Consider the following 57,671-nt stretch of genomic DNA (forward strand, 5'->3'; position numbering starts at 1 on the left):
GGTGACGTTCCAGCTCCTGACGCTCCTGCAGGACCGTGCCCGCATCGCGAGCATGGCGGTCCGTGCGGGCAGCGTCGGACACCGCGACGGCGCCGACCGGATGACGGACCTCGTGCTCGACGCCGCGCGGAACGCAACAACCGGCGGCGCACCGCGCGACACGACCGGCGGCGCACCGCGCGACACGACCGGCGGCGCACCGCGCGACACGACCGACGCCGCACCGCGCGACACGACCGACGCCGCACCGCGCGACACGACCGACGCCGCACCGCGCGACACGACCGACGCCGCACCGCGCGACACGACCGACGCCGCACCGCGGGCCGGCGCCACACCACGCGCCGACGCCGCACGCGACGCCGACGGCCGGGCGACCACCGGCAGCACCACGGAGGAACCATGACCATCAAGCCGGACCTGACCCAGCCGATCCCGGACGACCTCGGCGCCGTGCACTTCGTCGGCATCGGCGGCTCCGGCATGAGCGGCATCGCCCGGATGTTCCTCGCCGCCGGGCACACCGTCAGCGGCAGCGACTCCCGCGAGACCGCCACGACGCAGACCATGCGCGACCTCGGTGCGACGGTCCACATCGGGCACGACGCCGCGAACGTGGGTGCCGCGGACACCATCGTGGTCACGAGCGCGCTCTGGCCGGACAACCCCGAGCTGCTCGAGGCGCAGCGTCGCGGCCTGCCCGTGCTGCACCGCTCCCAGGCCCTCGCCGCGCTCATCGCCGGGCAGCGGCTCGTCGCCGTCGCCGGCGCGCACGGCAAGACCACCTCGACCGGCATGATCGTCACCGCCCTCGTCGAGCTCGGCCTCGACCCGAGCTTCGTCAACGGCGGTGTCATCCAGTCCCTCGGCACGAGTTCGGCCCCCGGGTCGAGCGACCTCTTCGTGGTCGAGGCCGACGAGTCCGACGGCTCGTTCCTGCTCTACGACGTCGCCGTGGCCCTCGTGACGAACGTCGACGCCGACCACCTCGACCACTACGGCAGCGAGGAGGCCTTCATCGAGGCCTTCGTCGAGTTCACCGCGAAGGCCTCCGAGCGCGTGGTCATCTCGAGCGACGACGACGGGGCGAAGCGCGTCACCGCCGGGATCCGCGAGCGTCCGGACGCCCCCGAGATCGTGACCTTCGGCGAGGCCGCCGACGCCGACGTCCGCATCGAGCGGATCACCGAGGCAGCCGGCGTCGAGGTCGACTTCCGCGCGGCCGGCGAGTCGCACCACCTGACCCTGCGCGTCCCCGGGCGGCACAACGCCGTCAACGCGGTCGGCGCGTTCGCGGTCCTCACCGGTCTCGGCGTGGCGCCGGCCGACGCGGTCCGCGGGATCGAGGCCTTCGGCGGGACGCAGCGGCGCTTCGAGCTGCACGGCGTCGAGCGCGGCGTGGCGGTGTACGACGACTACGCGCACCACCCGACCGAGGTCGCGGCGGCGCTCAGGGCCGCACGGAACGTCGTCGGCGACGGTCGCATCATCGCCATCCACCAGCCGCACCTCTACTCGCGCACGCGACTCATGGCCGGCGACTTCGCCAAGGTCTACGAGGAGCTCGCCGACCACACGGTCGTGCTCGACGTCTACGGCGCCCGGGAGGACCCCGAGCCCGGCGTGACCGGTGCCCTGGTGCAGGAGCGCTTCCACGACCAGTCCCGCGTGGACTTCCTGCCCGACTGGGACGAGGCGTCAGCCCGGGCCGCCGCGGTCGCGCACGAGGGCGACCTCATCATGACCCTGAGCTGCGGCGACGTGTACCGGATCATCCCGCAGGTGCTCGGTGCGCTCCACGACGACTCCGAGGGGACGCCGGCCCGGTGAAGCGTCCCGAGGGGTTCGACGAGCGTCCGGAGTCGGCCGCTCCGGAGACGGGCGCCCCGGCGCCACGGCAGCGTCGTGCCCCCCGCCCACCGCGTCGCGCGGTCCCGCCGACGCCGGACGACGGCCTGGAGGCACGGCTCGACCCCGCCCCGCCGGCCGCGGACGCCGAGACGGACAGCACGCCGGGGACGTCCCCGCGTGAGCGCGCCGAGGCCTTCGCCGGCACCGCCGGTCGTCGGCTCGGCGCCGGACTGTCGTCCGTCGCCGGCCGCCTCCGCGCGTACGCGCCGGACGAGGACCACGCCACGGCGCACGACGAGTCGCGCCCCGTCGCGGACACCGCGCCCCGCCACGACGGGGCGCGACGTCCGCACGGGGGCGCGAACGAGCACCACGAGCTCGCCGAGCACGACGAACGCGCCGAGCACGACGACCGCGACGCCGGCTCCGCGACCGACGCCCGGGTCACCGACGTCCTCGAGACGCCGATCGGCGCGCGCGTGCGTGCCGCTGAGACCGCCCGCGAGGCCCGCATCGCGAAGCGCCGCCGACGCCTGCTCGAGCGCGCCGAGGTCCGGCGATTCACCCGACGGAGTCGGCACCGTCGTGCGGCCTGGATCACGGCGGCCGGCATCGTCGTCGTCCTCGGCGCGTCGATCCTCGTCGCGGTGTACTCCCCGCTCATGGCGTTGCAGACCATCGAGGTCAAGGGCACGAACCGCGTCGACGACGCCGCGCTCCGGCGGGCGCTCTCCGGGCAGATCGGCACGCCGCTCGCCCGCCTCGACTTCGACGAGGTGAAGCGCGACATCGCGGAGTTCCCCCTGGTGGAGAGCTACGTGACGGAGGAGGCACCCCCGCACACGCTCGTGGTGACCGTGACCGAGCGCACCCCGGTGGTCGCCGTGCGGTCCGGGCGCTCCTTCGACCTCGTCGACCCCGCCGGGATCGTCGTGCAGTCGGCGAAGGCCCGCCCGGCGACGATGCCGCTCGCGGACATCGGCAGCGCGAAGCTCGGCTCGCGGGTGTTCCGCACCATGACCGAGGTGGTCCTCGCGCTCCCGTCGACCGTCCGCTCGCAGACGAAGGCCGTCGCGGCCTCGACCGCGGACGACGTCACCCTGACCCTGCAGGACGGCTCGAAGGTGGTCTGGGGGAGCCCCGACTCGTCCGACGCCAAGGCGCGCCTGCTGGCCGCCCTCGTCAAGGACCACGAGGCCAGGAACCCCGGGACCGTCGTGGAGTACGACGTCAGCGCGCCGGACAACGGCGTGATCCGCGCTGCGGGCTAGCCGGTCCCGCCGACGTCGTCGGACGGCCGGGACCGCGTGTGTCCGGGCGGAATCGCGCGACACGCGGCGTGGCGGCTGGGCAGCGTGCGGAGGGCACCCGTAGCGTCGACGCAAGCACCACACCTAGCAGCAAAAACCCTGACTTTCAAGTAGAGGTTGAGGGTTCAACCGGAGGCCGGACTGACGTGACCACGAACCACAACTACCTCGCCGTCATCAAGGTCGTCGGAGTCGGCGGCGGCGGCGTCAACGCCGTCAACCGCATGATAGAACTCGGCCTCCGCGGCGTGGAGTTCATCGCGATCAACACCGACGCACAGGCCCTGCTGCTCAGCGACGCCGACGTCAAGCTCGACGTCGGTCGCGAGATCACCCGCGGCCTCGGTGCCGGCGCGGACCCCGAGGTCGGCCGGCGTGCCGCCGAGGACCACGCCGAGGAGATCGAGGAGGCCCTCGCCGGCGCCGACATGGTCTTCGTCACCGCCGGTGAGGGCGGCGGGACCGGCACGGGTGGTGCTCCCGTGGTCGCCCGCATCGCGAAGTCGATCGGTGCGCTGACCATCGGTGTCGTCACCAAGCCGTTCAGCTTCGAGGGCAAGCGCCGGCAGTCCCAGGCCGAGAACGGCGTCGCGTCGCTCAAGGACGAGGTCGACACGCTCATCGTCGTGCCGAACGACCGCCTGCTCGAGATCTCCGACCGCGGCATCTCCATGGTCGAGGCGTTCGCCACCGCCGACCAGGTGCTCCTCGCCGGTGTCCAGGGCATCACCGACCTCATCACGACCCCGGGTCTCATCAACCTCGACTTCGCCGACGTCAAGTCGGTGATGCAGGGTGCGGGTTCGGCGCTCATGGGCATCGGCTCGTCCCGCGGGGCGGACCGGGCGATCAAGGCGGCCGAGCTCGCCGTCGCCAGCCCGCTGCTCGAGGCCTCGATCGACGGCGCGCACGGCGTGCTGCTCTCGATCCAGGGCGGTTCGAACCTCGGCATCTTCGAGATCAACGACGCCGCCCGCCTGGTGCAGGAGGCCGTCCACCCCGAGGCGAACATCATCTTCGGTGCGGTCATCGACGACACCCTCGGCGACGAGGTCCGCGTGACCGTCATCGCCGCGGGCTTCGACGGCGGCGAGCCGACCGGGCAGCAGAAGGAGCGTCGCTCGAGCTGGGTCGACCCCGAGGCCGGGGCGACGTCGCCGGTGGCGGCCGGCGCGACCGGTGCGGTCGACGACGCCGCACCCTCGACCCCCTCGTGGGCGTCGCAGGAGCACCAGGCGCCGGCGCAGCGCGCCGCCGACCCGGCGTTCGACGACGACGACGACGAGCTCGACGTCCCCGACTTCCTGAAGTAAGCCGACCATGGCAGGTGAGTCGCGCCGCCCCACCGGCACGGCCGCCACGCCGCTGGCGCGTCGTGTCGGAACCGGCGTCGTGGGCCCTCCGTCTGCCCCGTCCCACGACGACGGACTGGAGGCGCGGCTCGCGTCCGTCAGGGCGGGCATCACGGACGCGGCGCGGGTGGCGGGGCGCAGCCCCGACGAGCTGACGCTCGTCGTCGTCACCAAGTACCACCCGGCGTCACTCGTGCGCGAACTCGCTGCGCTCGGTGTCACCGACGTGGGGGAGAACCGCCACCAGGAGGCCCAGGCGAAGGCCGCGGAGCTCGCCGACCTGCCGCTCACCTGGCACTTCGTCGGGCAGCTCCAGTCGAAGAAGGCCCGGCAGGCACGGCGGTACGCACACGTCGTGCAGTCACTCGACCGGGACTCGGTGGTGGACGCGTTCGCGCCGACCGCCGCCGAGCCGGAGCCACCGGTCATCGACGGCTTCGTGCAGGTCAACCTCACGGATGACCCGGACCGCGGTGGCGTGCGGCCCGACGCCGTCGAGGCGATGGTCGAGCGGGTGTTGGGCACCGGGACGATCCGGTTGCGGGGCGTCATGGCGGTCGCACCGCTCGACGAGGAACCCCGAGCGGCGTTCGCCCGGCTCCGTGGGATCTCGGAGCGGGTGGTCTCCCTCGCGCCCGCCGCGACGGACATCAGCGCCGGCATGAGCGGCGACTACGCGGAGGCGATCGCCGAGGGCGCGACACACCTCCGGATCGGGACCGCAATCACCGGGAAACGGCCGGACGCACCGTAGCCTCGACAGCAGGGCAACCACGAGCACGAACCCGGGAGGAACCATGGCTGGTCCGCTGAAGAAGACGATGGTCTACCTCGGCCTCGCCGACGAGGAACTCGAGTACGAGGACGAGCCGCAGGCCGCCCCGGCGCGCGCGCAGGCAGCACCCGCCGCCGCTGCTCCGGCTGCCCCGGAGAACCCGGTGGCGGCTGCACCCGCACCGACCCCGGCCCCCGAGCCCAAGGCGCACACCTCGCAGCGCGGTGCCCAGGTCACCCCGCTCCGCCGCTCGCACACGACCGCACAGAAGGCGACCCCGGTCCAGGAAATGAACGAGATCCTCACCGTCCACCCCCGCGAGTACAAGGACGCGCAGTCCATCGCCGAGAGCTTCCGTGACGGCATCCCCGTGATCATCAACCTCACGCAGATGACCGAGGCGGACGCGCGTCGCATGATCGACTTCGCCTCGGGGCTGTCGCTCGGCCTCTACGGCAAGATCGAGCGCGTCACGAACAAGGTGTTCCTCCTCTCCCCGGCCCACGTCGCAGTGAGCGGTGAGGCGCCTGAGGTAGAGTCCGACATCGAGGCGAACTTCTTCGCCCAGTCCTGAGCCGGACCCAGCGCGCGCTCACCGCCCGCGCTGACCGGCCGGCCCACCCGCCCGTGGCCGTCCGTCCCTGACCGACCGGTCCGGGGAGCAGCCACCCGAGACGAGCGAGCCCCACCGTGACCGCGATCCTCACGATCCTGTCCTACGCACTCCTGCTGTACATCATCGTGCTCTGGGGCCGGTTCGCCCTGGACCTCGTGCAGACCTTCAACCGGCAGTGGCGCCCCCGTGGCGGACTGCTCGTGGTGGCCGACGTGGTCTACACGGTCACGGACCCGCCCATCCGGTTCGTGCGCCGACTCCTCCCGCCCATGCGGATGGGACCGGTCGCCCTGGACTTCGGCTGGACGATCGTGCTGCTCGTGGCGATCATCGTCCGGTTCATCGTCAACCTGCTCATCGCGGCCTCGGCCACGGCCTGATCCAGCCGCGACACGCGCCACGCCAGGCGCGGTGACGACTCCCCGACCCCGTCGGTGTACGGTGGTCGGGATCGATGCCCGCTCCGGCGCGGCATCCGCACCACGCGGTGCGACTGGTAGGTTCGGTCGCACCGGGAGTGGTTCCACACGTTCAGCAGTTCTATTGAGGTGACGGCAATGGCTTTGACGCCGGAAGACGTAGTCAACAAGCGGTTCCAGCCGACGAAGTTCCGTGAGGGCTACGACCAGGACGAGGTCGACGACTTCCTCGACGAGGTCGTGGTCGAGCTCCGTCGCCTGACCGCGGAGAACGACGAGCTGCGCCAGCGCCTGCAGGCCGCCGAGTCGGCGCCGAAGCCGGCCGCGACCGAGCAGGTCGCCGAGCAGCCCGAGTCGACCCCCGAGCCCGAGCCGGCCCCCGTCGCCGCCGCTCCGGAGCCCACGCCGGTCGCCGCCGCCGCTGCACCCGCTGCGGCCACGGTCTCCCCGGACGAGGACACCGAGGGCACGACGAACCTCCTCACGCTCGCCCGTCGTCTCCACGAGGAGCACGTCCGCGAGGGCATCGAGAAGCGCGACGCGCTCATCGCCGAGGGCACCGCGCAGGCCGCTCGCCTGGTCTCCGACGCCGAGGCCAAGCAGCGCCAGATCATCGCCGACACCGAGAACACGAACCGCCAGCGTGTCGCGGTGCTCGAGCAGGAGCAGCGCCAGCTCGAGGGCAAGATCGACGAGCTCCGCACGTTCGAGCGCGACTACCGTGCGCAGCTCAAGAGCTACATCCAGGGGCAGCTCAACGAGCTCGAGACCTCTGGCGGCACCGAGCAGTCCGGCTTCGCGCCGGCCTCTGCCTCGGGCGTCGGCAACTGACGTTGTCACGACCCGCACCACGAGCGAAGGTCAGTGTCCGCGCGATCGCGGCACTGGCCTTCGCCGCTGTCGTCGTGGTGGCGTTCGACCAGACGGTGAAGGCGCTCGTCGTCGCGCACCTGCCGTACGGCCAGGTGGTCCCGGTGCTCGGGGGCGCGCTGCAGTTCCTCTACGTCCGGAACCCCGGGGCCGCGTTCTCCTTCGCGGTGAACATGACCTGGGTGTTCTCGATCGTCTCCGCGGCCGTCGTCGTCGCCATCGTCGTGTTCGCGCGGCGGATCCGGTCCATGTGGTGGGCGATCGTCCTCGGCATGCTGCTCGGCGGTGCGCTCGGCAACCTGCTCGACCGGCTCTTCCGTGAGCCCGGGTTCGGTCGAGGCCACGTCGTGGACTTCATCTCGACGCCGTGGATGATGCCCGCGATCTACAACATCGCCGACTCGTTCATCTGCGTCAGCATGGTGATCTTCGTCCTGCTCGTGATCCTCGGCGTGAACCTCGACGGCACCCGTGCCGTGAGCGAGAAGCAGCGACGCGAGCGGGACGCAGCAGACGCGAGCGCCGAGGCGGAGGCGAGCAGTGCCTCCCGGCCGCTCGTCGACGACCCGCGCGCGCCGCGTGACGGACGCGACGCGCACGGCCGTGACCAGCTCGGCCACGACGCCACGTGAGGCACGACCGTTGAGTGAGACCCGATCCCTCCCCGTCCCGGACGGCCTCGCGGGCGAGCGCGTCGACGCCGCCATCGCGAAGCTGCTCGGGTTCAGCCGGTCGTTCGCGGCCGACGTCGTCGCGGCCGGAGGCGTGACCGTCGACGGCGTCACGGCGGACAAGTCCGACCGGCTGCACGCGGACTCCTGGCTCCAGGTCGAGTGGACGCCGAAGGAAGCTCCGCGCATCGTCCCCGTCGAGGTGCCCGGCATGACGATCGTGCACGACGACGAGGACATCGTCGTCGTGGACAAGCCGATCGGCGTCGCGGCACACCCCTCGCCCGGGTGGGACGGCCCGACGGTGCCGGGAGGCCTCGCAGCCGCCGGCTTCACGATCGCGACCTCCGGCGCGGCCGAGCGCGCGGGCATCGTGCACCGGCTCGACGTCGGGACCTCCGGGCTGATGGTCGTCGCCAAGACCGAGCTCGCGTACACCCACCTGAAGCGCGCGTTCAAGGAGCGGACGGTCGACAAGGTCTACCACGCGCTCGCCCAGGGCCACCCGGACCCGACCTCCGGCACCATCGACGCCCCGATCGGCCGGCACCCGTCGAGCGACTGGAAGTTCGCGGTCACTGCGGACGGCAAGCCGAGCGTGACGCACTACGAGACGCTCGAGGCCTTCCGGTCGGCGACGCTGCTCGAGGTGCACCTCGAGACGGGGCGGACGCACCAGATCCGCGTGCACATGGCGGCGACCCGGCACCCGCTCGTCGGGGACACGATGTACGGGGCCGATCCGGTGCTCGCGAACGAGCTCGGGCTGACCCGGCAGTGGCTCGATGCGGTGCGGCTCGGCTTCGAGCACCCGCGCACGGGGGAGTGGGTGGAGTTCCAGGCGTCGTACCCGGAGGACCTGCAGGAGGCGCTCGACCGCATCCGCGCCGCGTAGGCGGGGTGCGGCGCCGGTGCTCGGCGCGGCGGCTCGCCCGGGCGCGGGCGCCGTGGTCGCGGAAACCGTCGCTCGCGGGGGCGGCGGGCGACGGTTCGTGCGACCACCCTGGTACGCCGACGGCGTGTTGCGCGACCGGGACGTCGCGCCCCGCGCGTGGCGCGCCCCGGTCCCGGCCTGGAGGCGCGTGGCGGGGCCGCCCCGGGCCTCCCGTCCGGCGCGGTGCGGCGCGGCGCGGCCGCGCGCCACGGCACGCGCGCCGAGAGGGCGCGAACCGTCGCTCTCGCCGGCGGACGGCGACACTTCGCGACCACGCGGCACCGCGGATGCGGCGTGTCCCGACCGATCGACGGCGCCCGCCCACGTGAGTCACCGAGCGCCACGCCGCCACGCCCGGGAATGTGGGTGGCCGCGGTTAGGCTGTTCCCACACCGCAGCAGCTCCCGCGAACCGGAGGTTCCGTGTCGGATTCCGACTCCTTCGTCCACCTGCACGTGCACAGCGAGTACTCGATGCTCGACGGTGCCGCGCGTCTCGGCGACCTCGTGGCCGAGACGGCCGCGCAGGGCATGCCCGCCGTCGCCGTCACCGACCACGGCAACATGTTCGGTGCGTTCGAGTTCTGGAAGGCGGCGAAGGCCGGCGGCGTCAAGCCGATCATCGGGACCGAGGCGTACATCACGCCGCGCACGCACCGCTCCGACAAGACCCGCGTGCGCTGGGGTGACGGCGGCGGGGACGACGTCTCCGGTGCGGGTTCGTACACCCACATGACGATGTTCGCCGAGAACACCACGGGCATGCACAACCTGTTCCGGCTGTCGTCGAAGGCCTCGCTCGAGGGCTACTACTTCAAGCCCCGCATGGACATCGAGCTGCTGCAGGAGTACCACGAGGGCATCATCGCGACGACGGGCTGCCCCTCGGGTGAGATCCAGACGCGCCTGCGCCTCGGGCAGTACGACGAGGCGGTGCAGGCCGCGGCGGACTACCGCGACATCTTCGGCAAGGAGAACTACTTCGCCGAGATCATGGACCACGGGCTCGAGATCGAGCGGCGGATCATGAGCGACCTCATCCGCCTCGCGAAGGACCTCGGGATCCCGCTGGTCGGCACGAACGATCTCCACTACACGCACGCCCACGACGCCAAGTCGCACGCGGCCCTGCTCTGCGTCCAGTCCGGCGCGACGCTGAACGACCCGAACCGGTTCAAGTTCGACGCCGACGAGTTCTACCTCAAGACCCCGCAGCAGATGCGGCACCTGTTCCGTGACAGCCCGGAAGCCTGCGACAACACGCTGCTCATCGCCGAGCGGTGCAACGTCGAGTTCGACACCGCGGCGAACTACATGCCGAAGTTCCCGGTGCCCGAGGGTGAGACCGAGCACTCCTGGTTCGAGAAGGAGGTCCGCAAGGGCCTCGAGTACCGCTACCCGGACGGCATCTCGCCCGAGGTGCAGGAGCGCGCCGACTACGAGGTCGGGATCATCAACCAGATGGGCTTCCCGGGGTACTTCCTCGTCGTCGCCGACTTCATCAACTGGTCGAAGAACAACGGCATCCGCGTCGGACCGGGCCGTGGTTCCGGCGCCGGGTCGATGGTGGCGTACGCGATGCGCATCACCGACCTCGACCCGATCCGGCACGGCCTCATCTTCGAGCGGTTCCTCAACCCGGACCGCGTCTCGATGCCCGACTTCGACGTCGACTTCGACGACCGGCGCCGCGGTGAGGCGATCAAGTACGTCACGGAGAAGTACGGCTCCGAGCGTGTCGCGCAGATCGTCACCTACGGCACCATCAAGGCGAAGCAGGCGCTCAAGGACTCCTCGCGCGTCCTCGGCTTCCCGTTCGGCATGGGCGAGAAGCTCACCAAGGCGATGCCGCCGCCCGTGATGGGCAAGGACATCCCGCTCACCGGGATCTTCGACAAGGACCACCCGCGCTACAAGGAGGCCGTCGACGTCCGGACGGTCGTCGAGACCGACCCCGAAGCGAAGACGGTCTTCGACACCGCGCTCGGGCTCGAGGGGCTGAAGCGCCAGTGGGGCGTGCACGCCGCCGGCGTCATCATGTCGAGCGACCCGCTCATCGACATCATCCCGATCATGAAGCGGGAGCAGGACGGCCAGATCGTCACGCAGTTCGACTACCCGGCAGCGGAGTCGCTCGGCCTGATCAAGATGGACTTCCTGGGGCTCCGCAACCTCACGATCATCAGCGACGCCCTCGACAACATCCGGACGAACCGGGGGACCGAGCTCGACCTCGAGACGATGGGCCTCGAGGACGACGAAGCCTACAAGCTCCTCCAGCGCGGCGACACGCTCGGGGTGTTCCAGCTCGACGGTGGCCCGATGCGCGGTCTGCTGCGGCTCATGAAGCCGGACAACTTCGAGGACATCTCCGCGCTCATCGCCCTGTACCGTCCTGGGCCGATGGGTGCGAACTCGCACACGAACTACGCGCTGCGCAAGAACGGCGAGCAGGCGATCACCCCGATCCACCCGGAGCTCGCCGAGCCGCTGGCCGACATCCTGGACCAGACCTACGGTCTGATCATCTACCAGGAGCAGGTCATGGCCATCGCACAGAAGGTCGCCGGCTTCTCACTCGGCCAGGCGGACATCCTCCGCCGCGCGATGGGCAAGAAGAAGAAGTCCGAGCTCGACAAGCAGTTCGCGGGCTTCGAGCAGGGCATGAAGGACAACGGCTACTCCGACGCGGCGATCAAGACGCTGTGGGACATCCTGCTGCCGTTCTCCGACTACGCGTTCAACAAAGCGCACTCGGCCGCGTACGGCGTGGTGTCCTTCTGGACGGCCTACCTCAAGGCGCACTACCCGGCCGAGTACATGGCCGCGCTGCTCACGAGCGTCGGCGACGCTCGCGACAAGCTCGCGCTCTACCTCAACGAGTGCCGCCGCATGGGAATCAAGGTCATGCCGCCGGACGTCAACGAATCGATCGGGTTCTTCGCGGCCGTCGGCGACGACATCCGGTTCGGCATGGGCGCGATCCGCAACGTCGGCTTCAACGTCGTCGACGACATCGTGAAGGCGCGGACCGAGAAGGGCGCGTTCGAGTCGTTCCACGACTTCCTCCGCAAGATCCCGATCTCCTCCGCGAACAAGCGGACGGTCGAGTCGCTCATCAAGGCCGGCGCCTTCGACGAGTTCGGCAACAGCCGACGCTCGCTCGTCGAGATCCACGAGGGAGCCGTCGAGTCCGCGGTGAAGGTCAAGCGCGACGAGGCCAACGGCAACGTCGGGTTCGACTTCGACTCCCTCTTCGCCGAGGTCGCCGAGGAGCAGCCGACGGCCGCACCGGTCTCCCAGGTGCCGGACCGCCCCGAGTGGTCGAAGCGCGACAAGCTCGCGTTCGAGCGGGACATGCTCGGGCTCTACGTGTCCGACCACCCGCTCGCCGGCCTCGAGATCGAGCTCGCGAAGCACCAGTCGATCACCATCGCGGACCTCATCGCGGCGGACGACTCCGTCGAGGGCGAGACGGTCACGGTGGCGGGACTCCTCACGAGCGTGCAGCACCGCGTGGCGAAGTCGTCGGGCAACCCCTACGGCATCGTCCAGATCGAGGACTTCGGCGGCGAGATCGGCGTCATGTTCCTCGGCAAGACGTACCAGGAGTTCGGGCCGTCGCTCGTGGCGGACTCGATCGTCGTCCTCCGCGGCCGCGTGAACGTCCGTGACGACGGCAAGGCGCTGCACGCGGTCAGCATGTTCCAGCCGAACGTCGGCGACGTCATGGGTTCCGGTCCGTTGACGCTGTCGTTGCCCGAGCGGCAGGCGACCACCGAGACGGTCACCGAGCTCGCCGCGGTGCTCGGCCGGCACAGCGGGGAGACCGAGGTCCGGCTGAAGCTGCTCAAGGACGACGTCGCCCGGACGTTCGAGCTGCCGTTCCCGGTGAACCTGACGCCCGACCTGTTCGGCGAGCTGAAGAGCCTGCTCGGCCCGCGCTGCCTGGTCTGACGTGTACGGCGCGCCCGGTGACGCCGCGGCACCGCCCGACGCTGCGGTGCTGGCGGCGTTCGGCGTCGCCGACATCGCGCCGGTTCGCCTCGTCGGCGGACGCGGCATGACCTGGCGCGCCGGCCCGGTCGTGCTCCGCCCGCACGACGAGGCCGCAGTCACCGACTGGCGCGCCGCCGTGCTCGACGGCCTCGACGACACGCCCGCGTTCCGGACGCCCCGGCCGGTCCGCACCACCACCGGAGCGTGGCGTGCGGGGGAGTGGGAGGCATAGGCGTGGGTACCGGGTCGACCCGACCCCTCGCGGGTCGAGGCCGTCGTCGACGCGGGGCGCGCCTTCCACGACGCGATCGCCGGGCTGCGTCGTCCCGCGTTCCTGGAGGACCCGTCAGAGCTCCTCGACGACGCCTGGTCGCGCGCGGACCGGATGGCCTGGGGCGACGAGCCGCTGCCGGCCGACCCGACGCTCGACCGGCTCGCGCAGGCGTTCCGGCCGGTGGCGACCCCGTCGCAGCTCGTGCACGGGGACCTGCTCGGCAACGTCCTCTTCGCCGACGGCGCCCCGCCGACGATCATCGACTGGCCGCCGTACTGGCGTCCCGCCGGCACCGGTGAGGCGGTCGCCGTGGTCGACGCGGTCTGCTGGCAGGGCGTCCCGACCTCCGCGCTGGTGCCGCTCGGGCACGGCACCCCGGACTGGCCGCAGCTCCTCGTCCGCGCGCTCGCGTTCCGCATCGCGACGCTGCACGTCCTCGGTGCGTGGGACGACCTCGCGGTGGCACGGCACGCTGCGGTCGTCGAGGCGGTCGCCCCCGTCTGACGGCCTGGAGGCACGGCCCGGCCCCGCCAGGAGGCTGTCGGCCGTCGTCGCTAGGCTTGGTGCCCTGATGATGCAGCGAATCGACCTCCGTGGTGGCCTCCCCGCCCGCGCCGAACTCCTCCGCCTCATGCCGCGTGCCGTCGGTGACGTCTCGCACGCCGTCGACGCCGCTCGCGAGCTCGTCGACGCGGTGCGGGAGCACGGGGCGGCGGCGCTCCGCGAGCAGGCCGACCGTTTCGACGGCGGTGCCCCGGAGCACGTGCGGGTGCCGGCGGCCGAGATCGCGGCAGCGGTCGCGGGACTCACCCCCGAACTCCGCACGGCCCTCGACGAAGCGATCCGCCGTGTCCGTGCCGCGAGTGCCGCCCAGGTGCCCGCCGGGTCCGTCACCACCCTCGCGGACGGGGCCGAGGTGCACCAGCGCTGGCAGCCGATGCGTCGTGTCGGGCTCTACGTGCCCGGTGGCAAGGCCGTCTACCCGTCGAGCGTCGTCATGAACGTCGTGCCCGCGCAGATCGCCGGTGTCGGCTCGATCGCGTTGGTGTCCCCGCCGCAGCGTGCCCACGGCGGACACGTCCACCCGACGATCCTCGCGGCAGCGGGGCTCCTCGGCGTGGACGAGGTCTACGCGATGGGCGGTGCCGGCGCGGTCGGTGCCCTCGCGTACGGCGTGCCGGAGATCGGCCTCGAGCCGGTCGACCTCGTGACGGGCCCCGGCAACAACTACGTCGCGGCGGCGAAGCGGATCGTCCGCGGCACGGTCGGCATCGACTCCGAGGCCGGCGCCACCGAGATCCTCGTGATCGCCGACGACTCGGCCGACGCGGGGTACGTGGCCGCCGACCTCATCAGCCAGGCCGAGCACGACGAGCAGGCGGGCAGCGTGCTGGTGACCACGTCGCCGGCGTTCGCCGATGCGGTCGAGGCCGCGATCCCGGAACGCACCGAACGCGTGGGGACCGCCGCGCGCCTCCAGACCGCCCTGGACGGTCCGCAGTCCGCGATCGTGCTCGTGGACTCGCTGGCCGATGCCGCGGCCGTGAGCAACGCCTACGGGCCGGAGCACCTCGAGATCCAGACCGCCGACGACGACGCGGTCCTCGCCGACATCGACGCCGCGGGTGCGGTGTTCGTGGGACCGAGCACACCGGTGAGCCTCGGCGACTACCTCGCCGGGTCGAACCACGTCCTGCCGACCGGTGGGCAGGCGCGGTTCGGGTCCGGGCTCTCGGCGTCCACCTTCCTGCGGCCGCAGCAGGTGATCCGGTACTCGGCCGAGGCGCTGGCCGAGGTCGCGCCGCACATCGTGGCGCTCGCGACCGAGGAGCAGCTGCCCGCGCACGGGGCCGCCGTGACGGAGCGCACGAACCGATAGCCTGGGCACGCCATGTTCTGCCCCTTCTGCCGCCATCCGGACTCCCGCGTCGTCGACTCCCGCACGAGCGACGACGGCACCTCCATCCGTCGCCGTCGCCAGTGCCCGAACTGCGGGCGCCGGTTCTCGACGACCGAGACGGCGTCGCTCAACGTCGTGAAGCGCAACGGCGTCACCGAGCCGTTCAGCCGCGACAAGATCGTCTCGGGTGTCCGGAAGGCGTGCCAGGGCCGTCCGGTGACCGACGGCGACCTCGCGATCCTCGCGCAGCGTGTCGAGGAGACCGTGCGGTCGTCCGGCTCCAGCCAGATCGACGCGAACGACATCGGGCTCGCGATCCTCGCGCCGCTCCGTGAGCTCGACGAGGTCGCGTACCTCCGCTTCGCGAGCGTGTACCAGGCCTTCGACTCCCTCGAGGACTTCGAGGACGCCATCGGCCAGCTCCGCCTCGACCACCACGCCGCTGCCCGTCCCGAGGGCGCGGACGCGTGAGCGTCGGCGTCGAGCGAGCCATCCGCGGCGGGTACGAGGTCGTCTTCCGCTCCGTGTTCGCGAACATGGACCCGGAGCGAGCCCATCACCTCGCGTTCGCCGTCATCCGGGTGATCCCGCACGTGCCGTTCATCGGGCGACTCGTCGAACGGTCCTCCCGCCCGTCGGCCGCCGACGGCATCACGACGATGGGGATCCACTTCCCGTCGCGGTTCGGTCTCGCGGCCGGGTTCGACAAGGACGCGAAGGGCATCCGGGGTCTCGGCGTGCTGGGGTTCGGCCACGTCGAGGTCGGCACGATCACCGCCAAGCCGCAGCCCGGCAACGAGCGACCACGGCTGTTCCGACTCATCCCGGACCGGGCACTCATCAACCGGATGGGGTTCAACAACCACGGCGCACCTGCTGCGTCGCGTCGCCTCGAACGGGCACGACGCAACTCCGGCAGGCCGGTCATCGGCGTCAACATCGGCAAGAGCCGCGTGGTCGACGTCGCGGACGCGATCGACGACTACCTCGAGTCGACGCGGCTCCTCGCGCCGTTCGCCGACTACCTCGCCGTGAACGTCAGCTCGCCGAACACACCGGGGCTCCGTGGTCTCCAGGAGCTCGACCAGCTCCGGCCGCTCCTCACCGCCGTGCGCGACGCCGCAGGGCGGACCCCGGTGCTCGTGAAGATCGCGCCTGACCTGACCGACGAGCAGATCGACGCCATCGCCGGACTCGCTGTCGAGCTCGGGCTCTCCGGGATCATCGCGAACAACACCACGATCGACCGTTCCGGGCTGCAGACCCCGGCGGCCGAGGTCGAGGCGATGGGAGCGGGCGGCCTCTCCGGTGCGCCGCTCGCTGCCCGGTCGCTCGACGTCCTGCGGCGTGTCCGGGCTGCCGTCCCCGAAGACTTCTGCGTCATCGCGGTCGGGGGAGTGACGAGCGAACAGGACGTGCAGGACCGCGTCGAAGCCGGGGCGACGCTCGTGCAGGGCTACACGGCCTTCCTCTACGAGGGGCCGACCTGGGCTGCGCGCATCAACCACCTCCGTCGTCGTCGGCTGCGGCGCGCCGCTCGCTGACGGCGGGCGGGCGGGCAGCCCGGGCGAGCGGGCAGCCCGGGCGGGCGGGCAGCCCGGGCGGGCGGGCAGCCCGGGCGCGCTCGGGCTCGGCATCGGAGTGGCAGGCGCGCAAGACGCGGTCGCGCGCGAGGTCACGACACCCCGCTCAGCTTCAGCGGCCGGTCACGAAGGGTCGCTCTCGGCGCTCGTGACCGACGGCTCGTGACCCTTCGGCGTGAGCGCGGCGGGGAGTCGTGACCGGTTGCAAGGCGGGCCCGGGCGCGCTCGGGCTCGGAATCGGGGTGGCAGGCGCGCAAGACGCGGTCGCGCGCGAGGTCACGACACCCCGCTCAGCTTCAGCGGCCGGTCACGAAGGGTCGCTCTCGGCGCTCGTGACCGACGGCTCGTGACCCTTCGGCGTGAGCGCGGCGGGGAGTCGTGACCGGTTGCAAGGCGGGCCCGGGCACGGGCACGGGCACGGGCACGAGCACGGGCACGGGCGCGGCGGCGGAGGTGAGCGGCATGTCGCGCGACCAACTCGACGCATTCCGCACCCAGGAACGCAGGAGCGCCGCCCGACCGAGGTCGAGCGGCGCTCCGAGCAGGACGTCCGGACGGACGCCGGTCAGACGGTGGGGTACTGCCGGCGACCCACCTGCGGCTTCGGCAGGCGGAGGAACCGCAGCTGCCACGTCCGCGTGAGGATGTAGAGGAACGTGCCGCGCTGCATCGACCCGAACTTGTTCGTCAGCTTCTTGCGAAGCGACAGCCAGAGGACGACGCAGTCGAGCACGAACAGCGCGACGAACGCCCACACGAGCAGCAGCGCGTAGGACGCCAGCACGGTCTGCGAGGCCGCGAACCCGACGATGAGGAAGAGCACGAGCACCGGCATCATGACCTCGCCGATGTTCCACCGCGCGTCGATCCAGTCGCGCACGAACCGACGCTGCTCGCCGCGGTCCTTCGCGGGGAGGTAGCGCTCCTCGCCGTTCGCCATGCCGACGCGGGCCTTCTCGCGCTCCGTGTTCAGCCGGGCGCGCGCCGCCTTCTTGTCCGCGGGGGAGTTGCCGACGAGGGGGCGACGGTTCGCGGCCTCACGCTCACGGCGGCTCGGCGTCGGCCGACCCTTGCCCTGCTCGAGGAGCTCGGCCTCGGACGGGTTGACGGTCGTGTTGGTCTTGGGGGCTGCCTTCGCCACGGTGGGTTCCTGACTGCGGTTGCGTGCTGGATCGTCCTCTAGATTACGGGACATGACCGACACCGACCAGCACGCAGCAGCCACCGACCCCGCGCTCCTCGACGCCCTGCGCGAACACGTGCAGGGGGCGCTGCCGGCGACCATCGCCGACCTGTCCGCCCTCGTCCGCCTGCCCTCGGTGTCGTGGTCGGCGTTCGACCCGGCGAACGTCCGCGCGAGTGCGGAGGCGGTCGCGGACCTGGCCCGGAGCACCGGTGTGTTCGCCGACGACGCCGTGCGCATCGTCCGCTCGGCCATCGAGGGCGACACCCCGCAGGACACCAGCGCCCCGCAGGACAACAGCGCCCAGCAGGACACCACCGCCCCGCAGGACACCGACGGCGCCGACGTGGAGCTCGGCCAGCCCGCGGTGCTCGCGGTCCGCCCGGCGCGGAACGGCAAGCCCACCGTCATGCTCTACGCGCACCACGACGTGCAGCCCCAGGGTGACGAGGCCCTCTGGGAGACGCCGCCGTTCGAGCCGACCCTCCGCGGCGACCGCCTCTACGGCCGCGGTGCCTCGGACGACAAGGCCGGCGTGATGACCCACATCGCGTCCCTCCGGGCCATGCACGCGCAGTTCGGCGACGACCTCGACCTCGGTGTCGTGCTGTTCGTGGAGGGCGAGGAGGAGTTCGGCTCACGGTCGTTCCGCACGTTCCTCCGCGAGCAGAAGGAGCACCTCGCCGCCGACGTGATCGTCGTGGCCGACAGCGACAACTGGTCCGCCGAGGTCCCCTCGATCACGGTGTCGCTCCGCGGCAACGTCACCTTCAAGCTCACCCTGACGACCCTCGAGCACGCGAGCCACAGCGGCATGTTCGGCGGCGCGGCCCCGGACGCGATGATCCCGATGGTGCGCCTGCTCGCCTCGCTCCACGACGACGACGGCTCGGTCGCGGTCGAGGGCCTCACCTCGTACGACGCCGACGTCCCCGAACGCTCCGACGACGAGCTGGCCGCGGACGCCGCGCTCCTGCCCGGTGTCCGCCCGGTCGGCACCGGCCCGGTGCTCAGCCGCATGTGGTTCCAGCCGTCGATCACCGTCACCGGCATGGACGTCCCGAGCGTCGCCAACGCGTCGAACACGCTCCTGCCGACCGTGAGCGCCCGGATCTCCGTCCGCGTCGCACCCGGCCAGTCGGCGGTCGAGGCGCGCGACGCCGTCGAGCGCCACCTCCGCGCGCACGTGCCGTTCGGCGCGCACCTCGAGCTCAGCGAGCCGGACGCCGGCGACGGGTTCCTCGTCGACACCGCCGGGTGGGCCGTGCAGGACGCCCGTGTCGCGATGCGTGAGGGCTGGGGCGCCGAGGCGGTCGAGCAGGGCATCGGCGGGTCGATCCCGTTCGTCTCCCACCTGGCCGCGGAGTTCCCGGAGGCACAGATCCTGGTGACCGGCGTCGAGGACCCCGACACCCGTGCGCACAGCCCGAACGAGTCGCAGCACCTCGGCGTGCTGCACCGCGCGATCGCGTCGGAGACGATCCTCCTGGCGCGGCTCGCGACGCGCTGACGCGCTCGCTCAGGCACGCTGACGCGCTCGCTCCGGGCGCGCTGACGCGCGTGACGACGGACGGGAGGCCCGTGGCGACCCCGCCACGAGCCTCCCGTCCGTCCGTCCTCACCACTGTCCACAGGCCTGCTCCGTCCACAGCGCCGCCGTGACCTGCTGCGCCCGTCGGCGGGGCGTGCTTACAATCGACCCGGGGCACGGTGATCCGCACCGGCCCGGAGGGAGACGCGCGATGAGCGACACCATCACCGAAGCGCAGACCGCTGCGACCGAGACGGCGACGCACGGTGTGCAGCTGAGCGACGCGGCTGCGGCCAAGGTGGCGAGCCTCCTCGAGCAGGAAGGGCGCGACGACCTCCGCCTGCGCCTCGCGGTCCAGCCCGGCGGCTGCTCCGGTCTCATCTACCAGCTCTACTTCGACGAGCGCCTGCTCGACGGCGACACCACGGCCGGGTTCGAGCCCGGCGTCGAGGTCGTCGTCGACAAGATGAGCGTCCCGTACCTCGACGGCGCCACGATCGACTTCGAGGACACCATCCAGAAGCAGGGCTTCACCATCGACAACCCGAACGCGCAGGGCAGCTGCGCGTGCGGCGACAGCTTCCACTGACGCCGACGGCCCGCACCACGGGCGACACGCGAGCGGGGAGTGACCGGACTGGTCGCTCCCCGCTCGCGTTTCTCGTGGTCAGGGCGGTCGTCGAGCGCGCGGATCGGGGCCACGCGGGCCACACGTGTGCGCGAGCTGTCCCCGGCTGCGAGTAAGCTAGGAGTGTTCCAACCGAGCTGGGAGTGAGCCATGAGCGACCTTCGTGTCGCGGCTCATCCGGCTTCACGTCACTCCGAGAGGTAACAGTGCGTTCGAATCGCCGTATACGTTGGGCGGCCATCCCGGTGGCCGTCGGTCTGGTCATCGCACTGGCTGGCTGCACGCAGCAGCAGCTCAACGGATGGCTCCCCGGCACGGAGGAGACGAAGAACGTCACGAACCACACGAGCCGCATCGTCGGCCTGTGGACCACGAGCTGGGTCGTGCTGCTCGCGGTGGGCCTGATCGTCTGGGGCCTCATCATCTGGGCCGCGATCGTCTACCGCCGCCGCAAGGGCCAGACCGGCCTCCCGGTGCAGATGCGGTACAACATGCCGCTCGAGATCTTCTACACGATCGTCCCGCTCATCCTCGTGCTCGGCTTCTTCGCCTTCACCGCGAAGGACCAGGCCGACATCGAGCGTCCGTTCGCCAAGGCCGACGCGACGATCCACGTGTACGGCAAGCGCTGGGCGTGGGACTTCAACTACATCAACGAGTCCGACCAGTCGAAGAGCGTCTACTACCAGGGCATCCAGGCCCAGGAAGAAGACAACGGCAAGGGCGCCATCGACGAGTCGCAGCTGCCGACGCTGTACCTGCCCCAGGGCAAGAAGGTGCACATCGAGCTCTCGTCGCGCGACGTGAACCACTCCTTCTGGGTGATCGACTTCCTCTACAAGAAGGACATGATCCCCGGCAAGCAGAACGACGAGTACTTCATCCCGGAGAAGCTCGGCACCTACCAGGGCAAGTGCGCCGAGCTCTGCGGCGAGTACCACTCGCTCATGCTCTTCCAGGTGAAGGTCGTCACGCCGGACGAGTACCAGGCGTACCTCGACAAGCTGACCGAGCAGGGCAAGGTCGGCCTCCTCGGTGACGAGTACAACACCAACACGAACGAACCGAACAACAAGGCGCCCGTGACGGCGTCCGAGAACGAGTAGGGGCTCCGTCAGATGACCACGTCGCTCGTCGGCCAGCCGGCGGCAGGCACCACGACCCTGGACTTCCAGGCGTCGAAGGTGGGCCGCAAGGGCAACATCATCGTCCGGTGGATCACCTCCACCGACCACAAGACCATCGGGTACATGTACCTGATCGCGTCCTTCATCTTCTTCCTGCTCGCGGGTGTGATGGCGCTCGTCATCCGTGCCCAGCTCTTCGAGCCCGGCCTGCACGTGGTGGCGACGAAGGAGCAGTACAACCAGCTCTTCACGATGCACGGCACGATCATGCTGCTGCTCTTCGCGACGCCGCTCTTCTCGGGTTTCGCGAACGCGGTCATGCCGCTGCAGATCGGTGCGCCGGACGTCGCCTTCCCGCGACTCAACGGCTTCGCGTTCTGGCTCTACGTCTTCGGCGCGCTCATCGCGGTCGGCGGCTTCCTCACCCCGCAGGGCGCCGCGTCGTTCGGCTGGTTCGCGTACGCGCCACTGAGTGACACGACGTTCACACCCGGCCTCGGTGGGACGCTCTGGGTCTTCGGCCTGGGCATGACCGGCTTCTCGACGATCCTCGGCGCGGTGAACTTCATCACGACGATCATCACCATGCGTGCGCCGGGCATGACCATGTTCCGCATGTCGATCTTCACGTGGAACACCCTCGTGACCGCGCTCCTCGTCCTGATGGCCTTCCCCGTCCTCGCGGCGGCGCTCTTCGGCCTCGGCCTCGACCGCGTGTTCAACGCCCAGGTCTTCAACCCGGCGAACGGCGGTGCGCTCCTCTGGCAGCACCTCTTCTGGTTCTTCGGCCACCCGGAGGTCTACATCATCGCGCTGCCGTTCTTCGGCATCGTGTCGGAGATCTTCCCGGTCTTCAGCCGCAAGCCGATCTTCGGGTACAAGACCCTCATCTACGCGACCATCTCCATCGCGGCCCTCTCGGTCACGGTGTGGGCGCACCACATGTACGTCACCGGTGGCGTCCTGCTCCCGTGGTTCTCGCTCATGACGATGCTCATCGCGGTCCCCACGGGCGTGAAGATCTTCAACTGGGTCGGCACCATGTGGCGCGGCTCGGTGACCTTCGAGACCCCGCTGCTCTGGTCGGTCGGCTTCCTCATCACCTTCACCTTCGGTGGTCTCACCGGCGTGATCCTGGCGTCGCCGCCGCTCGACTTCCACGTGTCCGACTCGTACTTCGTCGTCGCGCACTTCCACTACGTGGTCTTCGGCACCGTCGTGTTCGCGATGTTCGCCGGGTTCTACTTCTGGTGGCCGAAGTGGACCGGCAAGATGCTCAACGAGCGCCTCGGCAAGATCCACTTCTGGCTGCTGTTCATCGGGTTCCACACGACGTTCCTCATCCAGCACTGGCTGGGCGTCATCGGCATGCCGCGTCGGTACGCGACCTACCTGCCGAACGACGGCTTCACCTGGATGAACCAGCTGTCGACGATCGGTTCGATGATCCTCGCGATCTCGTTCCTGCCGTTCATCTTCAACATCTACGTCACCGCCCGGAACGCACCGAAGGTCGCCGTGAACGACCCCTGGGGCTACGGCCGTTCGCTCGAGTGGGCGACCAGCTGCCCGCCGCCGCGGCACAACTTCACGTCGATCCCGCGGATCCGTTCCGAGTCCCCGGCGTTCGACCTGAACCACCCCGAGGCCGGCGTGCCGATCGGTGTGGGTCCGGCGAAGGACGCCCCGGACGCTCCGACCTACGACGCTGCGAAGGGCGAGGTGAAGTAACGCCATGCGCGCCAACACCAACCTGTTCTGGATCCTGTTCGTCTTCTTCATCCTCGCGGATGCGGCGTACACCATCTGGGCTGTCATCACCTACTCCCACCCGGAATGGGTCGGCACGGTCTCCATCGGACTCACCGGGATCATGTCCGCGTTCATCGCGTTCTACCTCGGCAAGGTCATGTCCTCCCAGGGCGGCGTGCTGCCCGAGGACCGTCCGGACGCCAACATCGAGGACGGCGACGCCGAGCTCGGGCACTTCAGCCCGTGGTCGTGGTGGCCGATCCTCCTCGCGGCGGCCGTCGGTGTGATCTTCCTCGGCGTCGCGGCCGGCCTCTGGCTCGTCCCGATCGGCATGGCGTTCGTCGCCGTGACGCTCGTGGGCTGGGTCTACGAGTACTACCGCGGGAACTTCGGGCACTGACCCCGCACCCCTGACGACCTTCGGGCGGCACCACATCCGGTGCCGCCCGAAGTGCGTCCGGACTCCGCGCGGCGGACTCGGCTCGCCGCGCAGCGCACTCCACCAGACTCCCCGGCCCTCGGACTGGGAACAACACGGCCCGCTCCCGGCTTGACTCGGAACGGACCACCCCCACCACAGCGAAAGGAGTCACCTCAGGTGACCGACAAGCGCACCCTCATCATCTTCGGCGCGACGGGCGACCTCGCCTCCCGCCTGCTGCTGCCGGGCCTCGGCACGTTCCTGCAGAGCGGTCGAGCGGTCCCCGTCCAGCTGATCGGGACGGGCCGCAGCGCCCGGAGCGAGGAGCAGTGGAAGGACGTCGTCACGAAGTCGTTCGCGTCGCAGGACGTGAAGGGCCCGGAGGTCGACGCGACCCTCGAGTCGACGCAGTTCATCCAGGGCGACCCGACCGACCCGAAGCACCTCGAGGCGCTCCTCGCCGCGGCGGACTCCGAGCCGATCCTCTACTTCGCCCTCCCGCCGCAGATCGCCTCCGACATCTGCGAGGCCCTCCAGGAGGTCGAGCTGCCCGCGGGCACGACCCTCGCCTTCGAGAAGCCGTTCGGCACCGACGTCGACAGCGCGAAGGCCCTCAACGAGACCGTCCTCAAGCTCGTCCCCGAGGAGCGCGTCCACCGCACCGACCACTTCCTCGGTCGCACGACGGTGCTCAACATCATCGGCCTGCGCTTCGCGAACCGTCTGTTCGAGCCGATCTGGAACGCCGAGAACATCGAGAAGGTCGACATCTTCTACGACGAGACCCTCGGGCTCGAGAACCGCGCGCAGTACTACGACGAGGCCGGCGCGATGGTCGACATGATCCAGTCGCACCTGCTGCAGATCCTCGGCATCGTGACGATGGACGCCCCGGCCGACATCGACGCGGTCGAGTTCCGCTCGTCCCTGGCCCGGGTGCTCCGCTCGACCGAGCTCAAGGGCGGCGACCCGAAGGTCGCGTCGCGCCGAGCGGTGTACACGGCCGGCACGATCGACGGCAAGGAGCTGCCGTCGTACCAGGACGAGGACGGCGTCGACAAGTCGCGCCAGACGGAGACGCTCGCCGAGATCTCGGTCGAGGTCGACACCGCGCGCTGGAAGGGCGTGCCGTTCACGCTGCGGTCCGGCAAGGCCCTCGGCGCCAGCCGGAAGGAGGTGCTGATCACCTTCAAGCCGGTGACGCGCCTGCCCTCCGGCCTCTCGGGCCGCCCGAAGACGGACACGCTCCGCATCGTGCTGAACCCGGACGAGATCGAGCTGACGGTGTCGGCGAACGGCGGCGGCAACCCGTTCGAGATGGGCCAGGTCACGCTGTCGTCGTCCTTCGCGGACGGGGAGCTGACGCCCTACGGCGAGGTCCTCAACGGGATCTTCCACGACGACCCGCTGCTCTCGATCCGCGGCGACGTCGCGGAGCGCTGCTGGGAGATCGTCGAGCCGGTCGTCGACGCCTGGAAGGCGAACGAGGTCCCGCTCGAGGAGTACCGCGCCGGTTCGCGCGGGCCGGCCGACTGGGTGAGCTCGTCCTGACGGACGTGACCGCCGCGCCCTGAACGGGCGCACTGCACGGACGGGAGGCACGGTGCCAGCTGGCACCGTGCCTCCCGTCCGTTGCCGGGTCGCGTCCCAGCGGATGGCGTCTCAGGCGGTGTCGCCCGCTCGCTCGCCCGCACCGGTCCACGACCGCGTGCCGCCGTCGTGGACCGCCAGACGCGTCCGGTGCCCGGCGGACGCGCCACGGGCGCGAGCGATGGCGTCCGCCGCGGACACGAGGGTCAGGTGCGACAGCGCCTGCGGCGTGTTGCCGATGTGGTGACCGGTCTCGACGTCGATCTCCTCGGACAGCATCCCGACGTCGTTCGCGAATCCCACGAGCACGTCCATGAGCCGTTCGGCGTCCTCGATGCGGCCGGACGCGGCGTACTGCTCGACGAGCCAGAACGAGCACGCCAGGAACGGGTGCTCGCTGCCCGACAGCCCGTCGAAGCCGGCGGACGTCCGGTAGCGGAGCACCAGGCCGTCGTCGCCGGTGCGGAGGTCCTGCTCGATCGCGGCCACGGTGCCGGTCATCTGCGGGTCGTCGGCCTTGATGTAGCCGATCTGCGGCAGCACCAGGAGGCTCGCGTCGACCTCGTCGGTGTCGTAGTGCTGCCGGTAGGAGCCGCGTTCGGCGTTCCAACCGTGCTCCTCGATCTCGGCCCGCACCTGGTCGCGCAGCGTGCGCCACCGGTCGACGGGGCCCTCGAGGCCGAACTCCTCGACGGCCGCGACGCCGCGGTCGAACGCCGCCCAGATCATCGCCCGGGAGTGCGTGAAGTGGCGACGTGGGCCGCGCATCTCCCAGATCCCGTTGTCGGGCTCCTGCCAGTGCTCCTCGACGTAGCCGAGCAGGGCTCGTTGCAGCGCCCAGGAGTCCGCGTTCTCCTCGACGCCGAGCTCTCGGGCGTCGTGCAGCGCGGCGAGGACCTCGCCGAACACGTCGCCCTGGTACTGCGTGTACGCGCCGTTGCCGACGCGCACCGGCGTCGAGTGCGCGTACCCGGGCAGGTTCTCGAGCGTCCGCTCCGGGAGTTCGCGCTCGCCGGCGACGCCGTACATGATCTGCACGTCCGCGGGGTCGCCCGCGATCGCCCGGAGGAGCCACCCGCGCCAGTGGGTCGCCTCGTCCCGGTAGCCGTGGGCGATGAGGGACGCCAGCGCGAGCGAGGCGTCGCGGAGCCAGACGTACCGGTAGTCCCAGTTCCGTTCGCCGCCCGGGTCCTCCGGGAGGCTCGTGGTCGCGGCGGCGACGACCCCGCCGGTCTCCGCGTGGGTCATGGCCCGCAGCAGCAGCAGCGAGCGACGCGTGGCGTCGACGTAGCGGCCGTGGGTGCGCACCGGGGCCATCCAGTCCTCCCACCACCGGGTCGTGCGGTGCAGCGCCTCCGTCACGTCCATCGGTGCCGGCGGTTCCCGGTGCGACGGGTACCAGGTCAGCACGGTGTCGATGACTTCGCCGTCGCGCACGGTCGTCGTCGCGGTGTGGCTGTGGTCCCGCGCGTGGAACCGGGGTCCGCGGACGATCACCGAGCCGGGTCCGGCGGTCGCGAGGAGCGCGGGGTCGTCGTCGCCGCCGATCTGGCGGACCCAGGGGAGCGCCCGGGCGTAGTCGAACCGGATGGTGAGGACCTGCTCCACGTCGACGGATCCGCGGAGGCCCCGGACGCGCCGGACGATCGCGGCGCGGTGGGCACCGATCGGCATGAAGTCGGTGACCTCGACCACGCCCGAGCTCGTCGTCCAGACCGTCGAGAGGACCAGTGAGTCGCCGACGTACCGACGGTGCGACGTCGCGTCCGGGTCGGTCGGACGGGTGGACCAGCCGCCGTGCTCGGCCGAGCCGAGCAGGGCCGCGAAGGTCGACGGGCTGTCGAAGCGGGGGAGGCAGGCCCAGTCGACCGTGCCGTCCCGCGTGACGAGCGCCGCGGTGTAGGTGTCGCCGATGAGGGCGTGGTCCTCGATGCGCGCAGAGTGCATGATCCCGATCGAACCACGCGGCCGCCCCGGGGAGGCTGCGCTGAGGAGGCCCTCAGCCGGGCACCGGGTCGTCAGTGGTCGTCGAGCAGCCCGACCCGCTGGAGTTCGGTCCAGAGGCCGGCGCCGTCGGGGGCGAACACCCACGGCGCCGCCGAGTCCCGGGACCGCTCCTGTGCCCGGGAACGGCCACCGGCGAGGACGGCCTCGCTCGTGGAGAGCTGCCGGATCGCGACGCCGGCGACGTTCTCCGGGTGCTCCCGTGCGAAGTCGCCGTACAGCGACTCGTCGTGCTGGCCGTCGTCGCCGACGAGCAGCCACTGGACGTCGGGGAAGTCCCGGGCGAGGCGGCGCAGGTTCTCCTGCTTGTGCAGCTGCCCGCTCCGGAAGAAGCGGTCGTGCGTCGGACCCCAGTCGGTGAGCAGCAGCGTGCCGGTCGGGTACATGTTGCGCGTGAGGAACCGCTGCAGCGTCGGGGCGACGTTCCACGCACCGGTCGACAGGTACACCGTCGGTGCGCCGGGGTGCTGCGCCAGGACGCGTTCGTAGAGCACGGACATGCCCGGGACGGGCCGGCGGGCGTGCTCGGTGAGGACGAACGAGTTCCACGCGGCGAGCATCGGACGGGGGAGGCTCGTGACCATCACCGTGTCGTCGATGTCGGACAGCAGCCCGAACCGCGTGTCGGGGTGCACGACGAACACGTCCGCCTCGACGTCGCGGGAACCGCCCGCGGAGAGCTTGATCGTGCGCCACCCGGGCTCGAGGTCGATCGGCACGATGGCGTCGACGACCCCGCCGCGGTCGGACTGCACGACGTGGCTCCGGCCCCCCGCGGTGACGGTGACCTCGGCGGAGTCGACCGCGACGCTCGTGAAGCTCTTCCACCCGCGGACCCCGACGTAGGAGGCGTCGGAGGCGAGCCCGCGGCGGGTGAGGAGCACGCGGGCGAGGACCCGCACCCAGCCGGGTGCACCGTAGCCGGTGTAGGGGATCACGGTCGGCACGAGTCCGCGGCGGCGCGCGCGCTGCTCGCGGAACTCCTGCACGGCGTCCTCGATCCGTGCCGCCCGGTGGAGGATCGGCTCGGCCAGCGACGGCTCGTGGGGCGTCGGGTCGGGCATCGCCCCATCATCCCACGCCGGGGCGACCTCGGACCCGCGGGTGCTCGGCACGGACGACCCGGGCGTGCCGCCCCGGGCGACCCGAGGATGCTCATGCAGGATTGGGAGAGTCGCAGCCGAGTTCCAGACGGAGTCTGCGAGAGTTGCGGGGACACCACCGCCCACGTGTCGTGTGGACGGTGAAACACAACGCGCCACGCGCCTGCCGCGGGCGGGACGCGTCGAGGACGCGAGAAGGAGTACACGTGCTCGTCACCGAGGTATCGAACGCACTGCCGGGGGGATCATCACTGCTCAGGAACGAGCCGGTCCAAGCCCGCAGTTCGGCGCGCCTCGCCGGCCTCCTCGACGCCGCGGCCGCGGTCATCGACGAGATCGGGTTCGAGCGGCTGACGACGGCGATGGTCGCCGAGCGGGCAGGCGCGTCCATCGGGACCGTCTACCGCTACTTCCCGGACCGCATCGCCGTGGTCGAGGCCCTGGCGATCCGCTGCACGCAGCGCCTGGCCGCCCGGTTCGTCGAGGCGCTCGACGCGAGCGGTGCCGCCGACTGGCGCGCCGGTTGCGACGCGCTCATCGACATGACGGCCGACATGTACCGGACGGAGCCCGGGTTCCGGGCGATCCGGTTCGGCGACACGGCCGACACCGGTACCGGGGACGACGACGACCGCATGGCCGCGCTCGGGGGTGCCGTCAGCCAGGTGATGCGGGAGCGCTTCGGTCTGCCGGAGAGCGAAGCCGTCGACCGCGCGTGGACCGTGCTCGCCGAGTCCGGCCACGCCGTGCTCGCGCGGGCGCACGCCGACCGTGACGCTCCGGACCAGGCACTCGTCGAGGCGTACCGCACGATGACCCACACCTACCTCGAGGCGGTCCTCCGCGACGCCTGAGCCGCCCCCACCCGTCCGCCGACGCCCGCGCTCCGAACAGGGACGCGGGCGTCGTCGCGCGCGCCCACCGAGCGGGCGTCGCTGTCCATGAGGCGACACGGGGCGTCACCGCGCAACCGCTGTCGGTCCCCACGGGTACTGTCGTGCGGAGTCGGGCTACCTCCGAACAGAAGGGCACCCACCATGATCGAGTTCCGGTCGGTACGGAAGACGTACCCGGACGGCACCACCGCGGTCGAGGACTTCCACCTCGTCATACCCTCCCGAACCACGACGGTCTTCGTCGGGTCGAGCGGTTGCGGCAAGACGACCCTCCTCCGGATGATCAACCGCATGGTGGACCCGACGTCGGGGTCGGTGTCCATCGACGGCGAGGACGTCGCGTCGGTCGACCCGGTCCAGCTCCGCCGGCGGATCGGCTACGTCATGCAGAACGCCGGGCTCCTGCCGCACCGCCGCGTGGTCGACAACATCGCGACCGTGCCGCTGCTGACGGGTGTCGGCAAGGCGCAGGCGCGCGAGCGCGCGCTCGAGCTCATGGACACGGTCGGCCTCGACCGGGCGTTCGCGAACCGCTACCCCTCGCAGCTCTCCGGTGGCCAGCAGCAGCGCGTCGGCGTGGCGCGCGGGCTCGCGGTCGACCCGAACATCCTGCTCATGGACGAGCCGTTCGGCGCCGTCGACCCCCTCGTCCGCAACGACCTGCAGGACGAACTGATCCGCCTGCAGCGCGAACTCGGCAAGACGGTGGTCTTCGTGACCCACGACATCGACGAGGCGTTCAAGCTCGGCGACCAGGTCGTCATCCTCAAGAAGGGCGGCGAGATCGCCCAGCAGGGCACGCCGGCCGAGATCCTCGCCGAACCGGCGGACGACTTCGTCGCGAACTTCATCGGTGCGGGCCGTGGCCGGCGTGCGCTCCGGGTCGAGCAGACCCCGACGGGGCCGATCGTCGTGGACGGCGACGGACGTGCCGCCGGGGTCCTCACCGGCCCGGTCCAGGTGGTCGACGCCGCGGCCGCCGTCCCGCAGGGTGCAGAGGCCGGAGCGCGTGACACCGCCCCGGGTGCTCCGGCGCAGGGTGGGGGACCCCGGTGAACTGGGTCCTGTCGAACCTCGACACGATCGGGGACGCGACGACCGCGCACCTGGCGATCGCGATCCCGCCGATCATCATCGCGTTCGTGCTGTCGATCCCGATCGGATGGCTCGTCGTCCGTCTGCAGCGTCCGGGCAGCTCGCGCTTCTCCGCAGGGCTCGGCAGCGGCATCGTGACCTTCGCCGGCCTGCTCTACGCGATCCCGTCGCTGGCGCTCTTCGTGGCGCTGCCCGGCATCATCGGGACGAGCCTCACGAGCCCGGTGAACGTGATCATCAGCCTGACGATCTACGGGCTGGCGCTCATGGTCCGGTCGACGGTGGACGGGCTGACCTCGGTCGACGGCGCGACGGCCGCGGCCGCGACCGCGATGGGGTACTCGTCCGCGCAGCGGTTCTTCCGCGTCGAGCTCCCGCTGGCCGGGCCGGTCCTGCTGGCCGGACTCCGCGTCGTCGCGGTCTCCACGATCTCCCTGACGACCGTGGGCGCGGTCCTCGGGATCCAGAGCCTCGGCTCGCTCTTCACCGACGGCCTCGCGCGCGGCATCTACGAGGAGATCATCTCCGGCATCGTGATGGTGCTCGTGCTCGCATTCGCGATCGATGCCGTGCTCGTCCTGGTCGGTCGGCTCGTGATGCCGTGGACCCGTCGCACGCGGACGAGCCAGCGCTCCGCGCGCCGGGTGCTCCAGCGGACGGAGGTGGCCTCGTGATCATCGGCGACGCGTTCGGGTGGGTCTTCGACCCGCAGAACTACTCCGGTCTCAACGCCATCCCCGGTCGGCTCTGGGAGCACGTCTGGATCACGCTGTTCGCGGTCCTCATCGCCTCGGTCATCGCGATCCCCATCGGCTACGCGATCGGCCACACCGGGCGTCTGCGGGGCTTCTCGATCGGGGTGTCCGGCGGCGTCCGCGCCCTGCCGACGCTCGGCGTCCTGTCGCTCTTCGGCCTCCTGCTCGGGATCGGCCTGCAGGCGCCGCTCCTCGCGCTGGTCATCCTGGCCATCCCGTCGGTGCTCGCCGGGGCGTACTCGGGCATCGAGTCCGTCGAACCCGTCACCGTCGACGCCGCCAAGGCGCAGGGCATGACCGGCTGGCAGGTGCTGTGGAAGGTCGAGATCCCGCTCGGGCTGCCGCTCCTCATCGGCGGGATCCGAGCAGCCGTGCTGCAGGTCGTCGCCACCGCCACCCTGGCCGCCTACGTGGGCGCCGGTGGTCTGGGCGGCTACTTCTTCCTCGGGCTCAAGACCCAGGACTACGCCGAGATGCTCGGCGCCTCCATCCTCGTGATCGCACTCGCGATCGCGTTCGAGATCGTGTTCGCCGCACTCCAGCGGGCGGCGGTGCCGAAGGGCACTGCCGACCCGTCGGCCCGGCGGCGCCAGGGGTCGCGCGAGCGGTCCCGCAATCCCATCCCGGAAGGAACTCCATCGTGATCACAGCAAAGATCCGTGCCGGCGTCGCAGCAGCGCTGGCACTGGGCGTCGCGGCAGCCCTCAGCGGCTGCGCGTCGAGCAACCCGCTCGACAGCGGCTCCAGCAGCTCCAGCGACTCGAAGACGATCGTCATCGGGTCGCAGCAGTACTACTCGAACGAGATCATCGCCGAGATGTACGCGCAGGTCCTCGAGAAGGACGGCTTCCAGGTGAAGCGGAACTTCAACATCGGGCAGCGTGAGATCTACCTGCCGCAGCTCCAGAAGGGCGCGATCGACGTCATGCCCGAATACAGCGGCAACCTGCTGCAGTACTACGACAAGAAGGCCACCGCGAAGACCCCGTCGGAGATCGACGCGGCGCTTCAGAAGGCGCTGCCGTCCGGCCTCCGAGTCCTCGACGAGGCCGAGGCGACCGACCAGGACAGCTACACGGTCACGAAGCAGTTCTCCGAGGAGAACGACGTCACGAGCCTCGCCGACCTCAAGAACGTCGAGAAGACGCTCACCGTCGGCGCGAACTCCGAGTTCCAGACCCGACCGTACGGTCCGAAGGGGCTGAAGTCGGTCTACGGCGTGGACGTCGACTTCAAGGCGATCGAGGACTCGGGCGGCGCCCTGACGGTGAAGGCGCTCAAGGACGGCACCGTCCAGCTCGCCGACATCTACAGCGCGGACCCGAGCATCAAGGCGAACGACTTCGTCTCGCTGAAGGACCCCGAGAACCTGATCCTGCCGCAGAACGTCATCCCGGTGGTGTCGAAGAAGGTCGACGACAAGGCGGCCGCGGACATCGACGAGGTGAGCAAGGTGCTCACCACCGATGCGCTCATCGAACTCAACGCGAAGAGCGTCACCGACAAGGAGAAGGCGTCCACCATCGCGAAGGACTTCCTCACCGAGAAGGGCCTGCTGTAACAGCGCGTTCCACACCGGAAAGACGACAGGCGTCGGGCTTCGGCCCGGCGCCTGTCGCTGTTTGCCGAGCCGGCCTCGCAGCACGCTTGTTCCGTACAACCGTGCCGTGCAGTTCTCCTGCACATTCGTGCAGAGGAGTGTTCTACAACTTGTCGAACGAGGTGTCCGGGCGGTAGCGTGGAGGTGTCCCAAAGGCCTGTGACACCAGAAGTTCCCCCTTCCACAGGAAGCAACTGACGTGCACCAACAGCGCGCGGCGACCCGGCTCGGAAACGCCGCATGAACGACATCCTCGATCCGCTCATCCTGTCGCGGTGGCAGTTCGGTCTGACGACGATCTACCACTTCCTCTTCGTGCCCCTGACCATCGGCATGGCCGTGGTCGTCGCGGTGTTCCAGACCGCCTGGGTGCGCACCGGACGGGCGCACTACCTGCAGCTCACCCGGTTCTTCGGCCGGATCTTCCTCATCAACTTCGCGATGGGCGTGGTCACCGGCATCGTGCAGGAGTTCCAGTTCGGCATGAACTGGTCGAACTACTCGCGCTTCGTCGGTGACGTGTTCGGCGCACCGCTCGCGCTCGAGGGCATCCTGGCGTTCTTCTTCGAGGCAGCGTTCATCGGGCTCTGGATCTTCGGCTGGGACCGCCTGCCGAAGAAGGTGCACCTCGCGACGATCTGGTGCGTGAGCGTCGGCACGATGCTGTCGGCGTACTTCATCCTCGCGGCGAACGCGTTCATGCAGCACCCGGTCGGCTACGCCATCAACGAGGCCAAGGGCCGCGCCGAGCTCACCGACATCTGGGCCGTGCTCACGAACAAGGTCGCGCTGGCGGCGTTCCCGCACACCCTGTTCGGCGCGTTCATGGTCGCCGCGTCGGTCATCATCGCGGTCGCCGCGTGGCACCTGGCCCGCAACCAGAACCTCGAGACGATGCTGCCGGCGCTGAAGTTCGGCATGTGGACGATGCTCGCCTCCGGAGCCCTCACGGTCCTCACCGGCGACCAGCTCGGGCTCACGATGGTCGACACCCAGCCGATGAAGATGGCCGCGGCCGAGGCGCTCTACAACACCTCGACCGGCAAGGACGCCTCGTTCTCGATCTTCACGCTCGGTACTCCTGACGGGGTCCACGAGCTGTTCTCGATCCGCATCCCGTACCTGCTGTCGTTCCTCTCGACGCACACCTTCAACGGCACCGTCGAAGGCATCAACGACCTGCAGGCGCAGTACTCGCAGGTGTACGGTGCCGGCGACTACAAGCCGATCATCTGGGTCACGTACTGGGCCTTCCGGTGGATGATCGCCCTCGGCGTGGGCGCGGTCCTCGTCTCGCTCGTCGGGCTCTGGCTGACCCGCAAGGGCCGCTTCCCCCAGCAGCGGTGGGTGTGGCGGGTCGCGACCTGGGCCATGCCGCTCCCGATGGCCGCGATGATCATGGGCTGGATCTTCACGGAGATGGGCCGCCAGCCGTGGCTCGTCTTCGGGCTGCTCAAGACGGCCGACGGCGTCTCGCCGAACGTGACCGGCCTCGAGGTCCTCATCTCGCTCGTCGTGTTCACGCTCATCTACGGCGCCCTCGCGGTGGTCGAGTTCCGGCTCATCAAGAAGGTCGCGCAGGAGGGCCCCGCCGCCCCGGCGGAGGTCGACGAGGAGACCGGCGAGGTCAAGCACGAAGTGACGGTGTACTGAGATGGACCTGCCCGTGCTCTGGTTCGCGATCGTCGGACTGTTCTTCGTGGGCTACTTCGTGCTCGACGGCTTCGACTTCGGCGTCGGGATGTCGCTGCCGTTCCTCGGCAAGGACGACACCGACCGCCGCGTGCTGATCAACACGATCGGGCCCGTGTGGGACCTCAACGAGACCTGGGTCATCGTCGCCGGCGCCTGCCTGTTCGCGGCGTTCCCGGAGTGGTACGCGACGATGTTCTCCGGCTTCTACCTGGCGCTGTTGCTCATCCTCGCGGCGCTCATCGCCCGCGGCGTCTCGTTCGAGTACCGGCACCAGAACAAGCACGCCGAGTGGAAGCGCCGCTTCGACCTGATGATCATCGTCGGCAGCGCCCTCCCGTCGTTCCTCTGGGGCGTCGCGTTCGGCAACGTCGTGCGCGGCATCCCGATGGACGCCGGCCACAACTACACCGGGACCATCTTCGACCTGCTCAACCCGTTCGCGCTGCTCACCGGGCTGACCACGCTCCTGGTGTTCTTCACCCACGGCGTCGTGTTCGTCGCGCTGAAGACGGAGGGAGAGATTCGCGAGCGGGCCAAGCGGCTCGCGACCCGTGCGGGCATCGTCACGATCGTCGTCGGTGCGGCGTTCCTCGTCGCGATGGCGTTCGTCCGCGCGACGCCGGCGAGCCTCGTGCTCTCCGTGGTGGCGGCACTGGCCCTCGTCCTCGCGGTCCTCTGCACCGCGTGGGGCAAGGAAGGGCGGGCGTTCACGCTCATGGCGATCACGATCGCCGCGGTCGTGCTGGCGATGTTCACGGCGATCTTCCCGAACGTGATGCCCGCGTCGAACGACCCGGCGAACAGCCTGAACGTCTACAACGCGAGCAGCGGTTCGTACACGCTGACCGTGATGAGCTGGGTCGCGCTGATCTTCGTCCCGCTCGTGCTCGCCTACCAGGCCTGGACCTACTGGGTCTTCCGCAAGCGCGTCTCGCGGGCCCACATCGCCCAGGCCGCCCACTAGCCGCCCACGACCACGAGGAACCCACGATGAAGCCGCTCGACCCGCGACTGCTGCGCCTGTCGCGGACGGCGCGCGGCTTCGTCGTGGCAGCCGCGGGCACCGGGGCACTGCGGACGCTCGCGACCGTCGCCGTCGCGTGGGGGATCGCCGCTGCCGTGACGCTCGGGGTCGACGCGGTCGGCGAGGGCCGCCTGCCCGTCGCGTTCGCGCAGGCGCTCGCGCTCCTCGGCGGTGCGTTCGTCGTCCGGGCGGTCGCCGCGTGGGCGACCGACGACCTCGCGGCCCGGGCGGCAGCACGCGTGAAGAGCGAGCTCCGCACGCGGGTCCTCGCCCGGGCCGCCGAGCGCGGACCGGCGTGGCTGGCCGCGCGGTCGAGCGCCGGGTTCGCCACGACGCTCGGACCGGGTCTCGACGCCCTCGACGCGTACTTCGGCCGGTTCCTGCCGCAGCTCGCCCTCACCGCCATCGCCACGCCGGTGCTGCTCGTCGCGATCGGCCTCGGCGACCCGACGAGCGGCATCGTGGTCCTGTGCGCGCTGCCGGTGATCCCGGTGTTCATGGTCCTCATCGGCCTCGCGACCCAGGCGCTGCAGCGGAGGCAGTCCGACGCCCTCGCCACCCTCGGCGGCGCGTTCACGGAGGCGGTCGAGGGCCTCGCGACGCTGAAGGTCTTCGGTCGGGCACGGCGACAGGTCGGGCGGATCGGCGCCCTCACGGACGGCTACCGTCGCGCCACGATGGGCGTCCTGCGGCTCTCCTTCGTCAGCGGTTTCGCGCTCGAGCTCGCCGCGAGCCTCGCGGTCGCGCTCGTCGCGGTGTCCATCGGGGTCCGGCTCGTCGACGGCTCGCTCGGCCTCGGGGCCGCGATGTTCGTCCTCGTCCTGGCACCCGAGGCCTTCGCGCCGATCCGACAGGTGGGTGCCGACTTCCACGCCGCGCAGGACGGTGTCGAGGCCGCCGCGGCCGTGCTGGACGTCCTCGACGACGACGGTGACGCGGCCGTCCCGACGAGCCCGACGTCGCTCCCGGCTGCTGGTGCGCTCGTCCTCGACGCCGTCACGGTCCGCCGCCCGGACGTCGTGATCGGTCCGATCGACCTCCGTGCCGAGCCGGGCACGGTGGTCGCACTCGCGGGCCCGAGCGGATCGGGCAAGTCGAGCATCATCGCTGCGCTCCGCGGCGCTGTGGCGCACGACGGCACCGTGACCGTGCCCGGTCCAGCCGGGACGACCGCGGCGGAGCGGACGACCTGGGCCGACCAGCGGACGCGCCTCGTGGGCGGCACCGTCGCCGAGAACGTCGCGCTCAGCGCGACCCCCGACGTCGTCGCCGTGACCACGGCGCTGCGTGAGGCGGGGCTGGGTGTCGACCCGGGCCTCGCGGTCGGGTCCGGCGGAGCCGGTCTGTCCGGTGGACAGGCGCAGCGCGTGTCCGTCGCCCGCGCCCTGTACCGCGCGAGTCGGGCGGACACCCCCCTCGTCCTCCTCGACGAGCCCACCTCCGCACTCGACGCCGACTCGGAGTCGCACGTCGTCGCGGCGATCCGCCGGCTCGCCGCCGACGGCCGCGTCGTCGTGGTCGCCAGCCACCGCCCTGCAGTGCTCGCAGCGGCGGACGTCCGGATCGACGTGCGCACCGGTGGCGCTGTCACGGTCACCGCCGCGAGCGGAGCGCGGGCATGAGCCGGGAGGCACGACACGACTCCGTCCTGCGGCTCGCCCTGCCCCGCGGGGCGGGGTGGGGCAAGGCCGTGGCGGCCGGCATCGGCAGTGCGCTGTGCGCGGTCGCCCTGCTCGCCGCGAGCGGCTACCTCATCACGCGTGCCGCGGAGCACCCGCCGATCCTCTACCTCACGCTCGTCATGGTCGGGGTGCGGGCGTTCGCGCTCGGGCGGGCGGCCCTCCGGTACGTGGACCGCCTCGCCGGTCACGACGCGTCGTTCCGCCAGCTCGCCGTGGTCCGGACGGAGATGTACCGCCGACTCTCGTCGGTCGCGCCCGCCGGTCTCGGCGCGACCGGACGCGGCGACCTCCTCACCCGGCTCGTCACGGACACCGACCGGCTGCAGGACCTGCCGATCCGGGTCGTCGGGCCGCTCGTGTCCGCCGGGGTCGTGGCGCTCGTGTCCGTCGTCGCGGTCGCGCTCGTCTCGGTGCCCGCCGCGGTCGTGCTCCTCCTCGCCCTCGCGGCCGCGGCGCTCCTCGGGTCGGTGGTGACGGTCGCCGTCGCGCGGCGCTCGGACGAGCGGACCGCAGCGGACCGGGGCCGGGTCGCGGACCTCGTGCTCGACACCGTCCGCGCGCTCGACGTCTTCGCCGCGCACGGCGCCCTCGACGAGCGACTCGCGCACATCGCGCGGCTCGACCGGTCCGTGACCGCCGCCGTGCGTCGTCGGGGCGCCGTCGAGTCCCTCGTCGGTGCCCTCGGCGGGCTGCTGGGCGGCGCGGCGGTCGTCGGGATCCTCGCGGTCGGCGCACCCGCGGTGGTCTCCGGGGCCCTCGACGGACCCCTCTGGGCGCTCGCGGTCTTCGTCCCGCTGGCGCTCTTCGAGGTCATCGGCGGGGTGCCGCTCGCGGTCCTGACACTGCGTCGGGTGCGCGCCGCTGCCGACCGGGTCGAGGCCGTGGTGCCCACTGCGCTGCCGACCGGGATCGTGCCGGAGCCCTCCGTACCCGCAGACCCTGCCTCGCTCGTCGTGGACGGCGCCGTGTCGGTCTCCGTCCGTGACCTGTCGGTGCGTTGGCCCGGCGCGAGCGTCGACGCCGTGTCCGGGGTGTCGCTCGACCTGCTCCCCGGCGAGGTCGTCGTGCTCGAGGGGCCGAGCGGCGCCGGCAAGTCGACGCTCGTGGACGCCCTCGTGCGGTTCGTCGACCACCGCGGCTCGTACACGATCGACGGCGTCGAAGCGCGCGACATGCACCCCGACGCGGTCCGCGCACGCATCGGCCTGATCGAGCAGGACCCGTTCGTGTTCGACCAGTCGGTCCGGCAGAACCTGCTGTTCGCACGCGACACCGCGACCGACGAGGAGCTGCTCGACGTCCTCGACCGGGTCGGGCTCGGTCCGTGGGTCGTCGGGCGGGGCGGGCTCGACGCCGGCGTGGGGGAGCGCGGCGTCCTCGTGTCCGGCGGGCAGGCGCACCGGCTCGCCCTGGCGCGTGCGCTGCTGCACGCGTTCCCGGTGCTCGTCCTCGACGAGCCGACCGCGGACATCGACCCCGACCTCGCCGAGGCGCTGCTGCGTGACCTCGTCGGTGCCGCTCGGCGGGCCGGGCGGACCGTGGTGATCGTCTCGCACGTGCCCGTGCCGGTCGACCTCGTCGACCGCACCCTGCGGATGCGGGACGGACGACTCGTCAGCGCATGACGGGCCGCAGCCGACGTCACGGGGCCGAGCCGGGCCTCCAGGCCTTGTAATCTTGGTGACCGTGACCACCGAGCAGTACGCCGAGGACCCGAACGCCTACGACTTCCGTCGACTCCAGGAGAAGTGGCAGCCCCGCTGGGAAGAGCTCGGGCTCTTCACCACGGACCTCGACGACACCCGGCCGCGGAAGTACATCCTCGAGATGTTCCCGTACCCGTCCGGCGACCTGCACATGGGGCACGCGGAGAACTGGGCGCTCGGTGACTTCGTCGCGCGCTACTGGCGGCAGCAGGGCTTCAACGTGCTGCACCCGATCGGCTGGGACTCCTTCGGCCTGCCGGCGGAGAACGCGGCGATCAAGCGCGGGGTCGACCCCAAGGAGTGGACCTACGCGAACATCGAGCAGCAGAAGGCGTCCTTCAAGCGCTACGCGCCGTCGTTCGACTGGACGACCGAGATCCACACCTCGGACCCCGAGTACTACAAGTGGAACCAGTGGCTGTTCCTCAAGATGTACGAGAAGGGCCTGGCGTACCGGAAGGACAGCTGGGTCAACTGGGACCCGGTGGACCAGACCGTGCTCGCGAACGAGCAGGTGCTGCCCGACGGCACCTCCGACCGCTCGGGCGCCGTCGTCGTCAAGAAGAAGCTGACGCAGTGGTACTTCAAGATCACGGAGTACGCGGACCGGCTGCTCGACGACCTCAACCAGCTCGAGGGGCGGTGGCCGGCGAAGGTCATCGCGCAGCAGCGCAACTGGATCGGTCGGTCGGTCGGCGCCGACGTCGACTTCGTCATCGAGGGGCGGGACGAGCCCGTCACGGTGTTCACCACGCGCCCGGACACGATCCACGGGGTGACGTTCCTGGTCGTGGCGCCCGACTCGGACCTGGCCGCGTCGCTGGTGGCTTCCGCGCCCTCCTCCGTCCGTGCGGACTTCGATGCGTACCTCGTCGCGACGCAGAAGACCTCGGAGATCGACCGGCAGAACGCCGACCGCCCGAAGACCGGCGTGCCGCTCGGACGTTCCGCGATCCACCCGCTGACGGGAGAGCGCCTGCCCATCTGGGCCGCCGACTACGTCCTCGCGGACTACGGCCACGGTGCCGTCATGGCCGTGCCCGCGCACGACCAGCGCGACCTCGACTTCGCGCGGGCGTTCGACCTGCCCGTGAAGGTCGTCGTGGACACGAACGCTCCGGTGACCGGGGCGGTCCCGGTGATCCCGGACGGCGCGACGCTGGAGGACCTCCCGGCGCTCGACCCGGTGTCGACGGGCGAGGCCCTGACCGGCACCGGTCGCATGATCAACTCCGGGCCGCTCGACGGCATGTCGAAGCAGCACGCCATCACCGCGGCGATCCGCCTGCTCGAGGAGCGCGGGACCGGCCGTGCGGCCAAGACGTACCGCCTGCGCGACTGGCTCATCTCCCGCCAGCGGTTCTGGGGCACCCCGATCCCGATCATCCACGGCGCGGACGGCACCGAGCACCCGGTGCCCATGGACCAGCTGCCCGTCCGGCTGCCGTCGACCGAGGGGCTCGACCTCAAGCCGAAGGGCACCTCGCCGCTCGGTGGCGCGACCGACTGGGTGAACGTCCCGAACCCCGTCGACGGGACCCCGGCGACGCGTGACACCGACACGATGGACACGTTCGTCGACTCGTCGTGGTACTTCCTGCGCTTCCTGGCCGCGAACGACGACACGCAGGCGTTCGACCCCGCGATCGCGCGCAAGTGGGCGCCGGTCGACCAGTACATCGGCGGCATCGAGCACGCGATCCTGCACCTGCTGTACGCACGCTTCGTGACGAAGGTCCTGTTCGACCTCGGCTACCTCGACTTCACCGAGCCGTTCACGGCGCTGCTCAACCAGGGCATGGTGCTGTCGGGTGGCTCGAAGATGTCGAAGTCGAAGGGCGGCGTGTCCCTCGGCGACGAGCTCGACGCCAACGGTGTCGACGCGATCCGCCTGGTGATGGGCTTCGCCGGCCCGCCCGAGGACGACATCAACTGGGAGGACGTCTCCCCGTCGGCGTCCGCGCGCTTCCTGGCCCGCGCCTACCGGCTCGCGCTCGACGTCACGTCCCCGAAGGACGTCGTCTGGGCCGACGGCGACCGGGCACTCCGCCAGGTCACGCACCGGTTCCTCGCCGACGCACCGGGCCTCATGGAGTCCTTCAAGTTCAACGTCGTGATCGCGCGGCTCATGGACCTCGTGAACGTGACGCGCAAGGCGATCGACAGCGGCCCCGGCGCGGGCGACCCCGCCGTGCGCGAGGCCGTCGAGACCATCACGCTCGGCCTCGCCGTGTTCGCTCCGTACGTGGGCGAGGAGATGTGGGAGAAGCTGGGCTACGAGCCGACGGTGGCCACGTACGGGTGGCGGAAGGCCGACCCGACGCTGCTCGTGCAGGACACGCTGACGGCGGTCGTGCAGGTCAACGGCAAGGTCCGCGACTCGTTCGAGGTGTCGAAGTCGATCGAGCCCTCGGAGCTCGAGGCGCTCGCGCGGGAGTCGGCGAACGTGCAGCGGTACATCGGTGAGCGCGAGATCGTGAAGGTGATCGTGCGGGCGCCGAAGCTCGTGAACATCGCGATCAAGGGGTAGCTGCGCGGGCGCGGGCGCGGGCGCGCTCGATCGGGGCGCGGGCGCGCTCGATCGGGGTGGGGCGCGCGGGTGCGCTCGCTCGGCGTGTGGCGAGTCCTGCACAGGTGCCGGTGCTGGTGGGGTCGTCCACGGCTGACCCGCGCGGAGTCCGGTCGCGAGGCTCGGCTCCCTAGCGTTCCGGTATGTCCTCACGCTTCTCGCTCACACCCCGTGCCGCCGTCGTCTTGGCCGCGGTCGTCGCGGTGGTCGCCGTGCTCGTGATCGTGCTCGGGACCCGGTCGGCTGGCGGTGGATCCGCTGCCGAGGTCGTCGTCAGCGACGCGCCGTCAGCCGAGCCGGCCTCCACGGCGGGCGGGCCGACGGCCGATGGCCCCCCGGCCGGTACCGGTCCTGACACGAGCACGGCCACGCCGTCGGTCGTCGTCGTGCACGTCGCGGGCGCGGTCGGGAAGCCCGGCGTGGTCACGCTGCCGGCCGGCAGCCGGGTCACGACGGCGCTGGAGCGCGCAGGGGGTGCCGCCCGCGACGCCGATCTCGCACGGGTGAACCTGGCTCGCCCTCTGGTGGACGGGGAACAGGTCTACGTGCCGCGCGTCGGGGAGACGGACGTCCCGATCGCCCTGCCGGACGGCGATGCGGGCGGTGCGGGTGCCCCGAGCGCATCGGGATCGACCGGGTCGGACACGGTCGTCGACCTGAACGCCGCCGACGCCGCGACGCTCGAGACGTTGCCGGGGATCGGGCCCGCGCTGGCGGAACGGATCCTCGCCTGGCGCGAGGAGCACGGGCGCTTCGCCGCCGTCGAGGACCTGCTCGACGTCAGCGGGATCGGGGACGCCAAGTTCGCCGACCTGCAGCCGCGCGTCCGGGTCTGACCGCATGGGCTCCGTGCGCAGTGCCGTGCACGCTCGCCTCGCCGACCTGCGCATCGCGGGCCCGGCGGCCGTCGCCTGGGTGTCCTGTGCCGTCCTCGTCGGCGTCCCGGACAGCGCGATCGCGGTGGTGATCGGCGGCGGCCTGCTCGTGGTGGGCGGGATCGTCCTTCTCGCGCTCCTGCCACGGCTGCACGGCGGCGCGATCGCACTCGCTGTCGGCCTCGTGGTGACGAGTGCGCTGCTCGTCGTGCTCGTCGCCGTCGCCGTGGCCGTCGGCGAGCAGCGGCGGAACCCGCCGGAGCTGTCCGGAGACCCCGGCCAGCGGACGGTCCGGCTCGTGCTGGACCGGGACCTCGAGCGCGGTGCGCGTTCCGTCGCGGCGACCCTGATCGCGACGGAGGACTCGGCCGGGCTGCGTGTGCCGGTGCGGCTGGTGCCCGACGTCCAGGGACGGGGTGCCGAACGGTTCGCCGCCGGGTCCATCCTCGTGGGCACCGGGGCGGTGGAGCCCGACGCTGTGGGGTCGCCCACCGCGTGGGTGGTGTTCCTGCACGGCCCGGTCGAGTCCCGCGCGCCGACGGGGCTCCTCGCCCTGACCGATGGTGCTCGCCGAGCGTTCGTCCGGGTCACCACCCAGCTCCCGGAGCCCGGCGCTGCCCTCCTCCGCGGACTGGCGATCGGCGACCGGAACGGACTCGACCCCGACACCGAGGGCGCGATGGAGACGGCAGCGCTCACGCACCTGACCGCGGTGTCCGGGGCCAACTGCGCCGTCATCGTCGGGTTGGTGGTGCTCCTCGGCCGGGCCTGCGGTCTCCCGCGGGTCCTCCGCGCCGGGGCGGCCGTCGCGTTCCTGCTCGCGTTCGTGGTGCTCGTGCGTCCGGACCCGTCCATCGTCCGGGCGACCCTGATGGCGGTCGTGGCGCTGGTGGTGCACCTGTCCGGGCGGCCCGTCCGTGGCGCCCCGCTCATCTCGCTCGCCGTCATCGGGATGCTCGTGGTGGACCCGTGGTACGCACGGTCCTTCGCGTTCGCGCTGTCCGTACTCGCGACGAGCGGGATCGTGGTGCTCGGGCCGCCGCTGACCGACCTGCTCGCGAGGCGACTGTGGACACCGGTCGCCGCCGCAGTGGCCGTCCCGGTGGTCGCGCAGGTGGCGTGCTGGCCGGTGACGATCCTCCTCGCGCCTGCGCTGCCGACGTACGCCGTGCCCGCGAACCTGCTCACCGAACCACTCGCGCCGATCGTCACCGTCGTCGGACTCGGTGCCTGCCTCTTCGCGCCCGTGTGGCCCGGTGCGGCCTCCGTGCTGGCCGCCGTCGCCTGGGTCCCCGCGAGCGCCGTCGGGTGGGTCGCCCGCACGGCCGCCGCGTTGCCGGGTGCATCCGCGCCGTGGCCGCCCGGAGTGCCGGGCGTCGGACTCGCCGTCGTGGTCTCCGGGTGTGTGGTCGTCTCGTGCTTCGTCGCGGCGCACGTCCGACTCCGGCTCCTGCTCGCCGCGGGCGCGGTGGTCGTGCTCGGCATCGGCCTCGTCGCCGTGCCGCAGACCGTCGTCCGTGGCAGCGTGCCACGGGACTGGACGATCGCGGCCTGCGACGTGGGGCAGGGGGATGCGGTCCTGCTGCGGTCGGGTGGCGCGACAGCGCTCGTCGACACAGGGGACGACCCCGAGCGCCTCGCCGCGTGCCTCGACCTGCTCGGCGTGGGACACATCGCGGTGCTCGTGCTGACGCACTACGACCGGGACCACGTCGGCGCGACGTCGGCGGTCGCCGCCTCGGTCTCGAATGCGCTCGTCGGCCCCACCGGCCGACCCGCGGACGAGCGGGTGCTCCGCGACCTGCGGGGCGCCGGGGTCGAGGTCCGCCGGGCCGCCGCCGGGACAGCGGTGCAGCTCGGGAGCCTCCGCCTGGTGGCGCTGTGGCCACCCCGGTCGTCGACCGCGTCCGGGAACGCCGCGAGCATCGCCATCCGGGTCGAACCCGATCCCGACTGCGCCGGCTGTCCGTCGGCGATGCTCCTCGGGGACCTCGGCGAAGCGGCTCAGCGGCGGCTCGTCGGTGCGGGCGGCGCCGAGCGACAGGTCGACGTGGTCAAGGTGTCGCACCACGGCTCGGCGGACCAGGACCCCGGGCTGTACCGATCGCTCGGTGCCCGGATCGCGCTCATCGGCGTCGGAGCGGACAACACCTACGGGCACCCCACCCGGCAGGCGCTCGACATGCTGGCCGCTGCCGGCAGCGTCGTGTACCGGACCGACCGCAGCGGGACCGTCGTCGTCGCACCGGGGAACGACGGCCCTCGGGTGTGGACGGAGCGCTCGGACCCGGAGCCCTCGGCCGGTTCCGTCGGCTCCGCCGGGTCGGGGGTCGGCCGTAGGATCGACGTGGCGACCGGAGCACGACCGGTCGCCGCACCGGAAGGACCGCATGCCCGCCAAGAAGCCAGCGCGCGCCGCCGCGAAGATCGACCAGGTGCCGTGGTCGGGGATCCGCCCCGCCCCGGTCGTGCTCGTCACCGGCCCCGAGGCCTTCCTCGCCGACCGGGCCGTCGGCGCGCTCCGCGACCTGCTCGTCGGCGAGGACCCGGCGCTCGAGATCCACGACCTCGAAGCCGACCAGTACGCACCGGGCCTGCTCGCCACGCTGGCCAGTCCGTCGCTCTTCGGTGAGCCCCGTCTGGTCCGGGTCACGAACGTCGAGAAGTGCACGGACGCCTTCATCACGGAGACGATCGCCTACCTCGAGGGACCGGCGGACGACGTCACCCTCGTCCTGCGTCACGGGGGCGGGATGCGCGGCAAGAAGCTGCTCGACACGATCCGCAGCGGCGTCGGTGGCGGGGTCGAGGTGCAGTGCGACGAGCTCAAGCGCGACACGGACCGCATCGACTTCGTGAACGCGGAGTTCCGGGCTGCCCGGCGGAAGATCGCGCCGTCGGCGGTGCGGACGCTCGTGGCGGCGTTCGCGGACGACCTCGCCGAGCTCGCGGCTGCGTGTCGGCAGCTGCTCGCCGACTCGGCCGACGAGATCACCGACAAGGTCGTCGACAAGTACTACGGCGGCCGGGTCGAGACGAACGCCTTCAAGGTGGCCGACATCGCACTCGCCGGGCGGTCTGCCCCGGCGATCGTCGAGTTGCGGCACGCGCTCGCGACGGGGGAGGCCCCGGTGCCCATCGTGGCGGCGTTCGCGAGCAAGATCCGCACGATGGCGAAGGTCAGCGGCTTCCGCGGATCGAGCGGGCAGGCGGCCTCGGCGCTCGGGATGGCGCCGTGGCAGGTGCAGCGAGCACAGCGGGACGTCGCCGGCTGGAGCGAGGCGGGGCTGGCGAACGCGATCCTCAGCATCGCGGCGGCGGACACCGCGGTGAAGGGCGGGTCACGCGACGCGCACTACGCGCTCGAGGTGATGGTGCGGACCATCGCCCGGCGCGGCGAGGACCGCTGAGGCGTTCCGGAAGCCCGGAGTCGGGAGCTGACTTCGGGAGCTGGCTACCGCTGCCGCGGCCGCTGCCGCTGCCGCTGCCGCTGCCGCGCGACGGTGCCGCTGTCGTACGACGTCGATCACGTCGTTCTCCGCGGTCGCCGCACTTGCGCGTGCACAAGCGGCGACGTGGCCGATGTCGCACGACAGCGGCCGGGTCGTTCGACGACGACGACCGCCCTCGCCCCACGACCGCACTCGCCCCACGTCCGCACTCGCCCCACGACCGCACCGCCGCACGTCCGCACCGCCGCACGTCCGCACCGCCGCACGACCGCACCCCGCCCGCACCACCCCGCACACGACGAAGGCCCCGCACCGGAACGGTACGGGGCCTTCGAGGAGCCGGACTCAGAGAGCCGAGACCTTCTTCGCGATCGCCGACTTGCGGTTCGCGGCCTGGTTCTTGTGGATGACACCCTTGCTCACGGCCTTGTCGAGCTTCTTCGACGCGAGGGCCAGGGCCGCCACGGCCTTGTCCTTGTCGCCCGAAGCGATCGCCTCGTTCGTGTGGCGGATGTGGGTCTTGAGCTCCGAGCGGTACGCCTTGTTCCGCTCGGTGGCCTTGAGGTTGGTCTTGATGCGCTTGATCTGCGACTTGATGTTCGCCATGCGTGTTGCTCCTGTTCGTCTCTACGGGTGGTCGCGACCGCTGGGTAGAGGGGCCCTTGGTCGCATCGCGTTCCACCCGTGGGCGGGGAACGCGGAAGCCAGCCACCAACACTACCAGGCGCAGGGCCGCCGACCAAAGCCCGACAGGCCGCGGACCGGAGCCCCAGACCGGAGCAACACGGCATCGAGAACGCCGGAGCAGCCGGAGCCACACCGCACCGCATCCGGCCGAAACCGCCCGGCAACACACGGTCGCTACCGTGGCGGTCATGCCGTCCCTCGCACCACGCATCGACACCGTCCCCGCTTCCGGCATCCGGAGGGTCTTCGAGCAGGCCGCCCTGCTCCGAGCGACCGGCACGGACGTCACGATGCTCGTGATCGGCGAGCCCGACGTGCCGGTAGCGCCGCACATCGGCGAGGCCGCGCGCCGCGCCTGGTCGGAGGACCGGACGGACTACACGCCGAACGGTGGGATCACCCCGCTCCGGCAGGCCATCGTCGACAAGCTCCGGCGCGAGAACCGGGTCGAGGTCGACCTCGAGCAGGTCTGGATGACGATCGGCGCGACACAGGCGCTGTTCCAGGCGATGACGCTCGTGCTGAGCCCGGGCGACGAGGTGCTCGTGCCCGACCCCGGCTACACGACCTTCACGATGAACGCGCACATCCTCGGCGCGACGCCGGTGCCGTACCAGCTGACGCCGCAGCACGGGTTCGAGCCCGACCTGGCCGCGCTCGAGGCGAGCATCACCGAGCGGACGCGGGCGATCATCGTGAACTCCCCGTCGAACCCGCTCGGTTGCGTGTTCGGCGAGGAGACCCTCCGCGACCTCCTCGCACTGGCGAAGCGGCACGACCTGTGGGTCGTCAGCGACGAGGTCTACGAGTACTTCACCCACGGGACCCGGCACGTCAGCATCGCCGCCCTCGACGAGGACGACCGCGTGTTCTCGGCCTTCTCGCTCAGCAAGACCTACGCGATGACCGGGGTGCGGGTGGGCTACCTCGTGACACCGAAGGGCCTCGGGCCGACGATGCGGACCACGCAGGAGGCGATGATCAGCTGCGTCGCCGAGCCCGACCAGTACGCAGCCCTCGCGGCGATCGTCGGGGACCACTCGGCCGTCCGGGACGCGCGCGAGCACTACCGCGCGAACCTCGAGGTCGCGAAGGCGGTGCTCGACGCCGCGGGCATCCGCTACCTCGACCCGCGCGGCGCGTTCTACCTCTGGGTCGACGTCTCGCACGCGTCGGGCGGCGACGTCGCCGAGTGGGCGCTCGCCCTCCTGCAGCAGGAGCACGTCGCGGTCGCACCCGGCAGCGCGTTCGGCCGCACCGGCGAGGGCTGGATCCGCGTCTCGCTCGCCGCGACCGCGGAGGACCTCCGCCGCGGCCTGGGAGCGCTGCCCGCGCCCGCCACGGCGACCGTCTGACGGGCAGGGCCCACGCCGCCGGTTCCGACCCGGCGCGCCACCGGCGGGTCGGCCGTGCCGGTGGGGCGAGGCGCGGTGCGGGCCCGCCCCGCGCCTCCAGTCAGTCCTGCACAGCGTCCAGGGCGGCGACCGGCCTCCACAGGACGGCCCGCGGCTGCGCGCCGTCGGCGCGCGGACGTGGGACAATCGTTCGACCGTCCCGACCCCTGAGGAACCGTGAGCCCACAAGCATCCGCGCCGCTCGAGCCCGCCGCGACCCCGGCCGAGGCGATCCGCAACTTCTGCATCATCGCGCACATCGACCACGGCAAGTCGACCCTGGCCGACCGCATGCTGCAGATCACCGGCATCGTCGAGGAGCGGGCGATGCGCGCGCAGTACCTCGACCGCATGGACATCGAGCGCGAGCGCGGCATCACGATCAAGTCGCAGGCCGTCCGCATGCCGTGGGAGCTCGACGGCAAGACCTTCGCCCTGAACATGATCGACACGCCGGGGCACGTCGACTTCTCGTACGAGGTCTCCCGTTCGCTCGCCGCGTGCGAGGGCGCGATCCTCCTGGTCGACGCCGCCCAGGGCATCGAGGCGCAGACGCTCGCGAACCTCTACCTCGCGCTCGAGAACGACCTCGAGATCATCCCGGTCCTCAACAAGATCGACCTGCCCGCGGCCGAGCCGGACAAGTACGCAGCCGAGCTCGCGCAGCTCATCGGCGGGTCGCCGGACGACGTCCTCCGCGTCTCCGGCAAGACCGGCGTGGGCGTGCCGGAGCTCCTCGACCGCGTCGTCGGCACCGTGCCGCCGCCCGTCGGCACGGTGGACGCCCCGCCCCGCGCGATGATCTTCGACTCGGTCTACGACAGCTACCGCGGGGTCGTCACCTACGTCCGCATGGTGGACGGCACCATCTCGCCACGCGAGAAGGTCCAGATGATGTCGACGAAGACGACGCACGAGATCCTCGAGATCGGGGTGTCGTCGCCGGAGCCGAAGCCGACGAAGGGCCTGAGCGTCGGCGAGGTCGGCTACCTCATCACCGGTGTGAAGGACGTCCGCCAGTCCAAGGTCGGCGACACGGTCACGAGCGCGCAGAAGCCGGCGACCGACCCGCTGGCCGGCTACACCGACCCGAAGCCGATGGTCTTCTCGGGTCTGTACCCGATCGACGGTTCCGACTACCCGGACCTCCGCGAAGCGCTCGACAAGCTCAAGCTGTCCGACGCCGCGCTCGTGTACGAGCCCGAGACCTCCGTGGCGCTCGGGTTCGGCTTCCGCTGCGGGTTCCTCGGGCTGCTCCACCTCGAGATCATCACCGAGCGTCTGAGCCGCGAGTTCGGGCTCGACCTCATCACCACCGCCCCGAGCGTGATCTACGAGGTCACGGACGAGGACAACTCGGTGACCGAGGTCACGAACCCGTCCGAGTTCCCCGGCGGTCGCATCGTCGAGGTCCGCGAGCCGATGGTCCGCGCAGCCATCCTCGCGCCGAAGGACTACGTCGGCGCGATCATGGAGCTCTGCCAGTCGCGCCGAGGCTCGCTGCTCGGCATGGAGTACCTCGGTGAGGACCGCGTCGAGATCCGGTACGAGATGCCCCTCGGCGAGATCGTCTTCGACTTCTTCGACCAGCTGAAGAGCAAGACGCAGGGCTACGCATCCCTCGACTACGAGCCGACGGGCGACCAGGCGGCCGACCTCGTCAAGGTCGACATCCTCCTCCAGGGCGAGCAGGTCGACGCGTTCAGCGCGATCGTGCACCGCGACAAGGCGTACGCGTACGGCACCCTCATGACCGAACGGCTCCGGAAGCTCATCCCGCGCCAGCAGTTCGAGGTCCCGATCCAGGCCGCCATCGGTGCTCGCATCATCGCCCGCGAGAGCATCCGTGCCATGCGCAAGGACGTCCTCGCGAAGTGCTACGGCGGTGACATCACCCGCAAGCGCAAGCTCCTCGAGAAGCAGAAGGAGGGCAAGAAGCGCATGAAGATGGTCGGCCGGGTCGAGGTCCCGCAGGAAGCCTTCATCGCCGCGCTCTCGGGCGACGTGGAAGAGAAGAAGAAGTAGCGGTTCAGCGGGCGCGCGTGGCGCGCGTCCGCACCGCCGCCAGGCACAGGGCCGGGAGGCACGCTGCAGCCAGTCCCGCCAGCGCCGTCCGCCAGGTGGTCCACTCCGTCATCCCGATGAAGGACGTCTGCGTGCTCGCCTCGATCGAGCAGGCCGTGGCGGTGATCGCGAGGGTGAGCGCCGAGGCGCCGATGACCCAGGGGAGCCGGGGACGCCGGGACCGCCGGACGAGAGCGACGAGGAGCGCCCCGAAGAGCAGGACACCGGCACCGATGCTCGCGACGGCGACCTGCGCGAGCGTGGTGCTGACGACGGGGTACCAGTCGACCGGCGGCACGCTGGTGTACTGCACGGGTCCTGACGCGCGGGCTTCGACCAGGTCGACGGCGATGCGTGCGCCCACGGCGAGTGCGAAGGCGGTCGCCGTGAGTGCGGCGAGCACCCGAGGGGTGCGTCCCGTCAGTGGGCGAGGGACGATCGTCGAGGCGGGCACGGACCGACGATAGCGGTGTGGCGGAGGCGATCCGAGCCTCCAGTCCGGGGCTGGGCGACGCGGCACACCAGCCCAGCCGCTCTGCGCGCGTGCAGCCGGTCTGCGCTCGCGCAAGGGGGCTCGTCGGCATGCGTTCCGGTGGCAGCTGGGTCGTGACGGTGCGCACCGCCAAGGAGGCTCGTCGGCATGCGTTCCGGTGGCAGCTGGGTCGTGACGGTGCGCACCGCCAAGGAGGCTCGTCGGCATGCGTTCCGGTGGCAGCTGGGTCGTGACGGTGCGCACCGCCAAGTAGGCTGGTCGGCATGAGTTCCCGCGGCAGCTACCGGACCGCTCTGACGTACGGCGCGGTCGGCGCGACCCAGGCGTCGGACCTCATGACCTACCCGCCGGAGGGCTTCGCGCCCACCGAGTCCCGCGCCCGGATCGGGCACGGCGACGCACGCTTCGAGACGGCGGTGACCCAGGCGCTGTCCTGGCAGATCCAGGAGCGCAGCGGGATCCGCGTGCACGTCGACGACCAGCCGGACGACGACGAGGTCCGCTACAACCCGGTGACGTTCGACGAGCACGGTGTGCCGGTCGCGCCCGCGTCCATCGGGACCCCGAAGGTGGAGCGGTTCGCGCCGGACGGCACGCCGCTCCTCACGGCGGGGACGACCGCGACGCTGACGATGCACGCGTTCGGGCAGACCGTGCACGCGCCGGTCCGGGTCGTGTCGATCATCGACGAGCCGGACCGCAAGGGTTTCGCGTACGGCACGCTCGAGGGGCACCCGCTCTCGGGCGAGGAGTCGTTCGTCGTCGAGCGCACGTCGGACGGGTCGGTGTGGCTCCAGCTGCGGCAGTTCTCGCAGCCGGCGAGCCGGAAGTGGCGCCTCGTGGCGCCGTTGCTCCGGCGGCAGCAGCGCGTGATGGCGGAGAAGTACCTGGCGGCGCTCCGCGGCGACTGACGCGTGGAGCGCGCCCGCCGGCGGCGCTCGCGGTGACCGACGGGTCCGACCCGGCTCAGCCCAGGGGCGCGAGACCCGCGATCGCGTCCTCGATGACCCGCACGTCCTCCACGCAGTCCCGAGCCACGGCGACCGCGCTCGTCGCCCGGAGCGCCTCCACGTCGTAGACCCCGGTCGCGACCGCGAGGAACGGGATCCCCGCGGCGTCCGCAGCCTCGCCGTCCCGCGGGGTGTCGCCGACGATGACGGCCCGCTCGCCCCGCAGCGCCGCCGCCGCACGACCGGTGACCCCGGCCCGGTCGACCTCCTCGTCGCCGAAGAACGAGTGCGCCCAGTCGAACGCATCGAGGTCGAACCCGGCACCACGGAGCTTCACCCGCGCACGGTGCTCGGAGTTGCCGGTGAGCAGGCCGTTGCGCCAGCCGAGGACCGCGAAACGCCGGACGAGGTCCCGGGCGCCAGGGGCCGGCTTCCGGTGGTCGCCGGCGCGGAACCGCTCGTCGGTGAGGTCGCGCAGGTGCCCGGAGACGGTGGGGATGAGCGCGTCGTCGAAGTCGTGCGCGCGGACGTGTTCGGCGATGAGGCCGGCGTCGGTCCGGCCGTGCTGGTGGCCGACGCGCAGCGCGAGGTCACGGCCGACCGCCCGTTCGAGTGCCAGGTGGTACAGGTTGCCCGGCGACACGGCGTTCAGCACGAGGGTGCCGTCGATGTCCCACAGCACCGTGGTGGGGACGGTGTGGTGCTCCATGCCTCCATCATGACCGAGAATGGAGTCCATGCCGAGTGCCCTGCCGATCGCCGACCCCGCACCGTCGGACGGGCTGCTCATCCCCGGTCCGGACGCGGGCGAGGTCCCCTTCGGCGTCTACGTGCACGTGCCCTTCTGCCGCGTCCGCTGCGGCTACTGCGACTTCAACACGTACACGGCGTCGGAGCTGCGCGGGGTCCGGCGTGACGACTACGCCGGCCACGCCGTGCAGGAGATCCGGTTCGCCGCGGAGGTCCTCGAGCGCTCGGGCGTGCCGCGGCGCCCGGTGTCGACGGTGTTCTTCGGCGGTGGGACCCCGACGATGCTCCCGGCCGAGGACCTCGTGATGATCCTCCGGGCGATCGACGAGACGTGGGGGATCGTGCCCGGCGCCGAGGCCACGACCGAGGCCAACCCGGACTCCGTCGACGCCGTCTCGCTCGAGACGCTCCGCGCCGGCGGCTTCACCCGGGTCAGCTACGGCATGCAGTCCGCGGTCCCGCACGTGCTCGCGACCCTCGACCGGACGCACGACCCCGAGCGGGTGCCGTTGGTCGTGGACCTCGCGAAGCAGCAGGGCCTCGACGTCTCGCTCGACCTCATCTACTCGACCCCGGGGGAGTCACTCGCGGACTGGCGCACCTCGCTCGACCAGGCGATCGCCTGCGCGCCCGACCACGTCTCGGCGTACTCGCTCATCGTCGAGGAGGGCACGGCGATGGGTCGCATGGTGGCGCGCGGGGAGCTGCCGGCACCCGACGACGACCTCGCGGCGGACATGTACGAGCTGGCCGACGACGTCCTCGGTGCGGCCGGGTACTCCTGGTACGAGGTGTCGAACTGGGCGCGCGGCGAGGCACACGCGAGCCGGCACAACCTGTCCTACTGGAAGGGTCACGACTGGTGGGGCGTCGGCCCGGGCGCGCACTCCGCCGTCGCCGGGACCCGCTGGTGGAACGTGAAGCACCCGGCCGCGTACGCGAACCGGTTGCTGTCGGGGGCGTCGCCCGCGGCCGGCCGGGAGACCCTCGACGAGGAGACGCGCTACGTCGAGCGCGTGCTCCTCGCCGCGCGGGTCCGCGGCGAGCTCGCCACGTCGGAACTCCGCCGGGAGGCCCGTGGCCGGGTCGCGGGGCTCATCGCACGCGGTCTCGTGGACGGCTCGGCCGCGGTGCGGGGTCGGGTCGAGTTGACGAGGCAGGGTCGGCTGCTCGCGGACGCGGTGGTCCGCGAGCTGCTCGACTGACCTACTGCTCCACGGACGCGGCTACTGCTTCACGAACTCGATCGTGAGCGGGTACTTGTAGAAGCGTCCCTGGTTCGCGGCGACGGCGGCCATGACCGAGAAGACGACCACGAGCACGTAGATGATCGGCAGCAGGACGAGCCCGATCAGGATGACCGTGAGCAGCCCCGCGACGAACCCCGCGATCGCCGCGGTGATGTGGAAGTTGAGCGCCTGGCGCGTGTGCTCGCGCACGAACTGCCCGCGGTCACGCAGCACGAGGTACGCGATGATCGGCACGAGCAGGCTGAAGAAGATGGCGCCGACGTGCGTCAGGGTCGCCCAGAGCCGCTGGTCCTCGGGGCTCATCGGCTGGGGGACCTGGTAGTTCGGCGGGTACTGGGGGCCGTCCGGCCCGCCGGGCTGCTGTCCGTAGGGGTTCCCGGGCTGCTGGCCGTCAGGGCCCCCGGGCTGCTGTCCGTAGCTCATGCGGGAAGCGTACCGACCAGCCGGACGTCCGTCCCGCCCTGTCGGCCGTCGGGCGTAGGATCAGCAGTCGACACACGAGAGTGCCAACGCGAACGGAAGGGGATCGAGTGGTCAGCGAACGCAGCCTCGAAGTCCTCAAGGCCATCGTGCGGGACTACGTCGCCTCGCGGGAGCCGGTCGGGTCGAAGTCGATCGTCGACCGCCACGCGTTCGGGGTCAGCGCCGCCACGATCCGCAACGACATGGCCCAGCTCGAGGACGAGCAGCTCATCGTCGCGCCGCACACGTCCTCGGGTCGCGTCCCGACCGACAAGGGCTACCGCGTCTTCGTCGACCACCTGGCCGCGGCCCGCCCGCTGTCGAGCGCGCAGCGGCACGCGATCGAGACCTTCCTGGGCGCCTCGGGCGACCTCGACGACGTCCTCGGACGCACCGTGCGGCTGCTCAGCCAGCTCACGAACCAGGTGGCGCTCGTGCAGTACCCCTCGCTGGTGCGCGCCCGCGTCCAGCACGTCGAACTCGTCCGGCTCGGCGACACGCGGTTGATGGTCGTGCTCATCACCGACACCGCCCGGGTCGAGCAGCGGGTGGTCGAGAGCGACGTCACCCTCGACGAGTCCGCCCTGACCGAGCTCCGCAGCGTCGTCAACGGCGCGACCGTCGGACTCCTCCTGCAGGACGTCCCCGGTGCGCTCCGCGCGGTCCCGCAGCAGCTCCGGCCCGACGTCCAGCCCCTTGCCGGGATCGTCGTGGCGACCCTCATCGAGCAGGTGGCCGCGAACCGGCAGGACCGCCTGCTGATGGCGGGCGCGGCGAACCTCGCGAAGAGCGAGCAGGACTTCTCCGGCGGGCTCTTCCCCGTGCTCGAAGCCATCGAGGAACAAGTCACCCTGCTCCGGTTGTTCGGCGAGATGCAGGTGGACGACATCGCGGTGGCGGCGAGCATCGGCGCCGAGAACGCCGAGTACGGGCTCGACGCCACGAGCATCGTCGCGGGTGGCTACCTCGCCGGCGGCGAGGTGGCACGGCTCGGCGTGCTCGGGCCGACCCGGATGGACTACGGCACGAACATGGCCGCGGTCCGCGCCGTCGCACGGTACCTGTCCAAGCTCCTGGGCGAACATTGACCGGCCCGCACCGCGATCGGCGCGACCCCCGCGCACGACCCGCACCGGGCCTCCAGACCGACCGAACCGAAACACTCTGAGGGATACGTGGCAGACCACTACGACGTCCTCGGCGTCCAGCCGGACGCCTCCGATGCCGACATCAAGAAGGCCTACCGGCGCCTGGCGCGCGAGCTGCACCCGGACGTGAACCCGAGCCCGGACGCCGCCGAGCGCTTCAAGGACGTGACGCACGCGTACGACGTGCTGAGCGACCCCGAACAGCGCCGTCGGTACGACGCCGGACCGCAGGCCGACAGCCCGTTCGGCGGTGGTGGGGCCGCGGGCTTCAGCGACATCTTCGACGCGTTCTTCGGCGGAGGCGGCGGAGGCCGGGGATCCGGTCCCCGCAGCCGTGCCGAGCGGGGACAGGACGCCCTGCTCCGCATCGACGTCGACCTCGACGAGGTCGTCTTCGGCACCCACAAGGAGGTCGAGGTCGACACCGCCGTGCTGTGCGAGACCTGCCACGGCTCGTGCTGCGCTCCGGGCACGAGCCCGCGCACGTGTGACATCTGCGGCGGTTCCGGTCACATCCAGCGTCAGGTCCGCTCGCTCCTCGGCAACGTCGTGACGAGCGCGCCGTGCGGCACCTGCCGCGGCTACGGCACGGTCATCCCGAACCCGTGCCCGACGTGCCAGGGGCAGGGTCGCGTGCGCGCCCGTCGCTCGATCCCGGTGGACGTCCCCGCCGGTGTCGATTCCGGGCTCCGCCTCCAGATGCCCGGCCAGGGTGAGGTCGGTCCGGCCGGCGGCCCCTCCGGTGACCTCTACCTCGAGATCCGGGTGCGTCACCACGACGTGTTCAGCCGCGACGGCGACGACCTGCTCGCAACGCTCGAGGTCGGCATGACGGACGCGATCCTCGGCACGACCACGACGATCGACGGCCTCGACGGTCCGGTCGAGCTCGAGATCCGTCCCGGTGTGCAGAGTGCCGACGTGCTCGTCCTGAAGGACCGTGGAGTCACGAAGCTGCGCGGCAACGGACGTGGCGACCTGCGCGTCGGTGTGCAGGTCGTGACGCCGACGAAGCTGTCGCACAAGGAGCGCCAGCTGGTCGAGCAGCTCGCGAAGTCGCACAAGGCCACGAAGCCCCAGCTCGCCCGGTTCCAACAGGGCATGTTCGGCAAGCTCCGCGACCGCTTCTTCAACTTCTGATGGCGTCGCTCTACCTCGTCGGGTCGCTCGACGGCGTCACCGTGGGCGGGCACGTGACCCTCGACGGTGCGGAGGGCCGGCACGCGGTGTCCGTCGCGCGGGTGCGCCTCGGGGAGACGCTGTGGATCGGGGACGGCGACGGCACCGTGGTGTCCGGACCCGTCGTGTCCACCGAGCGGGATGCGCTCGTGCTGGAGGTGGCCACGCTCGAGGTGGTCCCGGCGCCGTCACCGACCCTGACCCTCGTGCAGGCGCTCGCGAAGGGCGGCCGTGACGAGATGGCCGTGCAGGCGTCGACCGAGATCGGCGTCGACCGGATCGTGCCGTGGGCGGCTGCCCGCAGTGTCTCGCGGTGGGAGGGTGCGAAGGTCGAGAAGGGCCGGGCGCGCTGGGCGTCCATCGCGCACGAGGCCTCCAAGCAGGCCGTCCGCCCGCGGGTCCCCGTCGTCGCGCAGCCGGTCACCACGGCACAGCTGGCGGCGTCCGTGGGCACCGGGCGGGTGGTGCTCGTGCTCGACCCGGTCGCGGACGTCCGCCTCTCCGCCTGGGACGCCCCGGCCGACGTCGACGACATCACCCTCGTGGTCGGACCCGAGGGCGGCATCGACGGCAGCGAGTTCGACCGGCTCGTCGCCGCCGGAGCGGTCCGCGTCCGGCTCGGCGACACCGTCCTCCGCACCTCGACCGCGGGTCCGGCGGCGCTGGCGATCCTCCAGACGCGGCTCGGACGCTGGTAGGCCCGCCGTCGGCGGCGCGTTCTACGATGGGGTCATGAGCACCAGCACGCCCAGCGTCTTCTCGAAGATCATCGCGCGCGAGATCCCGGCGACCGTCGTCGCCGAGGACGACCGCGTCATCGCGTTCGAGGACATCGCGCCGAAGGCACCCGTCCACGTGCTCGTCGTCCCCAAGACCGAGCAGTACCGGAACGTCACCGAGCTCGCCGCCGGGGACCCCGACCTCCTCTCCCACGTGGTCGCCACCGCGCAGCGCATCGCCGACGAGCGTGCGGGCGGCCAGTACCGTCTCGTGTTCAACACCGGCGAAGCAGCCGGTCAGACCGTGTTCCACGTGCACGCGCACGTACTCGCAGGCGAACTGCAGGAAGGCACCCTTGCCGGATAACGAACCACTCGAGCAGGACACCACGTCCGAGCTCACCGTCGACGGCATCGCCATGGTGCAGCTGCTCGGCCCCCAGGACCGACTCCTGAAGACCGTCGAACGCCAGTACCCCGGGGTCCGCGTCGTCGTCCGCGGCAACGAGGTCAGCCTCAGCGGGCCGGAGCGCGACGTCGCGAGGGCCCGCGCCCTCGTCGACGAACTCGTCGGCATGGTCAAGCGCGGCCAGGACATCGGCCCGGCCGACATCCCGACCTCCGCACGGATCCTCGACGACGACCGCAAGCCGTCAGACACGTTCGGCACGCCCATCGTGCAGAGCCGGGGCAAGTCGGTGCGACCGAAGACCGACGGCCAGCGCACCTACGTCGACGCGATCGACCAGCACACCATCACGTTCGGCATCGGCCCCGCGGGCACCGGCAAGACCTACCTGGCGATGGCCAAGGCGGTGCAGGCGCTGCAGCGGCGCGAGGTCACGCGGATCATCCTCACGCGTCCCGCGGTCGAGGCCGGCGAGCGGCTCGGGTTCCTCCCCGGCACGCTGACCGACAAGATCGACCCCTACCTCCGGCCGCTGTACGACGCCCTCAACGAGATGATGGACCCCGAGCTCGTGCCGAAGCTGTTGGCGGCCGGCACGGTCGAGGTCGCCCCGCTGGCGTACATGCGCGGTCGGACGCTCAACGACTCGTTCGTCATCCTCGACGAGGCGCAGAACACCACGCCCGAGCAGATGAAGATGTTCCTCACCCGCCTCGGGTTCGGGTCGAAGATGGTGGTCACGGGCGACATCACCCAGGTCGACCTGCCCGGCAACCTGTCCGGCCTGCGCCTGGTGACCCGTATCCTCGACCACGTCGACGACATCCACTTCGCCCGTCTCGGGAGCGAGGACGTGGTCCGCCACACGCTCGTCGGCCGCATCGTCGACGCGTACACCGCCTACGACGAGGAACGCCTGGCCGAG

General features: G+C 71.3%; 48 protein-coding genes and 3 pseudogenes (2 of these 51 only partly in view). 44 read left to right on the forward strand and 7 right to left on the reverse strand.

Going from position 1 to position 57,671, the window contains the following annotated elements:
• The 16 genes and pseudogenes from murG to MON03_RS06440 form a co-directional block, all read left to right on the forward strand.
• A pseudogene (murG, locus tag MON03_RS06365) lies at positions 1 to 124 on the forward strand (undecaprenyldiphospho-muramoylpentapeptide beta-N-acetylglucosaminyltransferase) (its annotated part extends 938 nt beyond the left edge of the window); the annotation flags it as partial.
• A 278-nt stretch (positions 125 to 402) separates the two neighbouring features.
• The gene (murC, locus tag MON03_RS06370) at positions 403 to 1,830 is read left to right on the forward strand and encodes a UDP-N-acetylmuramate--L-alanine ligase (protein ID WP_175329656.1); all 1,428 of its coding nucleotides are present in this window, start codon (positions 403 to 405) and stop codon (positions 1,828 to 1,830) included.
• Positions 1,827 to 3,122 carry a cell division protein FtsQ/DivIB gene (locus MON03_RS06375; RefSeq protein ID WP_242091137.1) on the forward strand — a complete coding sequence of 432 codons (1,296 nt, stop codon included), beginning with the start codon at positions 1,827 to 1,829 and terminating at the stop codon, positions 3,120 to 3,122. The genes murC and MON03_RS06375 overlap by 4 nt, the downstream gene beginning before the upstream one ends.
• A gap of 185 nt (positions 3,123 to 3,307) precedes the next feature.
• Positions 3,308 to 4,474, forward strand: a complete 1,167-nt coding sequence (ftsZ, locus tag MON03_RS06380; protein ID WP_175329658.1) for a cell division protein FtsZ — start codon at positions 3,308 to 3,310, stop codon at positions 4,472 to 4,474.
• A gap of 79 nt (positions 4,475 to 4,553) precedes the next feature.
• Positions 4,554 to 5,267, forward strand: a complete 714-nt coding sequence (locus MON03_RS06385; protein WP_031273793.1) for a YggS family pyridoxal phosphate-dependent enzyme — start codon at positions 4,554 to 4,556, stop codon at positions 5,265 to 5,267.
• 43 nt (positions 5,268 to 5,310) lie between these two features.
• Positions 5,311 to 5,862, forward strand: coding sequence for a cell division protein SepF (locus MON03_RS06390; RefSeq protein ID WP_242091139.1), 552 nt, complete (start codon positions 5,311 to 5,313; stop codon positions 5,860 to 5,862).
• 116 nt (positions 5,863 to 5,978) lie between these two features.
• Positions 5,979 to 6,284, forward strand: a complete 306-nt coding sequence (locus tag MON03_RS06395) for a YggT family protein (protein ID WP_022904261.1) — start codon at positions 5,979 to 5,981, stop codon at positions 6,282 to 6,284.
• A gap of 177 nt (positions 6,285 to 6,461) precedes the next feature.
• Positions 6,462 to 7,154 (forward strand): DivIVA domain-containing protein, encoded by a 693-nt coding sequence (locus MON03_RS06400; protein WP_022904262.1) that lies wholly within the window; start codon positions 6,462 to 6,464, stop codon positions 7,152 to 7,154.
• A gap of 2 nt (positions 7,155 to 7,156) precedes the next feature.
• Positions 7,157 to 7,825 (forward strand): signal peptidase II, encoded by a 669-nt coding sequence (gene lspA, locus MON03_RS06405; RefSeq protein ID WP_242091141.1) that lies wholly within the window; start codon positions 7,157 to 7,159, stop codon positions 7,823 to 7,825.
• 10 nt (positions 7,826 to 7,835) lie between these two features.
• Positions 7,836 to 8,759, forward strand: coding sequence for an RluA family pseudouridine synthase (locus MON03_RS06410; protein ID WP_242091143.1), 924 nt, complete (start codon positions 7,836 to 7,838; stop codon positions 8,757 to 8,759).
• A 512-nt stretch (positions 8,760 to 9,271) separates the two neighbouring features.
• Positions 9,272 to 12,754, forward strand: coding sequence for a DNA polymerase III subunit alpha (gene dnaE, locus MON03_RS06415; protein ID WP_042726743.1), 3,483 nt, complete (start codon positions 9,272 to 9,274; stop codon positions 12,752 to 12,754).
• A gap of 1 nt (position 12,755) precedes the next feature.
• Positions 12,756 to 13,028: a hypothetical protein gene (locus MON03_RS06420; RefSeq protein ID WP_242091144.1), complete on the forward strand. Its 273-nt coding sequence runs from the start codon at positions 12,756 to 12,758 to the stop codon at positions 13,026 to 13,028.
• A gap of 36 nt (positions 13,029 to 13,064) precedes the next feature.
• Positions 13,065 to 13,574, forward strand: a pseudogene (locus tag MON03_RS06425) (hypothetical protein); the annotation flags it as partial.
• Between the two features lie 67 nt (positions 13,575 to 13,641).
• Positions 13,642 to 14,949 (forward strand): histidinol dehydrogenase, encoded by a 1,308-nt coding sequence (gene hisD, locus MON03_RS06430; protein ID WP_242091148.1) that lies wholly within the window; start codon positions 13,642 to 13,644, stop codon positions 14,947 to 14,949.
• Between the two features lie 12 nt (positions 14,950 to 14,961).
• Complete coding sequence (gene nrdR / locus MON03_RS06435; RefSeq protein WP_022904268.1) at positions 14,962 to 15,441, forward strand: transcriptional regulator NrdR; 480 nt, start codon at positions 14,962 to 14,964, stop codon at positions 15,439 to 15,441.
• The gene (locus MON03_RS06440; protein WP_277927280.1) at positions 15,438 to 16,514 is read left to right on the forward strand and encodes a quinone-dependent dihydroorotate dehydrogenase; all 1,077 of its coding nucleotides are present in this window, start codon (positions 15,438 to 15,440) and stop codon (positions 16,512 to 16,514) included. Before nrdR ends, MON03_RS06440 begins: the two co-directional genes overlap by 4 nt.
• Before the next feature lie 604 nt (positions 16,515 to 17,118).
• On the opposite strand, the gene MON03_RS06445 is transcribed toward MON03_RS06440, so the two are convergent.
• Positions 17,119 to 17,694 carry a DUF3043 domain-containing protein gene (locus MON03_RS06445; RefSeq protein WP_022904271.1) on the reverse strand — a complete coding sequence of 192 codons (576 nt, stop codon included), beginning with the start codon at positions 17,692 to 17,694 and terminating at the stop codon, positions 17,119 to 17,121.
• A 52-nt stretch (positions 17,695 to 17,746) separates the two neighbouring features.
• Here MON03_RS06445 and MON03_RS06450 point away from each other — a divergent pair, with 52 nt between their 5' ends.
• The 6 genes from MON03_RS06450 to MON03_RS06475 all read left to right on the forward strand — a co-directional run bounded on the left by MON03_RS06450 (position 17,747) and on the right by MON03_RS06475 (position 24,746).
• Complete coding sequence (locus MON03_RS06450; RefSeq protein ID WP_242091150.1) at positions 17,747 to 19,246, forward strand: dipeptidase; 1,500 nt, start codon at positions 17,747 to 17,749, stop codon at positions 19,244 to 19,246.
• A gap of 232 nt (positions 19,247 to 19,478) precedes the next feature.
• Positions 19,479 to 19,856 carry a HesB/IscA family protein gene (locus MON03_RS06455; protein ID WP_022904273.1) on the forward strand — a complete coding sequence of 126 codons (378 nt, stop codon included), beginning with the start codon at positions 19,479 to 19,481 and terminating at the stop codon, positions 19,854 to 19,856.
• Positions 19,857 to 20,101: 245 nt separating this feature from the next.
• A complete protein-coding gene (gene ctaC, locus MON03_RS06460) occupies positions 20,102 to 21,001 on the forward strand; it encodes an aa3-type cytochrome oxidase subunit II (RefSeq protein WP_022904274.1) in 900 nt (299 codons plus the stop codon).
• A gap of 12 nt (positions 21,002 to 21,013) precedes the next feature.
• Positions 21,014 to 22,753, forward strand: coding sequence for an aa3-type cytochrome oxidase subunit I (gene ctaD / locus MON03_RS06465; protein ID WP_022904275.1), 1,740 nt, complete (start codon positions 21,014 to 21,016; stop codon positions 22,751 to 22,753).
• A 4-nt stretch (positions 22,754 to 22,757) separates the two neighbouring features.
• Entirely contained in the window at positions 22,758 to 23,174 is a 417-nt protein-coding gene (locus MON03_RS06470) for a cytochrome c oxidase subunit 4 (RefSeq protein ID WP_022904276.1), read from the forward strand.
• 198 nt (positions 23,175 to 23,372) lie between these two features.
• Positions 23,373 to 24,746, forward strand: a complete 1,374-nt coding sequence (locus MON03_RS06475) for a glucose-6-phosphate dehydrogenase (RefSeq protein WP_022904277.1) — start codon at positions 23,373 to 23,375, stop codon at positions 24,744 to 24,746.
• A gap of 111 nt (positions 24,747 to 24,857) precedes the next feature.
• Here MON03_RS06475 and MON03_RS06480 read toward each other — a convergent pair whose 3' ends face one another.
• Entirely contained in the window at positions 24,858 to 26,732 is a 1,875-nt protein-coding gene (locus MON03_RS06480) for a glycoside hydrolase family 15 protein (protein WP_242091152.1), read from the reverse strand.
• Between the two features lie 71 nt (positions 26,733 to 26,803).
• On the reverse strand, positions 26,804 to 27,853 hold the full coding sequence (locus tag MON03_RS06485; protein ID WP_242091153.1) for an App1 family protein phosphatidate phosphatase: 1,050 nt from the start codon (positions 27,851 to 27,853) through the stop codon (positions 26,804 to 26,806).
• A gap of 245 nt (positions 27,854 to 28,098) precedes the next feature.
• On the opposite strand from MON03_RS06485, the gene MON03_RS06490 reads away from it, so the two are divergent.
• The 13 genes and pseudogenes from MON03_RS06490 (at position 28,099) to holA (ending at position 45,199) form a co-directional block, all read left to right on the forward strand.
• Positions 28,099 to 28,746 carry a TetR/AcrR family transcriptional regulator gene (locus MON03_RS06490; protein ID WP_242091155.1) on the forward strand — a complete coding sequence of 216 codons (648 nt, stop codon included), beginning with the start codon at positions 28,099 to 28,101 and terminating at the stop codon, positions 28,744 to 28,746.
• A gap of 183 nt (positions 28,747 to 28,929) precedes the next feature.
• On the forward strand, positions 28,930 to 29,844 hold the full coding sequence (locus MON03_RS06495; RefSeq protein ID WP_022904281.1) for an ABC transporter ATP-binding protein: 915 nt from the start codon (positions 28,930 to 28,932) through the stop codon (positions 29,842 to 29,844).
• Positions 29,841 to 30,557, forward strand: a complete 717-nt coding sequence (locus MON03_RS06500; RefSeq protein ID WP_242091157.1) for an ABC transporter permease — start codon at positions 29,841 to 29,843, stop codon at positions 30,555 to 30,557. Before MON03_RS06495 ends, MON03_RS06500 begins: the two co-directional genes overlap by 4 nt.
• Complete coding sequence (locus tag MON03_RS06505; protein WP_022904283.1) at positions 30,554 to 31,282, forward strand: ABC transporter permease; 729 nt, start codon at positions 30,554 to 30,556, stop codon at positions 31,280 to 31,282. Before MON03_RS06500 ends, MON03_RS06505 begins: the two co-directional genes overlap by 4 nt.
• Positions 31,279 to 32,199: an ABC transporter substrate-binding protein gene (locus MON03_RS06510; RefSeq protein ID WP_175328640.1), complete on the forward strand. Its 921-nt coding sequence runs from the start codon at positions 31,279 to 31,281 to the stop codon at positions 32,197 to 32,199. Before MON03_RS06505 ends, MON03_RS06510 begins: the two co-directional genes overlap by 4 nt.
• A gap of 279 nt (positions 32,200 to 32,478) precedes the next feature.
• Positions 32,479 to 33,891 carry a cytochrome ubiquinol oxidase subunit I gene (locus tag MON03_RS06515; protein ID WP_242091159.1) on the forward strand — a complete coding sequence of 471 codons (1,413 nt, stop codon included), beginning with the start codon at positions 32,479 to 32,481 and terminating at the stop codon, positions 33,889 to 33,891.
• A 1-nt stretch (position 33,892) separates the two neighbouring features.
• Positions 33,893 to 34,897 (forward strand): cytochrome d ubiquinol oxidase subunit II, encoded by a 1,005-nt coding sequence (gene cydB / locus MON03_RS06520; protein ID WP_175328638.1) that lies wholly within the window; start codon positions 33,893 to 33,895, stop codon positions 34,895 to 34,897.
• A gap of 26 nt (positions 34,898 to 34,923) precedes the next feature.
• Positions 34,924 to 36,579, forward strand: coding sequence for a thiol reductant ABC exporter subunit CydD (cydD, locus tag MON03_RS06525; RefSeq protein WP_242091161.1), 1,656 nt, complete (start codon positions 34,924 to 34,926; stop codon positions 36,577 to 36,579).
• On the forward strand, positions 36,576 to 38,264 hold the full coding sequence (gene cydC, locus MON03_RS06530) for a thiol reductant ABC exporter subunit CydC (RefSeq protein ID WP_242091163.1): 1,689 nt from the start codon (positions 36,576 to 36,578) through the stop codon (positions 38,262 to 38,264). Before cydD ends, cydC begins: the two co-directional genes overlap by 4 nt.
• A gap of 61 nt (positions 38,265 to 38,325) precedes the next feature.
• On the forward strand, positions 38,326 to 40,875 hold the full coding sequence (leuS, locus tag MON03_RS06535) for a leucine--tRNA ligase (protein WP_242091165.1): 2,550 nt from the start codon (positions 38,326 to 38,328) through the stop codon (positions 40,873 to 40,875).
• 182 nt (positions 40,876 to 41,057) lie between these two features.
• Positions 41,058 to 41,750, forward strand: coding sequence for a ComEA family DNA-binding protein (locus MON03_RS06540; RefSeq protein WP_022904291.1), 693 nt, complete (start codon positions 41,058 to 41,060; stop codon positions 41,748 to 41,750).
• A 4-nt stretch (positions 41,751 to 41,754) separates the two neighbouring features.
• A pseudogene (locus MON03_RS06545) lies at positions 41,755 to 43,515 on the forward strand (ComEC/Rec2 family competence protein); the annotation flags it as partial.
• Between the two features lie 664 nt (positions 43,516 to 44,179).
• A complete protein-coding gene (gene holA, locus MON03_RS06550) occupies positions 44,180 to 45,199 on the forward strand; it encodes a DNA polymerase III subunit delta (protein WP_350355090.1) in 1,020 nt (339 codons plus the stop codon).
• Between the two features lie 387 nt (positions 45,200 to 45,586).
• On the opposite strand, the gene rpsT is transcribed toward holA, so the two are convergent.
• Entirely contained in the window at positions 45,587 to 45,847 is a 261-nt protein-coding gene (gene rpsT / locus MON03_RS06555) for a 30S ribosomal protein S20 (protein WP_022904294.1), read from the reverse strand.
• Between the two features lie 269 nt (positions 45,848 to 46,116).
• Here rpsT and MON03_RS06560 point away from each other — a divergent pair, with 269 nt between their 5' ends.
• Positions 46,117 to 47,283 carry a pyridoxal phosphate-dependent aminotransferase gene (locus tag MON03_RS06560; RefSeq protein WP_242091169.1) on the forward strand — a complete coding sequence of 389 codons (1,167 nt, stop codon included), beginning with the start codon at positions 46,117 to 46,119 and terminating at the stop codon, positions 47,281 to 47,283.
• Positions 47,284 to 47,499: 216 nt separating this feature from the next.
• Positions 47,500 to 49,347: a translation elongation factor 4 gene (lepA, locus tag MON03_RS06565; protein ID WP_242091171.1), complete on the forward strand. Its 1,848-nt coding sequence runs from the start codon at positions 47,500 to 47,502 to the stop codon at positions 49,345 to 49,347.
• A gap of 4 nt (positions 49,348 to 49,351) precedes the next feature.
• On the opposite strand, the gene MON03_RS06570 is transcribed toward lepA, so the two are convergent.
• Entirely contained in the window at positions 49,352 to 49,840 is a 489-nt protein-coding gene (locus MON03_RS06570; protein WP_242091173.1) for a hypothetical protein, read from the reverse strand.
• Positions 49,841 to 50,142: 302 nt separating this feature from the next.
• Between MON03_RS06570 and MON03_RS06575 the strand changes: the two genes are divergently transcribed.
• Entirely contained in the window at positions 50,143 to 50,790 is a 648-nt protein-coding gene (locus MON03_RS06575) for a DUF1990 domain-containing protein (RefSeq protein WP_242091175.1), read from the forward strand.
• A 55-nt stretch (positions 50,791 to 50,845) separates the two neighbouring features.
• On the opposite strand, the gene MON03_RS06580 is transcribed toward MON03_RS06575, so the two are convergent.
• On the reverse strand, positions 50,846 to 51,538 hold the full coding sequence (locus MON03_RS06580) for an HAD family hydrolase (protein WP_242091176.1): 693 nt from the start codon (positions 51,536 to 51,538) through the stop codon (positions 50,846 to 50,848).
• 28 nt (positions 51,539 to 51,566) lie between these two features.
• On the opposite strand from MON03_RS06580, the gene hemW reads away from it, so the two are divergent.
• Entirely contained in the window at positions 51,567 to 52,784 is a 1,218-nt protein-coding gene (gene hemW / locus MON03_RS06585) for a radical SAM family heme chaperone HemW (protein ID WP_242091178.1), read from the forward strand.
• Between the two features lie 21 nt (positions 52,785 to 52,805).
• Here hemW and MON03_RS06590 read toward each other — a convergent pair whose 3' ends face one another.
• Positions 52,806 to 53,252 carry a DUF4870 domain-containing protein gene (locus tag MON03_RS06590; RefSeq protein ID WP_022904299.1) on the reverse strand — a complete coding sequence of 149 codons (447 nt, stop codon included), beginning with the start codon at positions 53,250 to 53,252 and terminating at the stop codon, positions 52,806 to 52,808.
• Positions 53,253 to 53,359: 107 nt separating this feature from the next.
• Between MON03_RS06590 and hrcA the strand changes: the two genes are divergently transcribed.
• From hrcA to MON03_RS06615, 5 genes are all read left to right on the forward strand, one after another.
• Positions 53,360 to 54,379: a heat-inducible transcriptional repressor HrcA gene (gene hrcA, locus MON03_RS06595; RefSeq protein ID WP_242091180.1), complete on the forward strand. Its 1,020-nt coding sequence runs from the start codon at positions 53,360 to 53,362 to the stop codon at positions 54,377 to 54,379.
• A gap of 87 nt (positions 54,380 to 54,466) precedes the next feature.
• Entirely contained in the window at positions 54,467 to 55,579 is a 1,113-nt protein-coding gene (dnaJ, locus tag MON03_RS06600; protein WP_242091182.1) for a molecular chaperone DnaJ, read from the forward strand.
• Positions 55,579 to 56,316, forward strand: a complete 738-nt coding sequence (locus MON03_RS06605) for a 16S rRNA (uracil(1498)-N(3))-methyltransferase (RefSeq protein ID WP_242091184.1) — start codon at positions 55,579 to 55,581, stop codon at positions 56,314 to 56,316. Before dnaJ ends, MON03_RS06605 begins: the two co-directional genes overlap by 1 nt.
• Before the next feature lie 34 nt (positions 56,317 to 56,350).
• Entirely contained in the window at positions 56,351 to 56,704 is a 354-nt protein-coding gene (locus tag MON03_RS06610) for a histidine triad nucleotide-binding protein (protein ID WP_242091187.1), read from the forward strand.
• Positions 56,694 to 57,671 carry the 5' portion of a PhoH family protein gene (locus tag MON03_RS06615; RefSeq protein WP_502798690.1) on the forward strand. It continues 147 nt past the right edge of the window, so only the first 978 of its 1,125 coding nucleotides appear in the window; its start codon is at positions 56,694 to 56,696; the stop codon falls past the right edge of the window. The genes MON03_RS06610 and MON03_RS06615 overlap by 11 nt, the downstream gene beginning before the upstream one ends.

The organism is Curtobacterium sp. DN_7.5 (assembly GCF_022655355.1).
GTDB lineage: Bacteria > Actinomycetota > Actinomycetes > Actinomycetales > Microbacteriaceae > Curtobacterium > Curtobacterium luteum.

What these genes read in the sequence shown, in the direction of transcription:
- murC (WP_175329656.1), top strand. Translation starts at nt 403, where the DNA reads ATGACCATCAAGCCGGACCTGACCCAGCCGATCCCGGACGACCTCGGC.
- MON03_RS06390 (WP_242091139.1), top strand. Translation starts at nt 5,311, where the DNA reads ATGGCTGGTCCGCTGAAGAAGACGATGGTCTACCTCGGCCTCGCCGAC.
- MON03_RS06400 (WP_022904262.1), top strand. Translation starts at nt 6,462, where the DNA reads ATGGCTTTGACGCCGGAAGACGTAGTCAACAAGCGGTTCCAGCCGACG.
- dnaE (WP_042726743.1), top strand. Translation starts at nt 9,272, where the DNA reads ATGCTCGACGGTGCCGCGCGTCTCGGCGACCTCGTGGCCGAGACGGCC.
- hisD (WP_242091148.1), top strand. Translation starts at nt 13,642, where the DNA reads ATGATGCAGCGAATCGACCTCCGTGGTGGCCTCCCCGCCCGCGCCGAA.
- nrdR (WP_022904268.1), top strand. Translation starts at nt 14,962, where the DNA reads ATGTTCTGCCCCTTCTGCCGCCATCCGGACTCCCGCGTCGTCGACTCC.
- MON03_RS06450 (WP_242091150.1), top strand. Translation starts at nt 17,747, where the DNA reads ATGACCGACACCGACCAGCACGCAGCAGCCACCGACCCCGCGCTCCTC.
- MON03_RS06455 (WP_022904273.1), top strand. Translation starts at nt 19,479, where the DNA reads ATGAGCGACACCATCACCGAAGCGCAGACCGCTGCGACCGAGACGGCG.
- ctaD (WP_022904275.1), top strand. Translation starts at nt 21,014, where the DNA reads ATGACCACGTCGCTCGTCGGCCAGCCGGCGGCAGGCACCACGACCCTG.
- MON03_RS06470 (WP_022904276.1), top strand. Translation starts at nt 22,758, where the DNA reads ATGCGCGCCAACACCAACCTGTTCTGGATCCTGTTCGTCTTCTTCATC.
- MON03_RS06480 (WP_242091152.1), bottom strand. Translation starts at nt 26,732, where the DNA reads ATGCACTCTGCGCGCATCGAGGACCACGCCCTCATCGGCGACACCTAC.
- MON03_RS06485 (WP_242091153.1), bottom strand. Translation starts at nt 27,853, where the DNA reads ATGCCCGACCCGACGCCCCACGAGCCGTCGCTGGCCGAGCCGATCCTC.
- MON03_RS06495 (WP_022904281.1), top strand. Translation starts at nt 28,930, where the DNA reads ATGATCGAGTTCCGGTCGGTACGGAAGACGTACCCGGACGGCACCACC.
- MON03_RS06515 (WP_242091159.1), top strand. Translation starts at nt 32,479, where the DNA reads ATGAACGACATCCTCGATCCGCTCATCCTGTCGCGGTGGCAGTTCGGT.
- cydB (WP_175328638.1), top strand. Translation starts at nt 33,893, where the DNA reads ATGGACCTGCCCGTGCTCTGGTTCGCGATCGTCGGACTGTTCTTCGTG.
- cydD (WP_242091161.1), top strand. Translation starts at nt 34,924, where the DNA reads ATGAAGCCGCTCGACCCGCGACTGCTGCGCCTGTCGCGGACGGCGCGC.
- cydC (WP_242091163.1), top strand. Translation starts at nt 36,576, where the DNA reads ATGAGCCGGGAGGCACGACACGACTCCGTCCTGCGGCTCGCCCTGCCC.
- MON03_RS06540 (WP_022904291.1), top strand. Translation starts at nt 41,058, where the DNA reads ATGTCCTCACGCTTCTCGCTCACACCCCGTGCCGCCGTCGTCTTGGCC.
- holA (WP_350355090.1), top strand. Translation starts at nt 44,180, where the DNA reads ATGCCCGCCAAGAAGCCAGCGCGCGCCGCCGCGAAGATCGACCAGGTG.
- rpsT (WP_022904294.1), bottom strand. Translation starts at nt 45,847, where the DNA reads ATGGCGAACATCAAGTCGCAGATCAAGCGCATCAAGACCAACCTCAAG.
- MON03_RS06560 (WP_242091169.1), top strand. Translation starts at nt 46,117, where the DNA reads ATGCCGTCCCTCGCACCACGCATCGACACCGTCCCCGCTTCCGGCATC.
- MON03_RS06575 (WP_242091175.1), top strand. Translation starts at nt 50,143, where the DNA reads ATGAGTTCCCGCGGCAGCTACCGGACCGCTCTGACGTACGGCGCGGTC.
- MON03_RS06580 (WP_242091176.1), bottom strand. Translation starts at nt 51,538, where the DNA reads ATGGAGCACCACACCGTCCCCACCACGGTGCTGTGGGACATCGACGGC.
- hemW (WP_242091178.1), top strand. Translation starts at nt 51,567, where the DNA reads ATGCCGAGTGCCCTGCCGATCGCCGACCCCGCACCGTCGGACGGGCTG.
- MON03_RS06590 (WP_022904299.1), bottom strand. Translation starts at nt 53,252, where the DNA reads ATGAGCTACGGACAGCAGCCCGGGGGCCCTGACGGCCAGCAGCCCGGG.
- MON03_RS06605 (WP_242091184.1), top strand. Translation starts at nt 55,579, where the DNA reads ATGGCGTCGCTCTACCTCGTCGGGTCGCTCGACGGCGTCACCGTGGGC.
- MON03_RS06610 (WP_242091187.1), top strand. Translation starts at nt 56,351, where the DNA reads ATGAGCACCAGCACGCCCAGCGTCTTCTCGAAGATCATCGCGCGCGAG.